Annotated in this window: 44 protein-coding genes and 1 pseudogene (2 of these 45 cut by a window edge); 25 read left to right on the top strand and 20 right to left on the bottom strand. The window is 71.3% G+C overall.

Annotated elements, in window-relative coordinates; genetic code table 11:
- From ACGFNI_RS19150 to ACGFNI_RS19120, 7 genes are all read right to left on the bottom strand, one after another.
- Positions 1-80: the 5' portion of a xanthine dehydrogenase family protein molybdopterin-binding subunit gene (locus ACGFNI_RS19150; RefSeq protein ID WP_393685187.1), read on the bottom strand. The gene continues 2,311 nt to the left of window position 1, outside the view; the window shows 80 of its 2,391 coding nt (coding positions 1-80); the start codon lies at positions 78-80; its stop codon lies off the left edge, out of view.
- Positions 77-925 (bottom strand): FAD binding domain-containing protein, encoded by an 849-nt coding sequence (locus tag ACGFNI_RS19145; protein WP_393685185.1) that lies wholly within the window; start codon positions 923-925, stop codon positions 77-79. The genes ACGFNI_RS19150 and ACGFNI_RS19145 overlap by 4 nt, the downstream gene beginning before the upstream one ends.
- Positions 926-995: 70 nt before the next feature.
- On the bottom strand, positions 996-2,264 hold the full coding sequence (locus ACGFNI_RS19140) for an FAD-dependent monooxygenase (protein ID WP_393685183.1): 1,269 nt from the start codon (positions 2,262-2,264) through the stop codon (positions 996-998).
- A gap of 68 nt (positions 2,265-2,332) precedes the next feature.
- Positions 2,333-3,370, bottom strand: a complete 1,038-nt coding sequence (locus ACGFNI_RS19135; RefSeq protein ID WP_393685181.1) for a hypothetical protein — start codon at positions 3,368-3,370, stop codon at positions 2,333-2,335.
- Positions 3,371-4,043: 673 nt separating this feature from the next.
- Positions 4,044-4,808 (bottom strand): SDR family NAD(P)-dependent oxidoreductase, encoded by a 765-nt coding sequence (locus tag ACGFNI_RS19130; RefSeq protein WP_393685179.1) that lies wholly within the window; start codon positions 4,806-4,808, stop codon positions 4,044-4,046.
- A gap of 88 nt (positions 4,809-4,896) precedes the next feature.
- Positions 4,897-6,066: an NAD(P)/FAD-dependent oxidoreductase gene (locus ACGFNI_RS19125; protein ID WP_393685177.1), complete on the bottom strand. Its 1,170-nt coding sequence runs from the start codon at positions 6,064-6,066 to the stop codon at positions 4,897-4,899.
- The gene (locus ACGFNI_RS19120) at positions 6,063-6,383 is read right to left on the bottom strand and encodes a bifunctional 3-phenylpropionate/cinnamic acid dioxygenase ferredoxin subunit (RefSeq protein ID WP_393685175.1); all 321 of its coding nucleotides are present in this window, start codon (positions 6,381-6,383) and stop codon (positions 6,063-6,065) included. Before ACGFNI_RS19120 ends, ACGFNI_RS19125 begins: the two co-directional genes overlap by 4 nt.
- Positions 6,384-6,691: 308 nt before the next feature.
- Between ACGFNI_RS19120 and ACGFNI_RS19115 the strand changes: the two genes are divergently transcribed.
- Together ACGFNI_RS19115 and ACGFNI_RS19110 are read left to right on the top strand one after the other, a co-directional pair.
- Entirely contained in the window at positions 6,692-9,151 is a 2,460-nt protein-coding gene (locus tag ACGFNI_RS19115) for an FAD-dependent oxidoreductase (protein ID WP_393685173.1), read from the top strand.
- Positions 9,152-9,198: 47 nt separating this feature from the next.
- A complete protein-coding gene (locus ACGFNI_RS19110; RefSeq protein WP_393685171.1) occupies positions 9,199-10,338 on the top strand; it encodes an aromatic ring-hydroxylating dioxygenase subunit alpha in 1,140 nt (379 codons plus the stop codon).
- Here ACGFNI_RS19110 and ACGFNI_RS19105 read toward each other — a convergent pair.
- Genes ACGFNI_RS19105 through ACGFNI_RS19095 form a run of 3 tightly spaced genes read right to left on the bottom strand, consistent with a single transcriptional unit; the run spans position 10,307 to position 14,195 of the window.
- Complete coding sequence (locus ACGFNI_RS19105) at positions 10,307-11,374, bottom strand: carbon-nitrogen hydrolase family protein (RefSeq protein WP_393685170.1); 1,068 nt, start codon at positions 11,372-11,374, stop codon at positions 10,307-10,309. The genes ACGFNI_RS19110 and ACGFNI_RS19105 overlap by 32 nt on opposite strands.
- Positions 11,371-13,746, bottom strand: a complete 2,376-nt coding sequence (locus ACGFNI_RS19100) for an FAD-dependent monooxygenase (RefSeq protein WP_393685168.1) — start codon at positions 13,744-13,746, stop codon at positions 11,371-11,373. The genes ACGFNI_RS19105 and ACGFNI_RS19100 overlap by 4 nt, the downstream gene beginning before the upstream one ends.
- A complete protein-coding gene (locus tag ACGFNI_RS19095; RefSeq protein WP_393685166.1) occupies positions 13,746-14,195 on the bottom strand; it encodes an acyl-CoA thioesterase in 450 nt (149 codons plus the stop codon). Before ACGFNI_RS19095 ends, ACGFNI_RS19100 begins: the two co-directional genes overlap by 1 nt.
- A 93-nt stretch (positions 14,196-14,288) precedes the next feature.
- Here ACGFNI_RS19095 and ACGFNI_RS19090 point away from each other — a divergent pair, with 93 nt between their 5' ends.
- The 4 genes from ACGFNI_RS19090 to ACGFNI_RS19075 all read left to right on the top strand — a co-directional run bounded on the left by ACGFNI_RS19090 (position 14,289) and on the right by ACGFNI_RS19075 (position 18,846).
- Positions 14,289-15,401, top strand: coding sequence for a cupin domain-containing protein (locus tag ACGFNI_RS19090; RefSeq protein ID WP_393685164.1), 1,113 nt, complete (start codon positions 14,289-14,291; stop codon positions 15,399-15,401).
- Positions 15,402-15,438: 37 nt separating this feature from the next.
- Entirely contained in the window at positions 15,439-16,365 is a 927-nt protein-coding gene (locus tag ACGFNI_RS19085) for a fumarylacetoacetate hydrolase family protein (protein WP_393685162.1), read from the top strand.
- 56 nt (positions 16,366-16,421) lie between these two features.
- Positions 16,422-17,147, top strand: coding sequence for an Asp/Glu racemase (locus tag ACGFNI_RS19080; RefSeq protein WP_393685250.1), 726 nt, complete (start codon positions 16,422-16,424; stop codon positions 17,145-17,147).
- 76 nt (positions 17,148-17,223) lie between these two features.
- Positions 17,224-18,846 carry an AMP-binding protein gene (locus ACGFNI_RS19075; protein ID WP_393685161.1) on the top strand — a complete coding sequence of 541 codons (1,623 nt, stop codon included), beginning with the start codon at positions 17,224-17,226 and terminating at the stop codon, positions 18,844-18,846.
- Positions 18,847-18,989: 143 nt separating this feature from the next.
- Here the strand turns inward: ACGFNI_RS19075 and ACGFNI_RS19070 are convergent.
- Both ACGFNI_RS19070 and ACGFNI_RS19065 read right to left on the bottom strand, forming a co-directional pair.
- Positions 18,990-19,043: pseudogene (locus ACGFNI_RS19070) on the bottom strand (hypothetical protein); the annotation flags it as partial.
- A gap of 72 nt (positions 19,044-19,115) precedes the next feature.
- Positions 19,116-20,531: a DUF4334 domain-containing protein gene (locus tag ACGFNI_RS19065; protein ID WP_393685248.1), complete on the bottom strand. Its 1,416-nt coding sequence runs from the start codon at positions 20,529-20,531 to the stop codon at positions 19,116-19,118.
- A gap of 309 nt (positions 20,532-20,840) precedes the next feature.
- On the opposite strand from ACGFNI_RS19065, the gene ACGFNI_RS19060 reads away from it, so the two are divergent.
- The 7 genes from ACGFNI_RS19060 (at position 20,841) to ACGFNI_RS19030 (ending at position 30,208) form a co-directional block, all read left to right on the top strand.
- A complete protein-coding gene (locus ACGFNI_RS19060) occupies positions 20,841-22,445 on the top strand; it encodes a prenyltransferase/squalene oxidase repeat-containing protein (protein WP_393685160.1) in 1,605 nt (534 codons plus the stop codon).
- Complete coding sequence (locus ACGFNI_RS19055; protein ID WP_393685158.1) at positions 22,442-23,833, top strand: cytochrome P450; 1,392 nt, start codon at positions 22,442-22,444, stop codon at positions 23,831-23,833. The genes ACGFNI_RS19060 and ACGFNI_RS19055 overlap by 4 nt, the downstream gene beginning before the upstream one ends.
- Positions 23,834-23,878: 45 nt before the next feature.
- Positions 23,879-24,667, top strand: a complete 789-nt coding sequence (locus ACGFNI_RS19050) for an SDR family NAD(P)-dependent oxidoreductase (protein WP_393685157.1) — start codon at positions 23,879-23,881, stop codon at positions 24,665-24,667.
- Between the two features lie 278 nt (positions 24,668-24,945).
- Positions 24,946-25,596 (top strand): TetR/AcrR family transcriptional regulator, encoded by a 651-nt coding sequence (locus ACGFNI_RS19045; RefSeq protein WP_393685155.1) that lies wholly within the window; start codon positions 24,946-24,948, stop codon positions 25,594-25,596.
- Positions 25,597-25,774: 178 nt separating this feature from the next.
- A complete protein-coding gene (locus ACGFNI_RS19040; RefSeq protein ID WP_393685153.1) occupies positions 25,775-27,619 on the top strand; it encodes a flavin-containing monooxygenase in 1,845 nt (614 codons plus the stop codon).
- A gap of 2 nt (positions 27,620-27,621) precedes the next feature.
- On the top strand, positions 27,622-29,334 hold the full coding sequence (locus tag ACGFNI_RS19035) for a hypothetical protein (RefSeq protein ID WP_393685151.1): 1,713 nt from the start codon (positions 27,622-27,624) through the stop codon (positions 29,332-29,334).
- 106 nt (positions 29,335-29,440) lie between these two features.
- Positions 29,441-30,208 (top strand): SDR family NAD(P)-dependent oxidoreductase, encoded by a 768-nt coding sequence (locus ACGFNI_RS19030; protein WP_393685149.1) that lies wholly within the window; start codon positions 29,441-29,443, stop codon positions 30,206-30,208.
- A 536-nt stretch (positions 30,209-30,744) separates the two neighbouring features.
- Here the strand turns inward: ACGFNI_RS19030 and ACGFNI_RS19025 are convergent.
- Positions 30,745-32,298, bottom strand: coding sequence for an FMN-binding glutamate synthase family protein (locus ACGFNI_RS19025; protein WP_393685148.1), 1,554 nt, complete (start codon positions 32,296-32,298; stop codon positions 30,745-30,747).
- Between the two features lie 366 nt (positions 32,299-32,664).
- Between ACGFNI_RS19025 and ACGFNI_RS19020 the strand changes: the two genes are divergently transcribed.
- Complete coding sequence (locus ACGFNI_RS19020; RefSeq protein ID WP_393685146.1) at positions 32,665-33,111, top strand: hypothetical protein; 447 nt, start codon at positions 32,665-32,667, stop codon at positions 33,109-33,111.
- Between the two features lie 219 nt (positions 33,112-33,330).
- Complete coding sequence (locus ACGFNI_RS19015; RefSeq protein ID WP_393685144.1) at positions 33,331-33,765, top strand: VOC family protein; 435 nt, start codon at positions 33,331-33,333, stop codon at positions 33,763-33,765.
- Positions 33,766-33,889: 124 nt separating this feature from the next.
- Here ACGFNI_RS19015 and ACGFNI_RS19010 read toward each other — a convergent pair whose 3' ends face one another.
- Positions 33,890-35,020: a site-2 protease family protein gene (locus ACGFNI_RS19010; RefSeq protein WP_393685143.1), complete on the bottom strand. Its 1,131-nt coding sequence runs from the start codon at positions 35,018-35,020 to the stop codon at positions 33,890-33,892.
- Between the two features lie 231 nt (positions 35,021-35,251).
- Between ACGFNI_RS19010 and ACGFNI_RS19005 the strand changes: the two genes are divergently transcribed.
- Positions 35,252-35,551 (top strand): hypothetical protein, encoded by a 300-nt coding sequence (locus ACGFNI_RS19005; protein ID WP_393685142.1) that lies wholly within the window; start codon positions 35,252-35,254, stop codon positions 35,549-35,551.
- A 105-nt stretch (positions 35,552-35,656) separates the two neighbouring features.
- Here ACGFNI_RS19005 and ACGFNI_RS19000 read toward each other — a convergent pair whose 3' ends face one another.
- On the bottom strand, positions 35,657-37,669 hold the full coding sequence (locus tag ACGFNI_RS19000) for an ABC transporter ATP-binding protein (RefSeq protein ID WP_393685140.1): 2,013 nt from the start codon (positions 37,667-37,669) through the stop codon (positions 35,657-35,659).
- 987 nt (positions 37,670-38,656) lie between these two features.
- Between ACGFNI_RS19000 and ACGFNI_RS18995 the strand changes: the two genes are divergently transcribed.
- Positions 38,657-39,181, top strand: a complete 525-nt coding sequence (locus ACGFNI_RS18995) for an ATP-binding protein (protein ID WP_393685138.1) — start codon at positions 38,657-38,659, stop codon at positions 39,179-39,181.
- Positions 39,182-39,674: 493 nt separating this feature from the next.
- Here the strand turns inward: ACGFNI_RS18995 and ACGFNI_RS18990 are convergent, their stop codons facing one another.
- Together ACGFNI_RS18990 and ACGFNI_RS18985 are read right to left on the bottom strand one after the other, a co-directional pair.
- Entirely contained in the window at positions 39,675-40,418 is a 744-nt protein-coding gene (locus ACGFNI_RS18990; protein WP_393685136.1) for a dienelactone hydrolase family protein, read from the bottom strand.
- Between the two features lie 152 nt (positions 40,419-40,570).
- Complete coding sequence (locus ACGFNI_RS18985; protein ID WP_393685134.1) at positions 40,571-42,472, bottom strand: amidohydrolase; 1,902 nt, start codon at positions 42,470-42,472, stop codon at positions 40,571-40,573.
- 158 nt (positions 42,473-42,630) lie between these two features.
- On the opposite strand from ACGFNI_RS18985, the gene ACGFNI_RS18980 reads away from it, so the two are divergent.
- A complete protein-coding gene (locus ACGFNI_RS18980) occupies positions 42,631-43,611 on the top strand; it encodes a LacI family DNA-binding transcriptional regulator (RefSeq protein WP_393685132.1) in 981 nt (326 codons plus the stop codon).
- A 146-nt stretch (positions 43,612-43,757) separates the two neighbouring features.
- Here ACGFNI_RS18980 and ACGFNI_RS18975 read toward each other — a convergent pair whose 3' ends face one another.
- Positions 43,758-44,156, bottom strand: a complete 399-nt coding sequence (locus tag ACGFNI_RS18975; RefSeq protein WP_393685247.1) for a MerR family transcriptional regulator — start codon at positions 44,154-44,156, stop codon at positions 43,758-43,760.
- Positions 44,157-44,229: 73 nt separating this feature from the next.
- Between ACGFNI_RS18975 and ACGFNI_RS18970 the strand changes: the two genes are divergently transcribed.
- From ACGFNI_RS18970 to ACGFNI_RS18955, 4 genes are all read left to right on the top strand, one after another.
- Positions 44,230-44,574 carry an alpha/beta fold hydrolase gene (locus ACGFNI_RS18970; protein WP_393685130.1) on the top strand — a complete coding sequence of 115 codons (345 nt, stop codon included), beginning with the start codon at positions 44,230-44,232 and terminating at the stop codon, positions 44,572-44,574.
- Positions 44,575-44,729: 155 nt separating this feature from the next.
- Positions 44,730-46,091, top strand: coding sequence for a helix-turn-helix domain-containing protein (locus tag ACGFNI_RS18965; protein ID WP_393685128.1), 1,362 nt, complete (start codon positions 44,730-44,732; stop codon positions 46,089-46,091).
- A gap of 210 nt (positions 46,092-46,301) precedes the next feature.
- Positions 46,302-46,514: a hypothetical protein gene (locus ACGFNI_RS18960; RefSeq protein WP_393685126.1), complete on the top strand. Its 213-nt coding sequence runs from the start codon at positions 46,302-46,304 to the stop codon at positions 46,512-46,514.
- A gap of 88 nt (positions 46,515-46,602) precedes the next feature.
- On the top strand, positions 46,603-46,803 hold the full coding sequence (locus ACGFNI_RS18955) for a hypothetical protein (RefSeq protein WP_393685125.1): 201 nt from the start codon (positions 46,603-46,605) through the stop codon (positions 46,801-46,803).
- A 62-nt stretch (positions 46,804-46,865) separates the two neighbouring features.
- Here ACGFNI_RS18955 and ACGFNI_RS18950 read toward each other — a convergent pair whose 3' ends face one another.
- Both ACGFNI_RS18950 and ACGFNI_RS18945 read right to left on the bottom strand, forming a co-directional pair.
- On the bottom strand, positions 46,866-49,937 hold the full coding sequence (locus ACGFNI_RS18950) for a BTAD domain-containing putative transcriptional regulator (protein WP_393685124.1): 3,072 nt from the start codon (positions 49,935-49,937) through the stop codon (positions 46,866-46,868).
- Between the two features lie 188 nt (positions 49,938-50,125).
- Positions 50,126-51,163, bottom strand: coding sequence for a LuxR C-terminal-related transcriptional regulator (locus ACGFNI_RS18945; protein ID WP_393685122.1), 1,038 nt, complete (start codon positions 51,161-51,163; stop codon positions 50,126-50,128).
- 601 nt (positions 51,164-51,764) lie between these two features.
- On the opposite strand from ACGFNI_RS18945, the gene ACGFNI_RS18940 reads away from it, so the two are divergent.
- The 3 genes in view from ACGFNI_RS18940 to ACGFNI_RS18930 are tightly spaced (at most 59 nt apart) and all read left to right on the top strand, a layout consistent with a single transcriptional unit that may run on beyond the window.
- On the top strand, positions 51,765-52,037 hold the full coding sequence (locus tag ACGFNI_RS18940) for a phosphopantetheine-binding protein (protein ID WP_393685120.1): 273 nt from the start codon (positions 51,765-51,767) through the stop codon (positions 52,035-52,037).
- Between the two features lie 59 nt (positions 52,038-52,096).
- A complete protein-coding gene (locus tag ACGFNI_RS18935) occupies positions 52,097-52,282 on the top strand; it encodes an MbtH family protein (RefSeq protein WP_393685118.1) in 186 nt (61 codons plus the stop codon).
- Positions 52,283-52,338: 56 nt separating this feature from the next.
- On the top strand, positions 52,339-57,671 hold the beginning of the coding sequence (locus ACGFNI_RS18930; RefSeq protein WP_393685116.1) for an amino acid adenylation domain-containing protein. The gene runs 6,688 nt beyond the window's last position; only the first 5,333 of its 12,021 coding nucleotides appear in the window; the start codon lies at positions 52,339-52,341; the stop codon falls past the right edge of the window.

Here is a 57,671-nt window from a genome sequence, read left to right as displayed (position 1 = left end):
TCCTCCCGGCGCGCCACCGACCGCCCGACCAGCGGTCCTTCCGCGTCGTGTGGCAGCTGTGCTCCCGCCGTCGCGCTCATCGGTCCCTCGCCTCCTCACAGGCGCGCCGTACCAGCGTGCCGATCAGGCGCCGCCGGAAGTCCGCGCTGCCGTTGGCGTCGTCCGGCGGGTCGGCGGCGGCAGCGGCGGCCTCCGCGCAGTCGGCGAACGAGCCGCCCGCCGCCAGCACCTGTTCCGCATCGGGCACCCGTACCGGCGTCGGCGCCACCCCGCCCAGCGCCACCCGCCCGCCGCGCACCTCTTCCCCCGCCAGGTCCAGGTCGACGACGGCCGAGACGATCGCGAAGTCGCCTCTGCGCTCGGCGAATTCGGTGAGCGCGGCATGCGGGGCGGGGCGCGGGAAGACGATCTCGGTGAGCAGCTCGTCCGGGTCCAGCGCGTTGGTGTACGAGCCGAAGAAGAACTCGGCCGCCGGGATGCGGCGCGTCCCGCGCGGCCCGTGGGCGTGGAACGCGGCGTCGAGGGCGACCGCGAGCAGGCACCACTCGGCGGTGGCGTCCGCGTGCGCGATGCTGCCGCCCACCGTGCCACGGGTGCGGATCGGCAGATGGCCGATCCAGCCCATGGCCGCGCGCAGGACATCGAAGCCGGGGCCCAACGCGCGGGCCGGGGCGGTCTCGACGGTGTGGTGGGTGGTGAGCGCCCCGATGCGCAGCGCGCCCGTGGCATCGGTGCCCAGGTGGTCGAGGGCGCGCAGCCCGCCGATGTCGACGAGGTGCCGCGGCCTGGCCAGCCGGAAGTTCATCATCGCGACCAGGCTCTGGCCGCCGGCGATGACCTTGGCCTCGTCACCGAGTTCGGCGAGCAGCCGGACGGCGCCTTCGGTGTCACGGGCCCGGTGGTAGCGGAACGGGGCGGGTTTCATGCTCCTCCATTTCGTGCGGCGGTACGGGTCGTGCGGCGGTACGGGGGCGGGGCGTCCGGGCCCGCCGGGCTCAGCGGGCGAACTGGTAGGAGAACGCCACCGGATCGGCGTCGTGCAGCGGCGAGCCGCCCCACAGCCAGTCGTAGGAGAGGTCGGACTCGCCGTCGAAGCGCCGCAACTTCGCGTCCCGCGCCCGCTGTTCGGGTCCGTCGGGGTAGTGGTAGAAGGTCTTGTTCCGCAGCGACGCCTCCTGCACCATCCCGGCGTGCTTGGCGCGCCGGTCGACGTACCGCCGCAGGGCGCCCTCCACCTCTGACACGGTGACCGCGCCCAGCTCCTCGGCCAGTACCGCCGCGTCCTCCATGGCCTGCGACGCGCCCTGCGCCTGGTACGGGAGCATGGCGTGGCAGGCGTCGCCGAGCAGCGCCACCCGCCCGTCCATCCACACCGGGTCGCGCCGCCGGTGATGGAGGGCGAAGCAGCTCACGTTCTCCTTGGCCTTCGAGAGCATCGCCGGCACCCGGTCGTCCCAGCCGGGGAAGGCGTCCACCAGGTCCTGCGGGGCGGCGGCGACCGACCACTTCTCGGCGACCTCGTCGGTGCACGGCACGCACGCCACGATGTTGAGGTATTCGCCGCCGCGGATCATGTAGTGCACCAGATGGCGTTCGGGCCCGTACCAGATGGTGCTCTGGAAGCGGTCGACCAGCCAGCGGGTCGCCGGGTCGGCGGCGATCAGGTCGCCGGGGATCAGCGCACGGAACGCCATCTCGCCGGAGAAGCACAGGGTGTCGGGCGCGCCCATCAGCTCGCGCACCTGTGAGCGGATGCCGTCGGCGCCGATCACCACGTCGGAGGGGAAGCGCCGGCCGTCGTCGGTGACGGCCACCGGCCGCTCGGGGCGGCTGCGGTCCAGTGCGGTGACCCGGCTCGCGGTGCGGATGTCGACGACGGGACCGGGGCCCGCCGGATCCCGGCAGGCGTCCATGATGACGCGGTGCAGGTCGGCCCGGTGGTAGTGCCAGTACGGGGCGTTGAACCTGTCCTTGCAGAACTGGCCGAGCGAGGTTTGGCCGATGACGCTGCCGTCCTGCCAGCGCCGCCTGACCTGGTCGAGCGGTTCGGTGTGGATGGCCTCCAGCTGCGGGCGCAGGCCGAGGCCGAGCAGTACCCGGCTGGCGTTCGGCGCGGTCTGGATGCCGGCGCCGACCTCGCCGAGCGCGGTGGCCGCTTCCAGCACGGTGACCCGCAGGCCGCGGTGGCGCAGGGCCAGCGCGGCGGTCAGGCCGCCGAGTCCGCCGCCGGCGATGGTGACTTCGTACGACTGGCTGGGCACCACGTTTCCTCCAAGGCGTGTCAGCGGTGCGGCGGTCGGGCCGCCGTGGTCCTTCGGGCGCGGCCGGTGGTTCAGCCGCCGTCCTCGGTGAGCCGGCCCGCCACGACGACGTCCGTGCCGTCGACCGTCACCGAGCAGCCGCGCATCGCGATGTCGAGGTGCGCGTACGACTCGCGGCCGAGCACCGGGTGCGGGCCGGTCGACCACAGGAAGTTGCCGGCGAACGCGCGGGCGTCCATGCCCATCAGCTCGTTCTTGCCGTACATCGCGGTGGCGAACCAGTCGGCGCTGCGCATCAGGCCCCAGCCCATGTGGGAGAGGCTGCGCGCCCAGGTGTCGTTGCTGTCGTCGAAGAAGGTGGTGAGCAGGGCGGCTTCGGCGCCGCCGCTGACCTTCTCGATGTGCCCGCCGGCGATCTGGAGGGTGACCGGCTCGCGGACGTACTCCTTGAACGGCAGCAGGATGTCGCCGGGCGCGAGCACGATCTGCCCGTCGGAGATCTCAGGCCAGCACAGCACCATCGTGCTGGGCCAGTGGTCCCAGCGGCCCGGGTCGTCGGCGAAGCCGCACTGGAACTCCGGCTGGGAACCGCTGAGTTGCACGGTCAGGTCGGTGCCGGCCGACGAGCTGATCCGCATCACCGACGACCGCTTCAGCAGCTCGACGCCGCGCAGCACCGCGTCCTTGTCGGCCGGGTCGGGGAGGTTGCGGATCAGGACCTCGGGGGCGTCGCAGACGAAGATGATGCGGGTGCCGGTGCGCAGGATCTCCTGCTGGACAGGGGCGTGGATGAAGCCCTCGCGGGTCAGGTCGACCACCAGATCGGCGGACTTGAGGAGGTCTTGCGCCGCGGTGTCGCGGAGCACGGAGGTCAGGCCGGGCCCGGCGCCGGTGCGGGTGCTCGGCATGGGCGCCGGGGTGCCGCCCGGCACGGTGGCGGCGATGACGTGGGCGCCGCACGCCTTCGCCGCGCCGAACGCCGCGGCGACGTAATCGCCGCGGCTCTCGGGTTCGGCGAGCACCACGACGTGTTCGCCTTCGCGGAGTTTGCAGAGCCGGAGCTGGCGGGTGAAGGCGTCGAGCAGGTCGACGGACGAGAGAGCGAACACGGGAGACCTCCTGAACGGTGCGGGGCTCGACGAGCGGGGGCGGTCGCGATGCGGCGGCCGGTGCAGCGCTGCGGAGTCGGGCGTTGGCAGCGGGCGGGTACGGGGATCGGCACGGATCGGGGAGTCGCGGACGGTGCTCCGGTCGCCGGGCCGACGCCGGGCGACCGGCCTGAATCTTGCCTGCGGACATGCTCTGAGCTGCGGCGATGCCCCTGGTGTGGGGCAACCGACAGAGATAATCCGAACACGTACTATCTCGGCTTGGCAAGGGTCGCGCGGCGAGTCGGCCGGCTTCTTTCCTGACGTACCGTCAGCGAAAGGCGGCGACACTCGCGCCGACCTGCGACTTCACCCGAACCGCCCGCAGGCCGCAAAAACCGCGCGGCCCCGCCCCCGTACGCGCCGAGCGGCGGGACGGGGGCGGGGCCTACGGGGACGGCGCCGGCTACCCGGCGGCGGCCTGCTGGTTGCTCATCACCTGGAGGCTCTCGTCGCTGGATCTGCTACCGCGAAGGCGCCGACGCGGCCCGCTCGCTCTTCCATATCTGCGCCGAGGGCGGCTTCCGCCCCAACCCGTTCCTCGACCAGGCCATCCGCATGCTGCGCACCGCTGCCGGCGCCATCGACCGGCGGCTGGCCCGCCAGGAGCCGCCGACAGCGGTGTGAACTGCCGCTACAGGTTGACGCCGCCGGTCACGTCGATCTTGGTGCCGGTGATCCAGCGAGCATCATCGGTGGCCAGGAAGGCGACCGCGTCGGCGATGTCAGGGACCTGGCCGATCCGGCCGAGTGCGGTGAGGCTGATGTTGCGCTCCACGTTCGCCGGGTCGGCCAGCACGTCGGCGGTCATGTCGGTGTGGGTGAAGCCGACGGCGACGGAATTGACGGTGATGCCGCGGGGACCGAGGTGCTTGGCCAGGGTGTGGCTGAACACTTCGAGTGCGCCCTTGGTGAGCGGATAGCCGATGCCGTGGGCCGAGGCGATGCGGGTGGAGACGGACGAGATGTTGATGATCCGGCCGCCGTCGCGCAGCCGTGGCAGCAGCCGCTGGGTGAGGAAGAACGGTGCCTTGACGTTGACCGCGATCATCCGGTCGAACTCCTCAGGGGTGAGCACCTCGATCGGCCGCCCCATGAAGTTGAGCCCCGCGTTGTGGACCAGGATGTCGATCGCCGGTTCCCCGTGAGCGCGAAGTCCTGCCTCAAGACCGGCCACGAGTGTGTCCACGTCGTCGGGAACGCCCAGTTCGGCGCCCACGATGAACGCCCGCCCACCGGCATCGGCGATGGCAGCGGCGGTCTCCTCTGCCGCCGCCTCGTTACTGCCGTAGTGCACGGCGACCAGCGCGCCGTCCCGGGCCAGGCGTTCGGCGATGCCTCGTCCGATGCCCCGGCTGCTGCCGGTGACCAGGGCGACCTTTCCGCTGAGGCTTCCCATGTTCGCTCCTTGGGTGTGTTCGTGCAGAGCCCCCTGACCCAAGTGTACTTAGCCTTACCTAAGTTGAATGAATGGCGCGGACTCGCCCTCAGCTGCCCACCACCGCCACCTCCCGGGCGAGTTCGCGGCGCAGCCGCATGAAGGGGCGGGGGCGGTTGAGGGCGAGGACGGCGGTGGTGCGTCCGTCGCGTTCGTACGCGGCGAGGAAGCTGCGGTCGTCGGGGGAGCCATCGATGATGCGCGGGGTGTCGGTGGGCAGCCGGCGGCCGGCGAACTGGATGCGGACGCCGTACTGGTCGGACCAGAAGTAGGGCAGGCTCCGGTGGGTGGCGACGGTGGCGCCCGCCAGGAGGTTGCGGGCGGCGACGGCCGCCTGTTCGGTCGCGCTGGTCCAGTGCTCGGCGCGGCAGCCGTCCGCCCTGGCCACATCGCCCACCGCCACGATCGCGGGCACCGGCGTGACACAGCCCGCGTCGCAGCGGACCCCGTCGTCGAGCGGCAGCCCGGAGCCTTCGAGCCAGTCGGTGCGGGGGCGTACGCCGATGCCGACCACGACCACGTCGGCGGGCAGCCGGCGGCCGTCGGCGAGATCCACGGCGGTCACCCGGTCCGTGGCGCCGTCGGCGCGCAGCCCGGCGACGCCGGTGCCGGTGAGCAGGGTGACGCCGTGCTCCGCGTGCAGCGCGGCGCAGACCCGCGCCATCGCGTCGCCGAGCTGGGGAACGAGGGGCAGCGGCGCGGCCTCCACGACCGTCACGTCATGGCCGAGCGCGGCGCAGGACGAGGCCACTTCGGCGCCGATGAAGCCGCCGCCGATGACCACCACCCGCGCGGGGCCGAGGGTCAGATCCGCGCGCAGCGCCTGGGCGTCGTCGAGGGTGCGCAGGGTGTGAACTCCCGTGCGGACGGGGCCCGGTAGCCGCCGGGGCGTGGCGCCGGTGGCGATGACCAGGCCGTCGGTGACCAGTGGCGCCCCGCCCTCGATGCGCACCGTGCGGGTGCCGGTGTCGAGTCCGGCCGCGCGGCTGCCGAGCCGCCACTCCGCGTCCAGGTCGGCGGTCTCCTCCGCGTCGGCCAGGGCGAGTTGGCCCGGGCCGGTCGCGCCGGTGAGGAAGCCCTTGGACAGCGGCGGCCGGTCGTAGGGGCGGTGTGGTTCGTCGCCGACGATCACCAGCCGGCCGTCGAAGCCCTGCGAGCGCAGCGCGCGGGCGGTGTAGAGGCCCGCGAGTGAGGCGCCGATGACCGTGACGGTGTTCATGCGGCGGTGCCCTCCTCGGCGGCGTGGTGGACGTAGATCATGCCGTCGGCGACGGTGACCGGGTGGGTGCGCACCGCACGGCGGGCCGGCAGGCAGGTCGCGGCGCCGGTGCGCAGGTCGAACGAGGCGGCGTGCAGCGGACATTCGACCAGGCAGCCCTCCAGCCAGCCGTCGGCGAGCGAGGCGTCCTGGTGGGTGCAGGTGTCGTCGATGGCGTACAGCGCGCCGTCGGCGTTGAACACGGCGATCGGCGGCGCGGTGTCGATCCGTACGGACTCGCCGGCGGGGAGATCTTCGAGGTGGCAGACGGGAATCACGGGGCACCCCTCTTACTGTTCGGGACAGTTGAGTTTCGTTATGTGCACGGCGGAGCGCTCTGCGCAACAGAATCCCGACTCGGGGGCGGTGCGTCAAGCGATTCCCGCGGAACGTCGGGCGCGGCCCGATCCTTACGCTTCGCTGCCCGCGCTTTTACCAAGCGTGAGTGCCGTGGCTCTTGACGCCGCCGATCCGGCGTTCCCACTATGTCTCTCATCGCGCAACCAGTCGTGCACTGCGCAACACGCCGAGCCGCTGCCCCCCCGTACGCCCCGCATTCCCGCACGCGCCTTTCCCGAGGAGGGACATGCCCCCTGCATCCCCGACCGACGCCCGGGTGGTCGTCATCGGCGCCGGCATCGTCGGCTGCTCGCTCGCCGATGAACTCACCGCACGCGGCTGGCGCGACGTCACCGTCCTGGACCAGGGACCGCTGCCCGCCCCCGGCGGCTCCACCTCGCACGCGCCGGGACTGGTCTTCCAGACCGGCCCTTCCAAGACCATGACCGAGTTCGCCACCTACACCGTCGAGAAGTTCAACTCCCTGGAAATGGACGGGCTTTCCTGCTTCAACCCGGTCGGCGGCCTGGAGATCGCCACCACCGAAGAACGCTGGGCCGACCTGCACCGCAAGGCCGGACTCGCCGCCTCCTGGGGCGTACGCGCCGAACTGCTCACCCCACGCCGGTGCGCGGACCTCTGGCCCCTGCTCGACGAGGGCCGGATCCACGGCGGTCTGTACACCCCCGACGACGGGCTGGCCCGCGCCGTACCCGCCTGCCGCGCCCAGATGGCCCGCGCCGAGAGCCGCGGCGCCCGCTTCCTGGAACGGCACACCGTCACCGGCATCGAACGGGACGGCGGCCACGTCACCGGCGTGGTCACCGACCGCGGCACCTTCCCCGCCGACCACGTCGTCTCCGCCGCCGGCTTCTGGGGACCGGTGATCGGCGCCATGGCCGGGGTCGACGTCCCCCTGCTGCCGCTGGCCCACCAGTACGCCACCACCGAGCCGCTGCCCGCACTCGACGGCGTCAACGACCCGCGGACCGAGGCGAGCCGGCCGATCCTGCGCTTCCAGGACCGCGACCTCTACTTCCGCGAACACACCGACCGCATCGGCATCGGCTCCTACGCCCACCGCCCGATGCCCGTCGACCCGTACGCGCTACCCGCCTTCGACGACGCGCCCGTCATGCCCTCCTCGCTGCCCTTCACCGACGAGGACTTCGCGCCCAGCTGGCAGGACAGCATCGGACTGCTGCCCGCGCTCGGCGCGTCCCGGGTGGCCGACGGCTTCAACGGCGTCTTCTCCTTCACCCCCGACGGCATGCCGGTACTCGGCGAATCCCGGGAACTGCGCGGATTCTGGCTCGCCGAAGCGGTCTGGGTCACCGCGTCCGCCGGTGTCGCCAGGGCCGTCGCCGCATGGATGACCGAAGGACGCCCCGACACCGACCTCCACGAATGCGACCTGAACCGCTTCGATGACGCCCAGCGCTCACCCGCGTACATCGAGGACCGCGGCGCACAGAACTTCGTCGAGGTCTACGACGTCATCCACCCCCTCCAGCCGATGGAGGCGCCCAGGCCGCTGCGGGTCAGCCCCTTCCACGCGCGCCAGCAGGAACTGGGCGCCTTCTTCCTGGAGGGCGGCGGCTGGGAACGCCCGCACTGGTACGAGGCCAACGCCCCGCTCGCCGAAGGGCTGCACCTGCCCGAGCGGGACGCCTGGTCGGCGCGCTACTGGTCGCCGATCGCCGCCGCCGAGGCACAGGCCACCCGCGAGAAGGTCGCGCTCTACGACATGACCCCGCTGCGCCGCCTGGAAGTCACCGGACCAGGATCCCTGGACTTCCTCCAGACGATGACCACCAACCAGATCCACAAGAAACCCGGCGCGGTCACCTACACCCTCCTCCTGGACGAGGGCGGCGGCATCCGCTCCGACCTCACCGTGGCCCGGCTCGCCCCCGACCACTTCCAGATCGGCGCCAACAGCGGCGCCGACCTCGACTGGCTGCTCCGGCATGCACCCGACGGCGTACAGGTCCGCGACATCACCTCCGGCACCTGCTGTATCGGCGTCTGGGGCCCGCTCGCCCGCGAACTCGTCCAGCCCCTCACCCGCGACGACTTCTCCCACCAGGGCTTCGGCTACTTCAAGGCCCGCCGCACCCACATCGGCCACGTGCCGGTGACCGCGATGCGGCTGTCGTACGTCGGCGAACTGGGCTGGGAGCTGTACACCACGGCCGACCTGGGGCTGCGGCTGTGGGACACCCTCTGGGAAGCGGGCAGGACGCACGGCGTGATCGCGGCCGGCCGCAGCGCCTTCAACAGCCTGCGCCTGGAGAAGGGCTACCGCTCCTGGGGCCACGACATGACCTGCGAGCACGACCCGTACGAGGCGGGCATCGGCTTCGCGGTCCGCCCCGCCAAGGGCGACTTCATCGGCCGCGCGGCCCTCGAAAGCCGCAGCGAGCGGACCGCCCGCCGCAAGCTCACCCCGCTCCTCCTCGACGACCCGGCGACGGTCGTCCTCGGGAAGGAACCGGTGTATGCCGACGGAGGACCCCCCGTCGGCTATGTCACCTCCGCCGCCTACGGCTACACCCTCGGCAGGTGCGTCGCCTACGCCTGGCTGCCCGCCGCACTCGCCGTCCCCGGGACCGCCGTGCACATCGAGTACTTCGGCGAGAAGGTCCAGGCCACCGTCGCCGAAGAACCCCTCTTCGACCCGCAGATGACCCGCATCCGCCGCTGACCGCGACGGACCCGGCCTCCCGAAGCCCGCAGCTTGGAGAGACGCACATGACGACCGTGCCCGAACTGGCCCCGCCCACCAGCCTGATCGCCACCCTCCCCGGCGCCGCGTACACCGACCCGGAAACCTTCCGGCAGGAGCAGGAGAAGATCTTCGAACGCCTCTGGTTCTGCGCGGTACGCGGCAGCGACCTCGGCAAACCCGGCGCCTTCCGCACCGTGCAGGTCGGCGGCGAAAGCGTCCTGGTCACCCGCAACCGCCGCGGCGAACTCCGCGCCTTCCTGAACATCTGCCGCCACCGCGGCGCCCGCCTGTGCACCGAGGAGTCCGGCGAGGCCCGCCGCAACCTGCAGTGTCCGTACCATGCCTGGACCTACGACTTCGACGGCAAGCTCGTCGCCGCGCCCAACCTCCAGAAAATGCCCGACATCGACCGCACCGAGCGTGGCCTGGTCACCGTCGCGCTGCGCGAGTGGCTGGGCTACGCCTGGGTGTGCCTGGCCGACGAGCCGCCCTCCTTCGAGGAGAGCGTGATCGGGGCGGCCGTCGAGCGGCTGGGGGACGCGGCCTCCCTCGACCGCTACCGAACCGAAGGGCTCGCCCTGGGTAAACGCATCACCTACGACGTGGCGGCCAACTGGAAGCTCATCATCGAGAACTTCATGGAGTGCTACCACTGCGCCACCATCCACCCCGAACTCACCGACGTGCTCCCCGAGTTCGCCGACGGCCTGGCCGCCCAGTACTACGTCGGCCACGGTGCGCGGTTCGCCGACGAGGCCGAGGGCTTCACCGTCGACGGCACCGGCGGCTTCGGCCGGCTGCCCGGCATCGATGACGACCAGGACCGCCGCTACTACGCCATGACCATCAGGCCGCAGGTCTTCGTCAACCTCGTTCCCGACCACGTCATCGTCCACCGCATGTTCCCGATGGCCGCCGACCGCACCGTCGTCGAATGCGACTGGCTCTACCTGCCCGACGTCCTCGCGTCCGGCGCCGACGTCTCCCGCTCGGTGGAACTCTTCCACCGCGTCAACTCCCAGGACTTCGATGCCTGCGAGCGCACCCAGCCCGCGATGCACTCCCGCGCCTACCGCGACGGCGGCGTGCTGGTGCCCAGCGAACACCACATCGGCGCCTTCCACCGATGGGTCACCGCATGTCTGGAGGGCGAGCGGTTCTGACCTGTTCACCGACGGGCGGTGGCGTCCAGGGGCCGGTGAGCGGCGCCTCGTCCGGGAGTTCGCCGGTGCGTACCAGGGGCTGCCGCGGGGTGGTGTCGTGGTGCAGCCGGAAGACGTCGAAGCGGTTGTAGTGGCCGATGATGTCGTGCATCTGCTTGGGCCGGATACAGCGGGCCAGGTCGATCTCGGCGTACACGATGCCTTCCGCGTCGACCAGCGGCTCGGTGACCGGGCGGCCGTCGGGCCCGAAGATGCCGGACAGGGCGCTGCGCGGGCGGCGCATCGTCGTGGCGATCTCCGGGTCGTGGGCCGCCGCCACCTCGGTCATCTCGTCGGTGATCGTCGAACAGGCCACGATCGAGAAGAGCTTGCCCTCGAAGGAGTGCGCCGCCGTGCGGATCGCGATGGCCTCGGACATGTCGTAGTCGGCGGGCGCGACGGGCAGCGCGATGTACCCGGCGACGTGGATCAGTTCGCCCTGCGCGAGCAGGGAGAACCGTGCCAGGGTGTTGGTGTTCTCGCCGCAGGCCAGCATGCCGAGCGGGCCGACGGGGGTGTGGTGCACCCGTACCGAACTGCCGTCGCCCTGCGTCCAGGTCAGCTTCTCCGCCCAGGTCGGCACGAGCTTGCGGTGCACGCCGAGCAGGGCGCCGTCCGGGCCGATGACGAGCATGCTGTTGTAGAGGACGCCGAGGCTGTGCCGGCCGCGTTCGTTGACGCCGATGACGACGGTGGTGCCGGTGGCGGCGGCTGCCGCGCGCAGCGCGTCGACGTGCGGCCCCGGGACGTCGACGGCGGCGCGGTAGAGCTTCTCGTACCAGGGGGAGCCCTGGACGGGGTTCATCGTCCAGTTCCAGTAGGGGTAGCCGGGCACGAACACCTCGGGGAAGGCGACCAGGGACGCGCCGTGGCCGGCGGCCTCGTGGATGAGCGCCACCGCCTTGTCGACGGTGGCCGCCGGATCGAGGAAGACCGGGGCGGCCTGCACCGCCGCCGCGGTGAAGCGGGGGAACTCTCGCGGAACGGTCGGGGTCATGGCCGCACGGACCTCTCTGCGTCGTGGGCGGTCGCTCCCCGGCGCGGCCCGGCGCCGGACCCGGGCTCAGGCCGCAGGGCGAGCGCGGGCCGGACGCGGCCGGCCGTGGGCGGTGGTGTGCTGCCGGGCCGGTAGGGGCGCGGCCAGTGCGCCGCGGGCCCGGTGTAGCCGAGTTCGGCGGCGGCGTGCAGGGTCCACGCCGGGTCGTGGAGCTGGGCCCTGCCGATGCCGACGAGGTCCGAACGCCCGGCGAGCAGCGTCGAGTTGGCGTCGTCGGCGGATGAGTAGGCGCCGACGGCGATCACCGGCACGGCGGCTTCGGCGCGGATCCTGGCGGCGAGCGGCGTCTGGTACGTCCGCCCGTAGGGGGGCCGCTCGTCCGGCACCACCTCGCCGCTGGACACGTCGATGACGTCGGCGCCGTGCGCGGCGAACGCGCGGGCGATGGCGACCGCGTCCTCGACGGTGGTGCCGCCGGCCGCCCAGTCGGCCGCGGAGATCCGCACCAGCAGCGGCTTGTGCGCGGGCCAGATGGCCCGTACCCGGTCGAGCGTGCGGAGGGGGAAGCGCAGCCGCCCGGCGAGGTCGCCGCCGTAGCCGTCGGTGCGCAGGTTGGTGAGCGGCGACAGGAAGGAGGACAGCAGGAAGCCGTGGCCCGCCTGGATCTCCAGGACATCGAAGCCGGCCGCGTCGGCACGGGCGGCGGAGTCCGCGAACTCGCCCGCCACGGCCTCCAGTTCGATGCCGGTCAGGGCATGCGGTACGGGATGCCCCGCCCAGGGGAGCGGGGACGGCGCCACCGTCCGCCAGCCGCCGTCGGTCCGCGCCGCGCCGAGCGGCCCGTTCTCCGGCACGGTGGTGGAGCCCTTGCGCCCGGAGTGGCTGAGCTGGACGCCGATCGCGGACCCGCTGTGCGCGTGCACGAGGTCGGTGATCCGCCGCCACGCCGGGATCTGCCGGTCATCCCAGAGCCCGGGACAGCTCGGGGTGACCCGCCCTTCGGGGCTGACCGCGGTCATGCCCGCCAGGACGAGCCCGGCGCCGCCGAAGGCCGCACCGCCCAGGTGGACGAGTTCGATGTCGCCGACGAAGCCGTCCCGCGCGCTGTAGGTGGCGACAGGCGAGGCGACCACCCGGTTGGAAAGACGCAGGCCGCGCAGGCGCAGCGGCTGGAACAGCGGGGGGACGGCGGCCCCTTGGGGCTCGGGCTGCCGCCCGTCGAACCAGCGCTCCAGCGTTTGGCTGTAGTGCGGGTCGCGCAGCCGGAGGTTGCCGTGGGTGACCCGGCGGCTGCGGGTGAGGAGGTTGAAGCCGAACTGCTCGGGTTCCTGGCCGATGCTGTGCCCGATCGTCTCGAACCACTCCAGGCTGGCCTGGGCCGCCCGCTGGGTGGACTCGACGACCGGCCTGCGCTCGCGCTCGTAGCGCTCCAGCGCCGCGGGGACGTCGTCGGGCCCCGCCTCCAGGCTCGCGGCCAGCGCCAGCGCGTCCTCCATGGCCAGCTTGGTGCCGGAGCCGATGGAGAAGTGCGCGGTGTGCGCGGCGTCGCCGAGCAGCACGGTGCGGCCGTGCCGCCAGGTGCCGTTGCGCACGGTGGTGAACCGGCCCCAGCGGGAGTGGTTGGTCAGCAGCCGGTGCCCGTCGATGAAGTCTTCGAGCAGCCCGGCGACCCGCGCCACGCTCTCCTCGTCGCTCTCGCCTGGCGCGAGGTCCCGCTCCGCCGCCTTGTCGAAGCCGGCCGCCCGCCAGGTGTCGTCGGGCATCTCGACGATGAAGGTGGCGCGGCCCTCGCCGTACGGGTACGCGTGCACCTGCAACGGGCCGTGCGGCGTCTCGGCGACGACGAAGGTGAAGGCATCCAGGGCCAGGTCGGTGGCGAGCCACATGTAGCGGCTCGAGCGGACGTCGAGTGAGGGGCGGAAGAGATCGGCGTGCCGGGTGCGGGTCACGGAGTTGACCCCGTCGGCGGCGATCACCAGGTCGTGGTCGCGGGCCAGTTCGGCGGCGGGCGGGGCCTGGGTGCGGTAGCGCAGCGCGACGCCGAGCTCGGCGCAGCGCCGCTGGAGGATCTGGAGCAGCCGCTTGCGGGAGAGGGCGGCGAAGCCGTGCCCGCCGGAGGTCTGCACCCGGCCCCGGTAGTGGATGTCGATGTCGCTCCAGCGCGCGAACTCCGCCTCCATGGCGGCGAAGACGGCCGGATCGGCGTGCGCGACGCCGTCGAGGGTCTCGTCGGAGAAGACCACGCCGAAGCCGAAGGTGTCGTCGGGCGCGTTGCGCTCCCAGACGGTGATCTCGCGGGTGGGGTCGAGCTGCTTGGCGAGTGCGGCGAAGTACAGCCCGGCGGGCCCCGCGCCGATGACGGCGATGCGCATCAGGCGCTCTCCTTCCCGTCGGCGGCCAGCGCGTCCCGTACCGCCTGCGGCCAGGGCGTCGCGGTGGGGGATTCGGGTGCGGCGTGCGCGACGATCAGCTTCCCTTCGGCGGCGGTGCCTTCCTTGCCGTGTACGTCGAAGGTGTAGCCGAGCGAGGTGCGGCCGAGCCGTTCGACCCGCAGGCGGGTGCTGACGGTCTCGCCGAACCACAGCCGGGCGCGGTAGCTGACCTCGTGACGTACCCGAGGGGTGCGGCCGAACAGCCACTCCAGGCCGTACCTGCGCAGCAGTTCGGCCTCCGCCGACTCGACCCAGCGCAGGATCGCGGAGTGGTGCTGGTGGCCCGAGGCGTCGGTGTCGTGCCACTCGACCCGGTGCCGCACGGTCACCTCGGGGGCACTGCGGGGGATGTCCGTAGGGGGCGCGGACAGCGGATCCGGTGCGTTCATCGCTCTTCCTCCAGCCTCTTGACACCCCGGAAGTTATAGCGTGACGATGACGACCGTCAATAGAATGAAATGGAGCTGGGAGGCGGCGCGGACATGAGCCACAGCGACGACGTACCGGGCAGGGCACGGGTCGGCGAAACCGACGAACTGACCGCCTACTACGACCGGCTCGGCGCACACGACGCCGGAGCGCTCTGGACGGTCGCCAACGACATCGAGCCCTGGTACCCGCAGCCGAAGTCGGTCCCGGTGCACTGGTCCTACGAGCGGCTGCGCCCCCTCGTCCTGGAATCGCTCGACCTGGTCAAGGCCGACGACGCGGGCCGCCGGGTCGTCATGCTCGTCAACCCCGGCCGCAAGGACGTCTCCGCCGCCGTCGGCATGCTCTACACCGGACTCCAGATCATGGGCCCCGGCGAATCCATGACCGCACACCGCCACCAGGCCGCCGCCCTGCGCTTCGTCGTCGAGGGCCAGGGCGCCTGGACCGTCGTCGACGGACAGAAACTCGCGGTCGGCCCCGGCGACTTCGCCATCACCCCCAACTGGACCTGGCACGAACACGGCAACGAAGGCACCGACGCCCCCGTCATCTGGCAGGACGGCCTCGACATCCCGCTGGTCAACGCCCACGACGCCGGCTTCTACGAAGTCCACCCCGCCCTCCACCAGGAACCCGGCAGGATCGTCAACTCCTCGCTGCTCACCCACGGCGCCGGCACCCTGCGCCCCTACGGCTTCGACGACGGCTGGACCAAGCCGTACTCCCCGCTCCTCGCCTACCCTTGGGAGCGGTCCTACGCCGCCCTGCTCGACGCCGCGAAGGCCACCGAAGGCTCCCCGTACGACGGGATCATGCTGGAGTACAGCAACCCGCTCACCGGCGGCTCCGTCATGCCGACCATGGGCGCCCACCTGCAACTGCTGCGCGCGGGCGAGGCGACGCGGGCCCACCGGCACACCGGCTCCGTCGTCTACAACGTCGCCAAGGGCCGCGGCCACTCCGTCATCGCCGGACGGCGCTTCGACTGGAAACAGGGCGACATCTTCTGCGTACCGTCCTGGGCCTGGCACGAGCACGCCAACGACGACGGCGGCGACGACGCGGTGCTCTTCTCCTTCAACGACTTCCCCGTGATGCGCTCCCTCGCCTTCTGGCGCGAGGAGAGCCACCCGGACAACGACGGCCACCAGCCCGCCGCCTGACGACCCCGAACCGGCCCGCGAACCAAGGAGTTTGGCCATGCTGCTGGTCAGCTACACCCACGACGGCGACGCCACGCCCCGCCTGGGCGTCCGACGCGACGACACCGACCCCGCCGTCATCGACGTCGCCGCCCTCACCGCCGCGCACGACGCCACGATCCCCGGCCTCGGCAGCGCCCCGGCGAGCGCCCTGGACCTCATCCAGGCAGGCACCGAAGCCGTCGCCGCCCTGACGGACCTGCTGGCAGGACCGGTCCCCGAGGCCGCGCTGCGCACCACGGCCGACGTCACCCTCGCGGCCCCGCTGCGCCCCGGCAAGATCGTCGGCGTCGGCCTCAACTACACCGAACACGTCGCCGAGTCGGCCCGCACCCTCGATACCGACAAGGCGCTCCCGCAGCGGCCCGTCCTGTTCAGCAAGCCCGCCACCGCCGTCACGGGGCCGGGCGCGCCCATCCTCCACAACGGCGACCTGACCGCCCAGCTCGACTGGGAATGCGAACTCGCCGTCGTCATCGGCAGGACGGCCCGCAAGGTCCGCCCCGAAGACGCCCTTGACCACGTCTTCGGCTACAGCATCGTCAACGACATCAGCGCCCGCGACCAGCGCCGCTCCGGCCAGTGGTTCTACTCCAAGGGCCAGGACTCCTACGCCCCGTTCGGCCCCGCCGTCCGCACCGCGGCGACGGTCCCCGACCCGCACGCCCTCGACCTGTCGCTGCGCGTCAACGGCGAGGTCAAACAGAAGTCCAACACCCGCTACATGCTCTTCCGCATCCCCGAACTCATCGCCGACATCACCGCGGGCATGACCCTGGAGCCGGGCGACGTCATCGCCACCGGCTCCCCGGCAGGCGTCGGCGCGAGTTTCGTACCGCAGCAGTTCCTCACCCCTGGCGACGTCGTCGAGGCGACCATCGCCACCATCGGCACCCTGCGCAACCCCGTCGTGGACGCCCGGTGACCGGCCGCCCCCGCACCTTCCGCATCGGCCAGATCGTGCCCAGCTCCAACGTCACCATGGAGACCGAGATCCCGGCACTCTTCCGGGCACGCCGGACCGTCGCACCCGAGCGGTTCACCTTCCACGCCAGCCGGATGCGGATGAAGGAGGTACGCACCGAGGAACTGGCCGCCATGGACGCCGACTCCACCCGCTGCGCCGCCGAACTCTCCGACGCCCGCGTCGACGTGCTCGGCTACGCCTGCCTCGTCGCGATCATGAGCATGGGCCACGGCTACCACCGCACATCCGAGCGCAAGCTCGCCGAGGTCACCGCGCACAACGGCGCTCCGGCGCCCGTCGTCACCAGCGCAGGCGCCCTGGTCGGCGCCCTGCACACGATGGGCGCCCGCTCCGTCACACTGGTCGCGCCGTACCTGCGTCCGCTCACCGACACCGTCGTCGGCTACCTCCGCAAGGAAGGCATCGAGGTCGGCGACCACACCGCGCTGGAAATCCCCGACAACCTCCGCGTCGCCGCACACGACCAGGACGACCTGCTGCCGATCGTCCGCGCCCTGGACCACACCGACGCCGACGCGGTAGTGCTCTCCGCCTGCGTCCAACTCCCTTCCCTGGACGTGGTGGAGCGGGCCGAACAGGAGCTGGGCAAGCCCGTCCTGTCCGCCTCCATCGCCACCGCACACCAGATGATGCGCGCCCTCGGCCTGCCCGCCGTCGCCCCCGGCGCCGGCCACCTGCTCTCCGGCGCCTACGCGCACAGCCCGCTGCACACCGGCTGACCCCGGCCCCGCGGCGCCCCGCACCCCACGGCATCACCGTCCCGCGCCCCGGACACCCCAGAAGGGAGCGCTGCCCGTGCAGCTCTCACCGTCCGCGCACACCGACACGTTCTGCCGCGACCACCTGCCGCCCGCCGACGACTGGCCCGCACTCCGCTTCGACCTCCCCGAACTCCGCTACCCCGAACGCCTCAACTGCGCCGCCGAACTCCTCGACGGCGCCATCCGCCGCTACGGACCCGACCGCCCCTGCCTGCGCACCCCCACCGAGACCTGGAGCTACGGCGACCTGCGGCAGCGCACCGACCGCATCGCTCGGCTGCTCACCGAGGACCATGGCCTGCAACCAGGCAACCGCGTCCTGCTCCGCGGCCCCAACACCCCCTGGCTCGTGGCCTGTTGGCTGGCGGTCGTCAAGGCGGGCGGCGTGGCCGTCACCACCGTGCCGCTGCTGCGGGCCGGCGAGATCGCCCCGCTGATCGACCTCACCCGCCCCGCCATCGCCCTGTGCGACCACCGCTTCACCGACGCCCTGCACACCGCCGCAGGCGACCGGCTGCCGGTCCTGCCCTACGGCGCGGACGACCCCGCCGACCTCACCGTCCGCGCCGCCGCCAAACCCGACGGCTTCACCGCCGTCGACACCGCGGCCGACGACGTCGTCCTGCTCGGCCCGACCTCGGGCACCACCGGCAGGCCCAAGGCCACCATGCATTTCCACCGCGACGTCCTCGCCATCGCCGACACCTTCTCCCGGCACATCCTGCGCCCGCAGCCCGGCGACCTGTTCACCGGCACTCCGCCCCTCGGCTTCACCTTCGGCCTCGGCGCACTCGCCGTCTTCCCCCTACGGGCCGGTGCCGCCGTCCTCCTCCTGGAACGCGCCACCCCCGCCGAACTCGCCGACGCCGCCGCCGCACACGGCGCCACCGTCCTGTTCACCGCCCCCACCGCCTACAAGGCCATCCTCGCCACCGGCCGGGCCGCGGCACTCAAGGGCGTACGGCGCTGCGTATCGGCCGGCGAACACCTGCCGCTCAGCGTCTGGGAGGAATACCGGCGCACCACCGGCATCCGCCTCATCGACGGCATCGGCGGCACCGAAATGCTGCACATCTTCATCAGCGCCGCCGACGACACCATCCGCCCCGGCGCCACCGGACGCACCGTCCCCGGCTTCCACGCCGCCATCCTCGACGACGACGGCCACCCGGTCCCCGACGGCACCCCCGGCAAACTCGCCGTCCAGGGCCCCACCGGCTGCCGCTACCTCGCCGACACCCGCCAGCGCACCGCCGTCCGCAACGGCTGGAACCTCACCGGCGACACCTACGTACGCGACACCGACGGCTACTTCTGGTTCCGCGCCCGCGACGACGACATGATCATCTCCGCCGGCTACAACATCGCAGCCCCCGAAGTCGAAGAAGCCCTCCTCGCCCACCCCGACGTCACCGAAGCCGCGGTCATCGGCATCCCCGACCCCGCCCGCGGCACCATCGCCAAGGCATACGTCGTCCTCAGACCAGGCGTACACGGAGACGAGGCCAAGACGACCGAACTCCAGGACTTCGTCCGCCACACCATCGCGCCGTACAAATACCCCCGCGCCGTCGAGTTCGTGGCGGAACTGCCCCGCACCGCCACGGGGAAGATCCAGCGGCATCGACTGCGGGCAGGCGAGGGCGGGGCGGACTGAGAGGGGTGCCCCGACTGTCCCAGCGTGTGGTTGCCTGTGGACGCGTTCAGGCGTACCGATGCCGGCTTTCCTGACCAGAGGACCGTGCCCAGCGCCTTCTCCACCCGCCGCGCAGGACCGGAGACCGGTAGGTGGCGGTCGGTCGGGGAGCCGGGCTTGAGACCGGCCCCGCGTAGCCGGTCCCGCACGCCCTTCACCTGTGCGTCATCGACGCCGAAGCGCTCCCGCGCCCGAGCTGCGGTCAGGTACTTCCCGCTCCCGCGTGCGCGCTATTCGCCGTCGCCGGAGGGCTGGGGCGTCGGCGCGGGGACGCGGGTGAGGTGGAAGACGAAGTCCTCGGGGTCGCCCTTCTTGTCCATCACGCACAGCAGGACATCGTCGGTGAGCCGCCGGAAGTGGTCGATGATGGGCAGCTGGTCGTAGACCATCGCCGCGGACTGCTTGCCGCGGTGGACGACCTCGCGGAGCGTCGCCAGGCCCATCTCTTCGTTCGAGTAGACCGTCCCCTCCTCGTCGCGGCACAGCAGCGGCTGCACGTGATCCGCATCGACGAATCGCTTGCCGTACCACCGCATCTCGGCCAGCAGCGCGGCGTTCGTGCTGGTGCGCTCGAAACTGCCGCCTCGCCATGTGCCGATGAGGAGATCGGTGTTGACCGGTTCGAGCCGGTCGAAAAGCTCCGCCAGCTTCGTGCGGTCGTACTCGCCTCCGGACGCGATGGTGTCCAGAACTTCCTGCTCGACGTGGTCGATGCTCATGGGCGGGATCTTCCTCGGTTCGGGGACGGGCGGTGTGAGCTGGATGTGCGTGGCGCCGCCCGTGCGGCCAGGCAGCGGAGAGGCAGCAGTCCGGCCGGGCCGTACGGGGTCGAAGCGGTGGTACATCCGCGCATGCCAGAGCACCACCCGCTCCAGCGCCACCGCGGAACCGTACCCGGCGGCGGTGAGCGGAGCCAGGGCGCGCCGGCAGTCTTCGAGCCCCGTCTCGGCACGCCGGTACGCCTCCTGCTCGCTCAGGCCGATGGTGAGCGCGTCGGTCTTGCCCTCGGCCTGTTCCCTGTGATGGCCACGCAGATCGTTGAGCAGCCGAATCGCGATCGCGGCCTGTCGCAGCGCGCCGCGCAGCACGGGAAGGCGCCGGGGCAGATCCGGCTCGTCCAGCAGGGCCCACAGGGCGGTGACCTGCTGTTCGACGCCGATGGTCCAGGCGCCGTGCCGTAGATAGTCGGTGAGTTGGGACTCGCGGCTGCCGACGGCGGCCGTCGGCCGGGCCGCCTCGCGTTCGCGCCGCATGCCGATGAGCGTGTGATGCATGCTTTCCCGCCAGACAGCGAGGAGTTCGGGCCGACCGTCACGGTCCAGGCCCCCGGCGATATCCACCAGAGCGCACGCGACGGGATCATCGCCGTTGTGGCCGTGCCCCGCGAGGACGCGGTGCCAGGCCCGGATGCGGGCCTCGGGCTCGTCCGGGCCCGCGGAGCCCGGTGCTGACGGTGCCTCCGAAGTCTCCGGCGCATCCAGGACGTTGTCGATCGCCATCAGCCAGAGGGTGAGTCTGGACACCTGGTAGCAGGTCTCCGCAGGCAACCACGGCGTGAAGAAGGCCGTTTGAAGGCACATCAAGGGTACGAGTGCGGGGTCCACGGGCAGCCCGAGCTCTTTGAGCCAGATCTCCAGCCGCGGCATATTCTGCAAAGCGGCAGAGCATGCATCCGCTATGGAGATGATCTCTTGGGGAGGGTGGCCGACGGGTAACGAGGTGTCCACGCCGTCAGGTTACGCCCCGCGCCTTCGCCGGCGGCCAGGCAACCCCGTACTGCGGCACGCAGCCGCAGGTCACGGCCGCCCGGACCGGTGCGTACGCCCGCAGCACGCTCGCCTCGCCGGCACCTGGCAGGGGGACGGCGCGCCGGGCCGCCATCCAGACCGATGAGTCACGCATACGCAGCGGGCGGCACGAGCGGAATCACCGGAACCAGGAGGAACAGAGGCCGGATGTCAACAGACCGTGGGGCACCGCCCTTACCGGACGCGGATATATCGCCCACACTCGCACCACGTGTCGGACGTGCGCTCGACCTCGCCACCGGACATGTTCTCGCCACCCAGCGCGACAACGGCTCATGGCTGGCCATTCCTGCCCCTCGCATCACCGAGACCGCACTGTGCACACTGGCCCTGGCCCGCTCACCACACCCCGGCGCCGTCCGAGCAGCCGGGCGGGGCAGGGCCTGGCTCGCAGACGGCGCCGTCCCGCAGGACCACCACCCGGTGGCGCAGGCCGTGGAGACCGCGCTGCTGTCCCTGGCCCTGGACACCGGCGGCCCCGTCGACGTGAGCCACCCCTCCTTCGCGGACCAGGCCCTGTCGGCCCGCGCCCGGCTCCTCCAGGCCATCGCCCTGCACACCGGCCGGGCGATCCGCAGCGACACCACAGCCGAAGCACTGCGCACCCTGCTGGCCACCGCGGTCGCAGCCGGAGGACAGCTCAAGCGCTGGACACAGGTGGAACTCTGGTCCACACACGTGCTGGTGGAGACCCACTTCGGCGACCGGACAGCCGCCCGGCGCACCGCTCGCAGGATCGCCGACCAGCAATCCCCCTCGGGCGACTTCTTCGCCAACCCCGTCACCACCGCTCTCGCGGCGCTCGCGCTCCAGGCCGTCGACCCCGACACGGCCGCCGCCCGCCGCTGCACGGATTACCTTCTCAGCAGCCAACTCCCGGACGGAACCTGGCGTTTCTCCACCAGCGACGTCTGGGACACCACCTTGACCGTTCGCGCCTTCCACGGCGCGGCTGCCTTCGACCGCCACGGGCTGCCGGCCGCCGTCACATTCCTGGTCGCGGCGCAGAACCCGGACGGCGGCTGGCCCTACCGCTCGGGCGTCGAGTCCGACAACGACACCACCGCGGCGGCCCTGATCGCGCTGAGCGGCGTGAGCGGCGCACCCGGCGCGACGATACGGGCCGGGCTGCGTCACCTGGCCCGCCAGCAGACGGCCGACGGTCTCTGGCGGACCTGGCAGTCCGCACAGGACCCACCGGTGGACGACGTGATCGCCCATGTCGTCACCGCACTGGACCGCCACCAGGGGCACCACCGCGTTCAACTGGCCACGGCGCGCCACTGGCTCGCCGAACGCCTCGTCGAGCGGGGCCGCTGGCACGCCGGGTGGTACCAGGGCCTGCCCTACGCCACCGCGGAGGTCCTGCCCGCCCTCGCCCCCGCAGCGCGCCAGGACGGCCATCCCGCCGCCCGCGCCCTGGCCGAAACCCGTAATCCTGACGGCGGTTGGCCCGTCGAGGCGGGCGGCCCGAGCACCCCTGCCGCCACCGGCCTGGCGCTCGCCGCCCTCGAACGGGGCGGCCTGCTCGCCGGGACATGCGAGGCAGGCGAGAAGAGCTGGGTGTCAGGGCTCGACTACCTCGTGCAGACCCAGCGCGAGGACGGCACCTGGCCGGGCGTACCCCTCATGTACGGCCCGCGACCGCTCCTCACGCACAGCCCCACCCACACCCACGCGTTCACCGTCGACGGCCTCTTCGCCGGACAGCGCCGACTGCGACGCGCTGCGGAGAGAGACGGGGCGGCATGAGGAGAATCGACGCACCGCTGACCGGCGGCCAGGGGCACCCCTGCGCCGACGCCCCTGTGCACGCCCCCGTCGCCCCCGGCCGCGTGCCGCTGGCCGGCCACGCCCCACGGATGCAACGGGACGCTCTGCGCTTCGTCAGCGGGCTGCGGCACCACGGACCGATGACGAAGATCTACATCGGACCGCGGCCGGTCCACATCGTCAACACCCCTGACCTCGTACGGGAGTTGCTGACCACGCACGCTCGTTCCTTCGACAAGGGCGCGATGTTCGACGCCCTGCGCGTGCCTCTGGGCGACGGGCTGATCACCGCCGCAGGCGACCGCCACCTGTGCCACCGCCGTCTGATGCAACCCGCCTTCCACCACGACCGGATCGCCCGCTACGCCCGCGTCATGTCCGAACGGTCCCGGGCGCGGGCCGCCGCCTGGGAACCCGGCACCACCCTCGATCTGGTGCCGGAGATCCACCGCCTGACCCTCGACATCCTGCTGCGCACCCTCTTCGCGGAACCTCACGACCCCGACCTGCGCACCGCCGTCAAGGACTGGCTGTCCGTCAAATACCACTCCATGCGGCTGGCCCTGTCCCCGCTGCACGCCTGGGCGGAACGCCTCCCGCTGGTGCCGGGGTGGCGCCCGCCGGATCCGGGACCGCTGCGGCGGCTGGTGGCCGTCCAACGCCGGATCATCGAGACCTACCGCGCCGACGGTCGGGACCGTGGCGATCTCCTGTCGATGCTCCTGCTGACCGGCGGCCCGCAAGGCTCCCTGACCGACGCCGAAGTGACCGACGAACTGATCACCCTCTTCCTGGCCGGTACCGGCACCGTCAGCGCGTCCTTGGCCTGGACGCTGTACGAGATCTCCCGCCGCCCCGAGGTCCAACGGCGGCTCCACGACGAACTCGACACCGTTCTCGCCGGACGGCCCCCCGGCTTCGATGACCTGCCCGCGCTGGTCTACACACGACAGGTACTGGCCGAGACACTGCGGCTGCACCCGCCCTCGTGGCTGCTGATGCGCCGCGCGGCACAGCAGGTCACCCTCGGCGGCGTACCGCTCCCGCCGGGCACCGAGGTGTTCTTCAGCCCGTACGCCCTGCACCGCGACCCGCAACTGTACGAGAACCCGGAGCATTTCGACCCCGAGCGCTGGCCGCCCGGCGCTGCCGCGAAGGCGCCGCGCCACACCTACCTGCCGTTCGGAGCGGGCAGCCGACTGTGCATCGGCGAGGACTTCGCCTGGACCGAACTGACCCTGGCAGTCGCCGCGTTCACCGCTCAGCGGCGCCTGACACCGGCCGGCACCACTCCCGTACGGCCCCTGGTCGGCACCGTCCTGCGCCCGGACCGGCTGCTGCTCACCTCGCACCCCCGCCCGAACTGACCGACCCCTCCCTTCCCCTTCCTTCCCGTTGCCAAGGAGCCGCACATGCCAGCGCACGCACAGCCGTCAGGCGACCCGGCTGCGCACCCCGGCCGGCTGCGGGACCGCGTGGCCCTGGTGACCGGCGGTGCCTCCGGGATCGGCGCGGCCTGTTCCCGGCGACTGGCCGCGGAGGGCGCTGCGGTGGTGGTCGCGGACATCGACGAGGACGGTGCGGCCCGGGTGGCCCGGCAGCTCACCGCGTCCGGCGGCACCGCCCTGGCCCGCCGGGCCGATGTCACCGACCCGGACAGCGTCGCCCGCGTCGTCGAGGAAGCCGCCGCCCTGCGCGACGGCCTGCACATCGCGGTCAACAGCGCCGGCTTCAACGGCCCCCTCAGCCCCCTGGCCGAACTCCCGCTCGCCGACTTCGACACCGTGATGAGGGTGAACCTGTACGGCGTCTACCACGCGATGCGCTGCCAGCTTCCGGCGATGGCCACCACAGGCGGCGTCATCGTCAACCTCGCCTCCATCGCCGCGCATGCGGCCTTCCGCGGCCACGGCCCCTACGCCGCCGCCAAACAGGGCGTCCTCGCCCTCACCCGCACCGCGGCCCGCGAATACGCCGACCACGGCATCCGCGTCCTGTCGGTATCGCCCGGCATCGTCGACACCCCGATGGTCACCGCACTCCCTCCCTCATCCACCGACGGTCTCCTCGCCTCCGTCCCTCTGCAGCGCACCGCCCAGCCGGCCGAAGTTGCCGCCCTCATCGCCTTCCTGGTGTCCGACGACGCCTCGTACGTGACGGGCAGCGACCATGTGGTCGACGGCGGCTACCTGGCCAAATAGGGGTGCGGGCCGCGGGGTGCGCGGTCGTTCGACGGAACCGTACGGAACTCGGCCCGACTCCCGGCGGATCGAGCGCGGCTGTCGCGTCCGCGCTCTCCACAATTAAGTCAGTCGCTTGACTGGATATCAGGGCAGCGCTTAACTGAGCGAAGTCGGGGGCCGCGTCTACGGAAGCCGTGCAGTGAGTGACACAGATGAGTGGGTGCCCACCGAGGGCCCAGGCCGGGGGAGTTGCCCGTGAGCGGCGGTCACCGCGAGACCTCGGTGCGGTGGTGGCGGTGACGGGCACCACGGCGAGGGCTGCCCGGATCTCCGCGACGCGGGAGCAGCTTCTCTCCGCGGCGGAGCGGCTGTTCGCCGAGCACGGAGTGGCGGCGGTCTCCAACCGTCAGGTCAGCGAGGCCGCAGGGCAGGGGAACAACACCGCGGTCGGCTACCACTTCGGCTCCAAGGGCGAACTGATCAGGGCGATCGTGCGCAAGCACAACGAGCGGATCGAGCAGATGCGCACGGAGATGGTGGAGCGGGCAAGCGGCTCCACCGACGTGCGCGACTGGGTGGCCTGCATGGTGGACCCCTTCGTACACCACATCGCCGGGCTCGGTGTGCCCTCCTGGTTCGGCCGCTTCTACGCGCAGATCGGGACCGACCCCGTCTACCGGGAGATCATGACGGACGAGTCACTCCACTCGCCTTCGCTGGTCCGAGCAGTCGTGGGCCTCAACAACTGCCTCTCCGGCCTTCCGCTCGAAGTGCGCATGGAACGCGGTGACATGACCCGGCACCTGGTGGTGCTCGTGGTGGCCGAAAGGGAACGCGCGCTCGCCGAGAGCGGCCCCACCGCACGGGCCTCCTGGCAGCAGACCGCGACCGGTCTGAACGATGCGATCGCGGGGCTCTGGCTCGCCGCTGTGTCGCAGCGACCGTGACGGCGGCCGAGCCCCGAACCGCTGAGCGGTTCCCGTAACCCTGGATATCGGACAAGCCGTACGCCCGGCCGGCTCGACCGCCGGCCTCTGCCCCCGCAGCACGCTCCCGGAGGCTCTCCGCTACTCCAACGACCCGGTGCCCGTACCCATCACGGCCACGAAAAGGAAGTGGATGCCCATGTCCGCCCCGCGCAGCACACCCGCCACCTCCGACTCCAACGCCCCGCAGCACCTCCCGTTCGACCCCGACGCCCTGCGGGCGCGCTACCGGGCCGAGCGGGACCGCAGGATCCGGCCGGAGGGCAGCGGGCAGTATCAGCGCCCCGTCGGCCGGTTCGCGTACTACGACGAAGACCCGTACGCCGAGCCGTTGCCCGCCCGCGAGCCGCTTCACGACCGGGTCGACGCCGTCGTGATCGGGGGCGGGTTCGGCGGCCTGCTCGCCGGCGCGCGGTTGCGGCAGGCCGGAGTGGACTCGATCCGGGTGATCGAGAAGGGCGGGGACTTCGGCGGCACCTGGTACTGGAACCGCTATCCCGGAATCCACTGCGACATCGAGTCGCACATCTACCTGCCGCTGCTGGAAGAGGTCGGTTACGTCCCGAAGTGGAAGTACGCACCGGGCGAGGAGATCCGGCAGCACGCGAAGGCGATCGCCCGTACCTTCGGCCTCTACCGGGACGCCTGCTTCCAGACCCAGGTCACCGAACTGCGCTGGGACGACAGCGAGTTCGAGTGGCTGGTGAGCACCGACCGGGACGACCGGATACGGGCGCGGTACGTGGTCACGGCGAGTGGCACGCTGAGTCAGGCGAAGCTCCCCGGCATCCCCGGGATCGAGACCTTCGAAGGGCACACGTTCCACACCAGCCGCTGGGACTACACCTACACCGGCGGTAGTGCCGACGGGAATCTGCACAAGCTCGCCGACAAACGCGTCGCGCTCATCGGGACGGGAGCGACGGCGATCCAGTGCGTACCCCATCTCGGCGCCGACGCACAGCAGTTGCTGGTCTTCCAGCGCACCCCCTCATCGGTCGATGTGCGCGGCAACCGCCCCACCGACCCCGACTGGGCCGCATCCCTCACCCCGGGCTGGCAGCAGCGGCGCAGGGACAACTTCCTCTCCCTCGTCACCGGCGGCCCGGCGGACCAGGACCTCGTCGACGACGGCTGGACCAGCAGCGCCCGCCTGCACCAGAAGCTGATCCCGACCGGCAACCACCGGGACCTGCCGCCCGAAGAGCGGGAACGCGCCGAGGAATTCGCCGACTTCCGGAAAATGACGGAGATCCGCGCACGGGTCGACGCCGTCGTCGATGACCCGGAGGTCGCCGAACTGCTCAAGCCCTGGTACCGCTACATGTGCAAGCGGCCCACCTTCAGCGACAGCTATCTCCAGACCTTCAACAGGCCCAACGTCACCCTGATCGACACCGCCGACAGCCACGGCGTGGAGGAGATCACCCGGAACGCCGTCGTGGTCGGCGGCACCGCCTACGAGGTCGACTGCATCATCTTCAGCACCGGCTTCGAGGTCGGCAGGTCAGGCATCACCTCCGGGCGCCTTCCCGTACACGGCAGGGAGGGCATCACCCTCACCGAGGCGTGGCAGAACGGCCCCCGGACGCTCCACGGCTTCTACAGCCACGGCTTTCCCAATCTCTTCCAGCTCGGGCCGCTCCAGAACGCCAGCGCCGTCAACTACGTTCACGTTCTCGACGAACAGGCCGTCCACGTCGCCGAAGTGGTGGCCGAGGCACGCAAGCGCGGCGCCCGGTACGTCGAGCCGACCGCGGAGGCCGAGAACGCGTGGGTCGCGAGGATCCATGAGAACGCCGTGGACGTGTACACCTTCCACGCCGAGTGCACTCCCGGCTACTACAACAACGAGGGCATGCCCAGGCAACGCGGCGAGTCCTTCGCCGACGGCCCCGTCGCCTTCCACTCCCTGCTGCGGGAATGGCGCGCCAACGGCGGCGTGCGCGAAGTCCTCGTCGACGCGGGCAAGGAGAGGGCCTGAAGATGGCGGGCCTGACGATGGGGGAGACAGCGGCAGGCCGACCCAGCCGATACGGCGCGGCCGTGCCCGATCCGGTCTCACACGGCCGCTGGGACGTACAAAGGCTCCTCGCGCCCAACCCGATGTGGGGCTCGAACGGGATCGCCTTCGGACCCGACGGGCGGCTGTACGCGGCACAGTTCCTGGCCGGCCAGATCAGCGCCGTGGATGTCACCACCGGGGAGACCGAGGTGGTGGTGGCGATGGACGGTCCGGTGCAGTCGCCCGACGACCTCGCCTTCGGCGCTGACGGCTCGATGTACATCGCCGACCTCGTACCGGGGAGAGTGTGGCGCCGCAGCCCATTCGGCGCCTGGACGCTCGTCTCCGACAAGGTGGAACTGCCGAACGGCATCACGTGCGTCGGCGACCGGCTCTTCGTCAACGAGATGAAGCCGGACGGCCGACTGCTGGAACTCTTCCCCGACAGCGGCGGCTCACGGGTGCTCACCGATGGACTCGCCCTGGGCAACGCGATGCAACTCGGCCCCGACAACCACCTGTACTACCCGCACATGGTGACCGGTCAGGTCTGGCGCATCCCGCCCGACGGCACCACGCCCGAGCTGGTCGCTGAGGACGTGCACGAACCGGTCGCGGTCCGCTTCGACCAAGGTGGCGTCATGCTCGTCCTGTCCCGGGGCCAGGCCGGCATCGTGACCCGTATCGACCTGCACGGAACGGGCTCCAGGGCCCTGATCACCAGCGGCCTCGCAGGGCTGGACAACGCGGCGTTCGACGCGGAGAACCGCATGTTCGTCTCCAGCTACGCCAGCGGCGGCATCACCGAGCTCCATCCCGACGGCCGGACACGGGAGATCGTCAGCCGCGGACTCGACGGCCCCTTCGGAGTGACCGTCGACCTTGCGGGCAGGGTGCACGCGGCCGACCACTACCGGATCGCCGACCCGGAACGCGGTGCCGCGGCAGCGGCCGACGACGGTCCCGCGCACGTCATCCGCCCGTTCACCCACGGCATCACCGCCAAGGACGGCCTCCTGCACCTCACCTCGCAGTACGGCGAAGTACGCACCTGCGATCCGGAACTCGGGACCACCCGCGTCCGCGCGAGCGGACTGCGCCGGCCCATGGGCATCTGCGCGCGGGCGGACGGCGGACTCATCGTCGCCGAGACGGACACAGGGCGGGTGCTCACCCTCGACGAGGGCGATGCTCTCACCGTGCTCGCCGAAGGGCTGGACCACCCCGTCGACGTGGCACTCGACGCCGAGGGGCGCTGCTACGTGAGCGACGACCACCTCGGGGCGGTGCTCAGGATCGACAACGGGCACGCGATCGTCGTCGCCGACGGACTCGATGCCCCGCAGGGACTGGTGATCATCGGCGACGAAGTGTTCACGGTGGAGACCGGCTCGCGGAGGCTGAGATCCCTCTCGCTCACCACCGGGGACCGCAGCGTCGAAGCCGAGAATCTGGCGGTCGGACGGCCGCCGGGGACCGCCCCGCGCACCCGACCCGCGCTCTTCACCCACGGAATGCCCGGCGTGCCGCTTCCGTTCGCCGGTCTCAGTGCGGCCCCCGACGGTTCCCTTCTCCTCGCCGCGAACGGAGAGGGCACCGTGCTGCGCCTGTCGCCCCGGGCCCTGCGGGCGGCCACGCCCGGCGCCGCGCCCGCCCAGGGCGGCCGGTCGCGCGAGGACGTCGGCTTTGTGTGAGGCCGGAGCACCCGTAGTCGGCTCAACCGGGCTCCGCACCCACATCCGCACCCACGTCACCTGAGCGCGTACAGGAGCGCTCGAACCCCAGGGAAGGGAATCGCCCATGACCCCCACCGGTCTGGCAGAACGCAGTGTCGTCGTCACCGGGGCCGCGTCGGGTATCGGCCGGGCCACGGCTCTGAGGTTCGCGGAAGAGGGCGCCAAGGTGCTGATCGCCGACCTCAACAGGGCAGGCGCCGAGAAGGTCGTACGCGAGATCGAGGAGGCAGGGGGCACCGCCCTCGCCGTCATCGGTGACCTCAGCGACCAGCACGTCGTGGACGTAGTCGTCGAGCAGGCTGTCGCGGCCTTCGGCGGGCTGGACGTCCTGGTGAACAACGCCGGGATCATGGACCGCATGTCCGCCCTGGACGAGACCGGTGACGACGAGTGGGAGCGCGTCATCCGGATCAATCTGACCGCGCCCTTCCTGCTGACACGTGCCGCTCTGCCGCACATGCTCGCCGCCGGGCACGGCTCGGTCCTCTTCACCGCTTCCGAGGCCGGCCTGCGGGGCGGCGCGGCCGGCGCCGCCTACACCGCCGCCAAACACGGCGTCGTCGGCCTCGTCAAAAGCCTCGCCGTCATGCACCGCAAGCGGGGCATCCGCGCCAACGCCATCGCCCCCGGCCCCACAGCGACCAACATCCAGGTCGGTGCGGCCCCGGGGGCACAGGGCCCGGCCGTGATCGGCGAGTTGATCGGCGCGAACATCGGCAGACTGGGCAGCGCAGAGGAACAAGCTGCCGCTCTCGTCTTCCTGGCCTCCGATGCAGCCGCGTTCATCAACGGCGCCATCCTCCCGGTCGACGACGGCTGGGCCGCCGTCTGAAAAGGGTCGCAGCGCGTCGTACCGGATCGCTGCCGGCCGGTCCGTACTCCGCTTCGGGGGCGCGGTGCGCGGATCACCTGGCTGACGGTGCCGGTGACGGCCGTCGTGGTGTTCGTGGTGATGCCGCCCCCGGGCCCGCCTCATCGAACCCACCGACGCCGGCACCGAGGCCGTCAACCGCTGTCTCGCCTTCCTGCTCGGCTGGTTCACCGACGCCCTGGCCGACTGGCCCCGACAGGACCACGACGACCTCGTCCGCCTACTCGCCCGCTTCGCCGACGACGTGACGACCCGACTCGCCCTACCCGACGCCGAGGAGAGCTGAGCCGCCGCTTCCACCGGCGAACCCGCCCCGCCCCCTCGGTCCCACGCCCCGCCGCCTGGTCGCCGACGGCCGCATCGTTGGCCTCGTCCTGGACAGGATCGCCGTCGATGGGACGATCAATCGAAGCACCGGAGGCGGAGAAAGCCGCCTGACGCTCACCGGCCGGCGGAGGCCGAGGCCGGTGAGCGCGGTGCCTGACGCTGTCGGTGCGTCAGACGGTCGGCCTCTGCACGGCGGTCGGCGTGGTCGGCTTGGCGGCGAGCAGCGCAGTGATCTCATCGGCGAGGTGCGGGCCGAGTTCGCCCCAGCCGTCCTTGTAGCCGTAGACGCCGGCCAGGGTGCGGGCGTCGTAGTCGCCGTTCATGATCTCGATGTCGGTGGCTGTGATGAGCGCCGGGTGGGCGACGCCGACGGCTGCCGAGACCTTGATCAGCTCCTTGCGCAGGGTGCGCAGGTAGACAGCGGCCCGGGTGGCCTTCGATGTCGGGTCGAGGCCGCGGGCCAGGCGCGGGTTCTGGGTGGCGATGCCGGTGGGGCACTTGTCGGTGTGGCACTTCTGCGACTGGATGCAGCCGATCGACAGCATCGCCTCACGAGCCACGTTGATCATGTCGGCGCCCAGAGCGAAGGCGACCGCGGCGTTCTCGGGCAGGCCGAGCTTGCCGGAGGCGATGAAGGTCAGGTCGTCGGTCAGTCCCAGCTCGGCGAAGGTGCCGTAGACCCGGGAGAACCCCATCCGGAAGGGCAGCGACACCGAGTCGCTGAAGATCAGCGGTGCCGCTCCGGTGCCGCCCTCGCCGCCGTCGATGGTCACGAAGTCGACACCACGGTCACCACGCGCCATCAGCGTGGCCAGCTCCTGCCAGAAGCCCATCTCTCCCACCGCGCTCTTGACCCCGACCGGCAGACCGGTCTCGGTGGCGAGCAGTTCGACGAAGTCGAGCATCGAGTCGACGTCGCTGAACGCGGTGTGCCGCGACGGGGAGGCGCAGTCCTTGCCGAGCGGGATGCCGCGGATCTCGGCGATCTCCGGGGTCACCTTCGCGGCCGGCAGCATTCCGCCCAGCCCAGGCTTGGCGCCCTGGGAGAGCTTGATCTCTATCGCCTTGACCGGGGCGCCGGCGACCACATCCTTGAGCTTGTCGATGTTGAAGCTGCCATCCTCGTTGCGGCAGCCGAAGTACGCCGTACCGATCTGAAGGACGAGGTCGCCGCCGTTGCGGTGGTACGGCGAGAGGCCGCCCTCTCCCGTGTTCTGCATCGTGCCCGCCAGCGCCGCCCCCTTGTTGAGCGCCGTGATCGCCGCGCCGGAGAGCGAACCGAAGCTCATCGCCGAGATGTTCACCACGCTCGCCGGCCGGAACGCCTTGGCGCGCCCGCGCGGCCCGCCCAGCACCTTGGCCGAGGGCAGCGGAGCCTGCGGGTCGTGCATGTCGGGCAGCGTGCCGGCGAACGTGCGCTGCTTCAGGTACGCGTGCCCCTGCATGTGCTCAACGTCGTTGTCGGTTCCGAACCCGAAGTAGTTGTTCTCCTCCTTCGCCGACGCATAGATCCAGGTGCGCTGGTCCCGACTGAACGGGCGCTCCTCGTCGTTGGAGGTCACTATGTACTGCCGCAGCTCCGGCCCGATCGTCTCCAACAGGTACCGGGCGTGCCCGATCACCGGGAAGTTCCGGAGCAACGCGTGCTTCTTCTGGACAAGGTCACGGGCGGCCACCAGCGCCAATGCTGTTGCGGTGGCCGCGGCGATGCTCCGGGCGCGCATGAACGTACCTCTCCTCGATGCTCGACTCCATCGCCATGCGGTGGACGTCGTCGTGTCGTGTAGGGCGTTGGGCGGCGGACACGACGAAGCAAGCGGGCGTCAGCGCCCGCCGGAGAACGCAAGATGATGCTAGAGGCCCGCGCGGACAGGCGTGGGGGCAGGGTCGTCGGGTGGGGCGGTTGTCCAGCGGGGAGTTGTCCAGACGCGTCGGATCGGGCTACGCACCGCCCCTGTCTGCACGTCCTTACGTCCTTACGGCTCTTGGCTATCTGGGGCGAGGAGCGCCGAATCGTCCTTGCAACGGTGCAGGAGACCGGCTGGTGTCGTTCTGGCATTACGCTCCCGAGACCGCAACAAGGGGGGCGCATGTCCGCACTGATAAGCAAGCAGAGCCTGGAAGTTGACGTAGCCCACCACGGATTCTGTTTCCAGGAATCGGACGACTTCGCCGTTCCCGTCCCCTTCGCCGACGGTTTCGTCCAGGACCGGTTCCTCAACGGGCACGAACGGCGCATCGATCTCTTCAGCGCAGGCCATACGCACACTGCGCAGGTCTCGGTCGAGGTATGGGATGCGGCTCCGGCACCGGATCCGTCCACGGGCTGGGAGTGCGATGCGCGGGCCGAGATCGAGACAACGAGCGGGGAGTTGGCGATCTGGGCCATGACGCTGGGGCGCGCCGATGAAGTGGTGCACCTGGCGGACGAGGGCGGACGGTGGAACGTCAGGGTGCGCTGCACAGGCCGGGAGGAGGTACGGCGCGTCACGGAGGCCGGAGGAGACGCCGAAGGTATCGAGCGGTACGTGATCTAGTTCTGGCCGGTGGGTGCGGACCCGTATCGACAGACCGCCGTCGGAAACGCGGCGAGGGCCACAGCCGCGGTCTGGACCGGAACGGGCAACCCTTTGGCGGTATCGACATCAATTCGTCCCTCCGCACGACACAGCAGCGGTTAGCAGGGGCCGTCCTCCCGACAACATGCCGGTCCACACCGGGATATGAGCAACAGAGCCCCCTGCTATGGTGCGCCGATGTCATCGATCAGGCAGTTCCAAGTCACCTTCGACTGCGCAGAACCTGAGCGCGTCGCTCGTTTCTGGTGCGAGGTGTTGGGGTACGTCGTGCCGCCGCCACCGGAGGGGTTTGCCACTTGGGACGCTTACGATCGCTCGCTGCCTCCTGAGCGTCAGGGGTCAGCGTTCGCCTGCATCGATCCGTCAGGTGTGGGCCCGCGGCTGTTTTTTCAGCGCGTTCCCGAAGGCAAGGTCGTCAAGAATCGGCTGCATCTTGACGTGCGGGTCGGCACCGGACTCGTGGGTGAAGAGCGCCTGGCCGCGCTTGAGGCCGAATGCGTACGACTGGTCGCGCTCGGCGCGGTACGTGTGCGACTTCTGCGTGCTGATGGCGTCTATGAGTCGTGCATCGTGATGCAGGACATCGAGGGCAATGAGTTCTGTCTCGACTGAGCATCCTCCGAGACGGCGAGGTGGGAGCCGTCTCCCTTGGGCTTCCTTTAAAGGTGGTCCCGTATGGGGCGGGAGTTGTCCCGTGAGGGCGCCCGGAGCCGGGCAGGCAGCCCCCGGCTCGGGTTCAGCCGGTCCCGCCGCCGCCCAGGGTGTGCCGTTGCATCAGGCGGGAGATGTCCTTTCCGGTGACGATCCCCACCAGGTGCCCCGTGTCCACGACGAGGATGCGTGCCCCGGTTCGCAGGCTGAGCTTGTCGAGGGCCTCGCTCAGCAGGTCGTCCGGAGCGGCGACCGCGCACTGGGACAGCGGGGTCGCGACCTCGCGTACGCGCAGCGTCTCCCGGCGAGCTCCCGGTAGCGCGGCGAGTCTGCGGAGCTGCACGATTCCGCTGGGACGTCCTTCGAAGTCGAGCAGCGGCAGAGCGGAATGGCGGGCGTGCACCGCCACCTCGTCGATGAAGCGCTGGGCGGTCAGCCAGTCGGCGCCGGTGGCCACCGGGCTGGACATGGCATCGGCCACCCGCACTCCGTGCAGCGCCGTGTGGAGAGTGGAGCGCCGTCGCTCCGAGGCGGCGCCGAGCATGATGAACAGGCCGACGAAGACGAGCCACAGCCCGCTCTGCGCACCGCGCAGTACGGAGATCCAGCCCAGGGCCACCAGCAGCACGCCGATGACCTGGCCGCCCCGGGAGGCCGCCAGATCGGCGCGTTCCCGGTCTCCGGTGCGCCACCACAGCACCGCCTGCATCACGCGTCCGCCGTCGAGCGGCGCGGCGGGCAGCAGGTTGAACACGCCCAGCAGCAGATTCGCCCAGCCGAGCCATACCAGGACGACGGCGGGCACCGCCCAGCCGGACAGCCTGGCCAGCCCGATGCCCGCTCCGAGCGCGGCGCCGCCGATGACCAGGCTGGTGAGCGGCCCGCTGACCGCGACCGCGAGGGCGGACGGGGCGGTCTGCGGCCGTCCCATCCGTGTCACGCCGCCCAGCGCCCACAGCGTCACGTCCTGCACCGTGATCTTCTTCCTCCTGGCGGTCGCGGCGTGGGCCGCCTCGTGGAGCAGGAGGCTGCCCATGAGCAGCGCGGCGCCCGCGACACCGGCGAGGGCGTACACGGCGTCCGAGCGGCCCGGGAGCGAGAGGGGGAGGACCTGGTGGCCGAGCGCGTACGCGAACAGGAACACCAGCAGCGGCACACTCCAGTGCATCCGCAGCGGTACCCCGACAACATGTCCGATACGGACCGAGCCGTTCATCGTCGTCTCCCGCAGGACCCGGCATCCGGTCCATCCGGGCAGGGACCTCGCGACCTGCACTCCGTGAACCGACCTGCTCGCCATTCACCACAATTGTCGCTCTCGCGCTCCCTCCGCCGGCAGTCGGCGGGTACCGGATGGCTGGATCTAGGCTGGACGTACGGACCGGGCGTGCGGAACCGGACGTACGGCCTGCGCCGGGCGTGTGGACGGCGCTGTGGGAGGTGTGCCATGGGGCGGAGCCACCACTTCCACCTGGATGAGGGCGGCCACTCGATCACCGTGAACGTCGGGCGCGGCCGGGACGGGGAGATTGAGCTGCTGGTCAACGGCAAAGTGATCGGGTACCAGCAGAAGCACGGCCCGGGGATGACCCTGCTGACCGGCGAACTGCCCGACGAGCCCGTCCGCCCGTTCCGGGTCCGGGTACGCGAACCGCGCCTCGTGCCGACCGGGCCCAGATGCACGCTGGAGCTGGCCGGCGGCCCGGAGCAGCCGATGCCGGAGCGGTCCGAGCGGCCCGTGTCGTGAGCCCCGGGGCGCCGCCTGCCGGTGAAGCGGGGGGGCGGCGGCGCGCCGGCGCTGTACCGCCTCTGCTATCTGGGGTCATTCCCGTGCCGGTGGCGCCCGCAGCCGCTACTGGTCACGGCGGCGGCGCGACGGAGTCCGCCGATGCCGGGCGTGCTGGATCGCGCCGGTCTGCAATCGCCACAGGGAGGCGTACAGTCCGTCGCGTTCGAGCAGGGTGTGGTGGGTGCCCTTCTCCGCCAGGAAGCCGTTCCTGTCCATGACGTAGATCCGGTCCGCGTGGCGGATGGTGGACAGACGGTGGGCGATGACGATCAGCGTCCGGCCCTTGGCGAATCCGCGCAGTGTGCGCTGGACGGCGGCTTCGGTCTCGTTGTCCAGGGCTGAGGTCGCCTCGTCGAGAACCAGGATCGGTGGGTTCTTGAGGAAGGTGCGGGCCAATGCGATCCGCTGCTTCTGGCTGCCGGAGAGTCTGGCCCCGCATTCCCCGATCAGCGTGTCGTACCGCGCGGGGAGCGCTTCGATGAATTCGTCCGCCGCGGCCATCCGCGCGGACCTGACGACCGCGTCGTGGCCGGCGTCGAAGCTCCCATAGCGGATGTTGTCGCGAATCGTGCCGTCGAAGAGGAAGGCGTCCTGAGTGACGAAACCGATGGTGTTTCGCAGGTCTTCGAGGCTGAGGTCCCGGATGTCCTGCTGGTCGAGCAGGACGCGTCCGGACTGGGGGGCGTGGAACCGCATCAGGAGCTTGGCGACGGTGGTTTTCCCGGCACCGGTGGCGCCCACGATGCCGGTGGTCCGGCCGGGTGGGATGCGCAGCGACAGATCACGGACGGCTGGCGGGCACCCCGGGTAGGAGAAGGTGACCCGGTCGATGACCACCTCGCCCTTCACCTGACGGGCGTTCAGGCGGCGGCCGTTGACGTCCGGCTCCACGGGCAGTTTCCCGAGTCGCTCCACCCGGTCGACGGCGGCCACGGCCCGTTGGTACTGCTCGACGGTGTTGCCGAGCGTGGTGAGTTTCCAGACGACGTACTGCGGCAGGCCCACCAGCGCGTTGAACACTTCGAGCGCGAGCGCGCCGCTCAGCACCGTATTGCCTCCGAGGAGGATGGTTCCCATGTACGACGTGGCGGCGCAGACGTGCACGCTCTGGGCGTACCGGGCGGCGGTGCGGCCGGTCCGGTGGCTGCCTCGGCGGTAGTCGTCGCTCAACTCCCGGATCCGGGCGGCCTCGTACTCCTCGGTGCAGAAGCTCTTGACCGTGGCGCTCGCCTCCAGGCTGTTGGCCACCTGGCTGTTCAGTCGCGCCTTGCTGTCGGCGGACGCCGCGTATCCGGTGGCCGAGCGTTTTTGATGACGGAGGGACAGCCATACGACGAGCGGGACCGGCAGGATGGCGACCCAGGCGATCTGGGGTGCGAGGAGCACATAGGACGGGACCATGATGAGGAGACAGGCGACCAGTTGGAGCACCTCGTGCGGACCGGTGGCGAGGAAGCTGCCGACCTGGTGGACGTCCTCGGTGAGTACACCGGCTATCCGCGTGGTCCGCTCGCTCTCGAGCCGGCCGAGTTCCAGCTGCTGTACGTGCGGGTGGATTGCGGACCGCCACTCGTGTGCCACTTTCTCGCCCAGCGCCCGCCAGGAGGTGGCGGCGCCGTACGACAGGGCCGTCACCGTGGCGCGCAGGAGGGCCGCCGCACCGGCGAGGGTCCACAACTGCGCATCGGCGCTGCCCAGTCCGAGGCTGGACAGCATCGGCATCCCGCCCCGGAAGAGCACCACGAGCATCCAGCTGATGAGCAGGTAGACCATGATTTCGGTGACCTGGGCGGCCACCGAGAGCGCGGACGCGAGGGCGAGCTTGCCCTTGTGCCGCTGGGCGATCCGGGCGAGGACCCGTCGCTGCGGCGGAGCGGCGTCGGCCGGGGATGTGCCGGTATCGCCCGGGTCGTTGGGTCTCCGCCGGATGCGGCGGACGAGGAGGGCTGCCGCTCCGGCGACCGCACCCGGACGCAGTTCGACCGGCCCCTCGGCCTGCCGCGGGCTGCCGCGGCCATTCCCGTTCCCCAGCAGGCCGGGAATCCGCAGGAGCGCCTGCCGGAGATGAGCCTTCACCGCTCTTCGGCTGACCGCGGGGTCATGGGAAATGAGAACTTTTCCGGTCACCGGACTCGTCTGTACGGCGGTGATTTCCGGGGTCTCGCGGAGCAGATCGGCGAGTGACGCGGCGGCCCGTGGGCGCCCTAAGAGAATGGCGACGTGCCAGCGTTGCCGGCCAGCAGCTACCGACCTGGGCCGGATCTTCGTGCGCAGTTTCCGCGGGCCTGTTGCGGGGGACATGGGAGACGACATCAGAAAAACACCGGTCCTCAACTTCGCGGATACCCTGTGGCGCTGCGGCGGAATGCCACAGTGCGGTTCGGAAGGGCAGCGGAGTCCTTTTGCGTGGGACTGGCCATGGATGACCGACCGGGTCTTGTTCTCGTGGTGTCGGCGCTTCCCTTCCCGTTGTCGATCTCGGCGGTGATCATTTCAGTGGTCACCTCGGCGGCGATGTTCTGGATTACCTTGCGGAATTGTGTGCGGGCCTTTTTGCCTCCTGGAGCTTGTCCGTGAATTCTTGTTGTCCGACCGCAAGGGGCTTCGCGGCGCCTCGCCTCCCCAAGGGCTTCGCGACGCGCGTGTCGCCGTAGGGCGGCTCTCATGGAGGCGTAAAGGTCGCACCACGCGAAACGCGAGAGTGATGAATCGAGCGAGGCTCTGCGGTGCTACGTGATATCGCCGTGCCGTCGCCAGGAATGAATTCTTGATCTTCCGGCAGGTGAGGGCCGCGATTCATCGTAAGTGGAATTTGGCGCAATGGCAATGGATTTCCCTTGGTCGGCAAAGAAGGATTATGTGACCAATTTGTGTGACTGAAGTGCAGTCTGGGGGAGTGTCTATTGATTGATTCCCGAGTGGTATTTCCGGTCGGGGAGTGTGGCGTATTGAGGGGTGCGTTTGATTGAAGCCGGCCCACCGCCTACGGCCGGGCTCTGCTGTGCCCGTTCCGTGACGTGATCGGCACCGGCCCGCGGTCCGCACACCGCTATCGTCGGGCCCATGATCGTATGGCTCAACGGCACCCACGGGGCAGGCAAGACGACGACCAGTGCACTCGTGCAGCCGCTCCTCGCGGATTCACGGGTGTTCGACGCCGAGAAGGTCGGCGTCACGCTCATGGACATCACACCCGGGCTGCCGGAAACGGACAACTTTCAGCACTGGCCGCCGTGGCGGCCACTCGTGGTCGAGACCGCCCGCCGGGTACTCGACTACACCGGCGGCACCCTGGTGATGCCGATGACTGTCCTGGTCGAGCAGTACTGGCGCGAGATCAGCGAGGGCCTCGCCCAACATGCCATCCCGGTACGGCACTTCGTCCTCCACGCCGACCAGGACACCCTCCGCGGACGCATCGCGGGGGACACCGTTCTCGGCCCCAACTCCCCGTTCCGTCTCAGATACCTTGAGCCCTATGCCGAGGCGGCACGCACATGGCTGCACAGCGAGGCCGAGGTCGTCGACACCACGCACCTCACGCCCGCCCAGGCCGCCCTGCAGATCGCGGAGGCCGTCAAGGGCTGAGGCTGCTCGGGGCCGGGCCGGGCTGTGCTGTGAACGGCCGCGGGCCCGGCCGTAATTCCCTCGCCCTGGCCGCGGGGCAACGCTGCACTGGCGCCGGACACCACGAGTCGTGGTGCCGGTATCGCGAGGAGGCAGCGGCGGCAATGGAGATCCGAACCACGACCGATGAGCACCTCGACGTCTTCGTCGACACCGTCCATGCCGCGTTCGGGCGCTTCCCGGAAACCCCGGTCGAGGGCGGCGGGCTGTGGTGAGCGGCGACACCGACTGGCTCTGGGTGCGGCTGCTGGACGTCCCGCGTGCGCTGACCGCGCGCGGCCACCCTCGCTGACGCACTCTTCCGTGCCGAGCGCTCCCCGCACTGCCTGCACTGGTTCTGAACGTGCGCTCGCCGATCCCGCGGCGCCGGGGGCGACGTACGGCAGGAAGAGTACGTCGAGGGCGCAGGTCCCGCCGTCCCGGCGTCGTGCGACGGCCGTGAACGGGAGGGGGTTCAGGCGGGGAGGCTCTCGGCGTACAAGGCGGTCAAGGCGGCCCAGTGGCGTTCGTCGGCGGCCTCGTCGTAGGTCGGGTTGTCCGGCACCGCGAAGCCGTGCGCGGCGGGGTAGGTCTCGATGGTGTGCTGCACGCCGGCGGCGGTGAAGGCGTGTTCCAGCCGCTCGTGCTGTTCGACGGGGAAATGCTCGTCGTTCTCTGCTGCCGCCACGTGGACGCTCGCGCTGATCCGGTCGGCCAGCAGGTGGGGGCTGTCCGGGTCGTCCGTGGCGGCGAGTTGCCCGCCGTGGAACGACGCGGCGGCGGCCACGCGCTCCGGATGATGTCCGGCCACGATCAGCGAGATCCGGCCGCCCATGCAGTAGCCCGTGGTGCCCACGCGGCTTCCTGACACCTCCGGGCGGTCGGCGAGGAACGTGAGGAACGCCTGCGCATCGCGGACGATCGCGTCCCCGGTCAGGCTCGCCATCAGGGACATCAGGCGCTCCCGCTCGGCGGCATCGTTGAACACCGAAGGGATGTCGAAGGGGGCGTATCCGCCCGTCCGGTAGTAGACATCGGGCAGGAGCACGGTGTAGCCGAGCCCCGCGAGCCGATCCGCCATGGCAGCGAAGGTTTCCCGTACCCCGGCGGCGTCGGGGTAGAGAATCACCGCAGGACGGCTGCCGGGATCCGACGGCGTGTGCAGCGTCGCGGCGCACACGCCGTCCTCGGTCGGCACGGTGACATCTGCTCTGGGCATCCGGACTCCTGGTGTCGAACAGTCGAACAATGGTGGCTTCTGTTCTACTGCACGGAACGGGCTTCCGGCATCCCGTCCGGGCTTTCCCTGCTGCTCCACGGCGCTCGGACCACGTCCCGAACCCGGTCGTCCGGTAGGGGAATTGGGCGACGTCAGGACGGGCCCGAGGCCGCCGTGGCGCACCCGCACCTGCTGTGGCGCCCTCCGTGTACCTGGCTGAGCGTGGTGGGCCGGGCGGCGGCGGTCCGCGTGCGGGTGGCTGTGCCCGCGGCCGACTCGGCGTCGTGGATCCGCTTTCCGGCTGCCAGGGTCAACAGCACCTGCGTCTCACCGATCTCCTTCACCGGAACCCGTGTGACATCGCGGTCGAGGAGGACGAGGTCGGCGGCCTTCCCCGGCGTGAGCGTCCCGGTCTCGCGCTCCAGGTGCAGTTGGTACGCCGAACCCGCTGTGTGCATGCGCAGTGCGGAGGCCCTGGAAAGTCCCTCCAACTCCGGGTAGAGCGCGCCCTGTTCGGCCACGTTGCCCTCGCGGTCGATGGCGGTGCGGATCTGGTTGAAGGAGTCGAGCGGGTCCACCGGCCAGTCCGAACCACCGGACAGCGCGGCTCCGTTGCGCTGCAAGCTGCGTGCCGGGTACATCAGCCGGTGGCGGTCCCGGCCGATGTACGGGAGGAGGGCCTCCATCGTCCATACGTCGCGCATGGCCCACTGCAACTGCATGCACGCCAGGACACCGAGGCGGGCGAAGCGCCGGTAGTCGTCGGGGTGGACGAGCTGGAGGTGGGCGATGGTGTGCCGGCGGTCGCGGCGCCCGTTGGCGTGGACTGCCGCCTCGAAGCCGTCGAGCGCGGTGCGTACCGCGCGGTCGCCGATGGCGTGCGCATGCAGCTGCCAGCCTGCGCGGTCCAAGGCGGTCGCGAGGCGACCGTAGTCGGTGGACGAGATGTAGAGGTCGCCTCGGTTGTCGGTCGGCTTGCCGTGCTCGTCGAGGTAGGGGTCCAGCAGCGCCGCGGTCTGTGCCGGATACTCGATCACCCCGTCCAGGAAGGTCTTGGCGGTGCCGAAGCGCAGGCCGGGCACCTCGCCGTATTTGCTGCGCAGCCCTTGTACGTACGCGAGCGCGGCGGCCGGGTCCTTGACATGGTCGGCGTCGAGCCGTAGCGCGGCAACGATCCGCTGTGGCAGGCGGCCGTCGCCGGCCAGGCCCGCGTAGGTGGCGAGGCCGTCGGCCTCCACGAAGGCGTCCATGAAGGTGGTGATGCCGTTCGCGGCGGCCTGGGACAGGACCTTGGCGGCTGCGTCGCGGAGCGCGGTATCGGATGGCGGGGGGATCAGGCGGCGTACGAGGTCCTCGGCTGTGTCCTTGAGCAGACCGGTCGGCGTGCCGTCCGCGCCGTGCACGATCTCACCGCCGGCCGGGGCGGGGGTCGTCGCGGTGATCCCGGCGAGGTCGAGGGCGCGTTGGTTGACCCAGGTGTTGTGGGCGTCGCTGCCGAGCAGGGCGATGGGGCGGCGGGTCGGCAGGGCGTCGAGGATGCGGTGGTGGGTCTCGGTGCCAGGCGGCAGGCCCACCGGGTTCCAGTCCGCCACCACCAGCCAGCCGTCGGGCTCATGGCCGGCGTCGGCGTCGAGAAAGCCGCGCAGGGTCTCCTGGAGCTTGGCCACGGTGAACGACCCGTTTTCCAGGGACGGGATGAGGGATCTTGAGGCCACGTCCATCGGGTGGGCGTGGGCGTCGATGATGCCGCTCATGACGGTGTTGCCACGGCCGTCGACCACCTCGGTGTCACGGCCAGCGAAATGGCGTATCGCCGCGGACGGCCCGGTCGCGAGCACGGTGCCGTCGCGCCCGACCGCCACCGCTTCCTGGATGTGGTCGCCGCGCACGCCGGTCAGCACCCGGGCGTGGTGCACGACGAGGGCGGCCGAGCGGCGTCCGGCTGCCCGCGCCGGTCCGGAGGCGGCGGCGGGTGCGGCGGTGGCCAGGGCCGCGGTGGTGCCCGTGGCGACGGCGGCGGTGAGGAGGTGGCGACGGGACAGGTCGGTGCTCATGGCTGCTCCCACAGGCTCGGCAAGGGGTGGTCAGAGGGGGTAGGGGGAGTGGTTACGGAGCACCTTCGGTGATTAATTGCGTAATCACCAGCGGCTCCGGGCGGGCGATATCGACCGTGAATCGCCACCGCGGGTACGGATTCCGTACTCTCTGCCAGGTGCCCCGAGTGACCATCGCCGATGTGGCCCGCGCCGCAGAGGTATCCACCGCCACTGTGTCCAACGCCCTCAACTGCACCGGCCGGCTGGCCGCTTCGACCCGCGCCCGTATCCGGACCGTCGCCGCCGCCATGGGCTACGGCGACGCGGTCGCGCCGCGCACCCTCGGTCTCGCGGTGACCACCTACGGGACGCGTCCGTGGAACTACGCGCACGTGCCGTACTTCGCCCAGGCCATCAGCGCCGCGACCGCCGCCGCCCACGAGCGCGGCTACGCCCTCATCACGCTGCCCGCCGCGCCTGACGAGGCGGTGTGGCCGTCCGTCGCGGTGGCCGGGGTGCTCGTTCTGGACAGCCCAGCCGACGACCCGGTCGCGCGGACGCTGCGTGCGCGCGGCCTGCCGCTCGTCTTCGACGGACGGCCCGGCCCTGCCCACCCCCGCGAGACCTGGGTCGACAACGACCACCCGGCCACCACCCGCGAGGTCCTCGACCACCTCACCGCACAGGGCGCCCGCCGCGTAGCCCTGATGGCGGGGCCGGGGGATGAGCACTACACCCGCAGCTGCCTGTCGGCCTACGGTGCCTGGTGCGCCGAGCAGGGCGTCACACCGCGGACGATCCCGCTGGCCGACGACGACGATCAGGGCCACGCCCTGGACGCTCTGCTGTCCGGCGCGGATCGTCCCGATGCGATCTACGGCATCTACGACCCTTGCGCCCGAAGGGTGTTGACCGCCGCCGCGCGTGGCGGCGTACGCATCCCCGACGACCTGCTGCTCGTCTGCGCCAGCGAGGACCCCGCGCTGGCCGTCGCCGACCCGCCGGTGTCCACGGTGTCCCTGGTCCCACGGCACACCGCGGCCACCGCGATCGCGGCCCTGGTGGATCTCGTCGAGCGGCCCGACCGCCCTCCGGCGCCGACCGTCGTCCCGGCCCGGCTCGACATCCGCGCCTCGTCGACGCGCCCCGCCGTCTGACGTGGGCGGGCAGTCGCCGTCGGTCACGTCACGTTCTGGGTCGCCCTCGGCCACGCGGGGCCGGGTGGCCGGCTGCCCGCCACCCGGCCCGCCCGCCTCACCGACGCTCCCGTCACCCAGGCCACCCCCACCGGCGGGGCCCTGCGCTACTCCGAGGATGTGTTCATCGGCTGGCGGGTGAGGTCATGAGGCGCCGCGTCGAGGACGGTGTCGTCGAGGACGGTGTCGAGGAGAGCGCGGGAGGTGTTGAGGGCCTCGATCTCGCGGGTCATGCGCTCCCGTTCGCCCCTGAGCTGGCCAACGAGGTCGGGGCAGGTGGGTGCGAGACGGCCGCTGTCGTCGCGGATGCAGGGGAGGACCTGGGCGATGACGGCGGTCGACAGCCCGGCCGTCAGCAGGCAGCGGATGCGGCGCACGGTCTCCAGGTCCGCTTCGCTGTACTCGCGGTAGCCGCTGGGCAGACGCTCGGGAGCGAGGAGGCCCTGCTTCTCGTAGTAGCGCAGCGAGCGTTCGTGCACACCGGTCCTGTGGGCCATCTCCTTCATCCGCGAGGCGATCGTCTCCAGTCGGCTCGACGACTTGACTCTGACACCGGTGTCGGAGTTTAGCGTTCCTGGCATGGCATCTGAACAGGCATTTCTCCCGTCGCACCGCTACCGGCTCGATGTCGACGTACGCGGCAGCGGCCCCGCGCTGCTGCTCGCGCACGGTGCGGGCGGCGGCATCGAGGGCAACTTCGGTCTCGTTCTCGACGATCTGGCACGGGACCACACGGTGATCGGCCCGTCCTACCCGGGCGTGGGCCGCACGCAGATCCCCGACGCGCCGCTCGACCCCGACACCCTCGCCGACGCACTCGTGGCCGCGGCCGTCGGGCACGGACACGGACAATTCACCGTGGTCTTCAGCGCTCGAAGTTCCAGCGTACGGGCGTTCAATGCCCCTGTGTGCGAGGGACGTTGAGCGTTTCAGGATCTGGCCTGCCTTGCCCCTGGGCGTACCGGATCCGCTTGCGCCGGTCGGCGCCGTTGCGAAAAAACAGTGGGTGATTACCTGGACACGTCATGCGCGCAGTAAGTTGAACCTGCGCTTACATGAGCAGCTGAGGGGAATGCGTCGTGGCGGAATCGCGGAATCTGGCGGCACGGATTCGCCGACTCCGGCGGGCGTCCGGTATGTCGCAGTCGGCGCTGGCGGGGGATGACCTGTCCCCGAGCTACGTATCGCTGCTGGAGGCCGGTAAGCGGATTCCCTCCGCCGAGGTCCTGCGGCAGTTGGCCAAGCGGCTCGGCTGCGCCCCCGAGCATCTGCTCGACTGCCTGGAGCCGGAGCGGGAGCCGGAGGACGCGCTCCGGGCCGAGCTGCGGTACGCCGAGATCATTCTGCGCAACGGCGACCCGAAGGCCGCGCTGGAGACCTACCTGGCGGTGTGCGGCAAGGCGTCCAGGGCGGGCAACGAGGATGTCAGGCTCTCGGCCGAGTTCGGGGCGGCCCAGGCCCTGGAACACGACGGGCGCCTCGAAGAGGCCGTCGGCCGCTATCAGGAACTGCTCGACCAATCCGGAGCCGGGCAGACCTTGGTGCCCCGACTCGCGGTGGCGGTGGCCCTGTGCCGCTGCTACCGCGAGATCGGTGATCTCACGCACGCCATCGACCTGGCCAACGGCGTTCTGGAAGAGGCACGCCGCCTCCAGCTCACCCCGACCGTCCTGGGCGTCGAGCTGCTGTCCACCCTGGTCGGCCTCTACTGCGAGCGAGGTGACCTGCATCGGGCCGCGTCCCTGGCCCGCGCCGCCATCGATGAGGCCGAGGGGGTCAGTGACCGCAAGGCGATGGGCGCCGCGTACTGGAACGCGGGTGTCGTGGCCCACCGCAACGGCGCATCAGCCGACGCCCTGCTGCTCCTGGAACGGGCCCTGGCCATCTACGCCGACGGTGACGACGCCCGAGCGCTCGCCCGGCTCCGCAACGCCTACGCCTCGGTCCTGATGCAGTCGGGCGCGTCGGAGACGTCGGACATCTCGACCGCCAAGTCACAGCTGCTCCACAGCGCCCAGGTACTCGCCGACGAGGGCAGCACCGTGGACCTGGCGTACTGCGAGACCGCGCTGGCCCGCGCCTGCCTGCTGGAGGCGGACCCGCACTCGGCGCAGGAGCACGCGCGGCGGGCGCTCGACCTGCTGGGCCCCCACCACCGCCTGGAGACCGCGCGCACCCTGCTCGTCCTGGCCGGCGCCCAACTGCATCTCGGTGAGGACGCGGTGGCCGAGACCAGCTACGAACGGGCCGCCCTGCTGCTGGAGGCTTCGCAGGCCGACCGTCAGGCGGCCTCCGCGTGGAACGATCTCGCCGAGGTCCTGGAGCTGTCGGGTCGCGCCGACAAGGCCCTGTGGGCGTACCGCCAGAGCCTGCGCTGCCTTGGCCAACGCGGTTACCTGCGCCCGGCGTTGAAGGGTCGGCTCGCCGAGCGGCCGAGGTGAACCGGGCGCCGGTCGGCGGTGTAAGGCGGTCGGCGAGACGGCTCGGGCGACGACGGGTCACCGATCAACGGCGGACGAGGGCCCGCAGATCGCTGATTGATCAAAGGTTGATCGATGACGGCTAACCTCGCTGATGCACCGGGGAGTTGGCGCCACTGTCCCGGGAGACCACTCACCGGACCTGCGTCCCGAGGAAAGCCGAAGGCTCCCATGCCGTATGCGACAGTCCATTCCGTCGACGTCCGTCCCAGCCACGGTCCTGGCACCCGTCCGCCGCACCGACTGCTGAGGGCGGTGGCGGCGCTGGTTCTGCTGGCGGCCTTGTTCCCCGCCCAGTCGACGGCGGCGTGGGCGGCGGTGACGCGCCTGCCGACCACCACCACGACCCCGGGGGCGCACAACGACGTCCCGCTGTGCTGCTGATGCCGCGGGAGCAGCAGTCCCTTCGCGCCACAACAGCCCCTTAGGTCCCGGGCACTTCGCCCGCGTCGAAGCCGAGGAGATCACCACCATGCCGAACCCACGTCATGCCGTCGCGACCTTCGCCCTGGCGGCCCTCGTCGCGACGGCCGTCGGTCTCACCGGCCTCGGCCGGGACGCCGGAGGCCACCGCCGTCCGCCCGTGGCGCAGACCGCATCCGGTGGCACCAGCAGCGCCGACGTCTGGAACAGCACAGGCTCCAGCTACCACCCGCCGTCCGGCCCTGCCTGACCGCGGGCCCGCGCCACCGGCCGGTGCGCGCGGCCCGCACCCGCACCACCGGCCCGGTGCCGTCATCCTGCGGCGGCCAGCCCGTCCAGGAGCCGCCCGATGTCGGTCGCGTCGGGCAGCCCGAGACCGGCGAACAGCGCCCTGGCCTGCTCCAGATGCCCGCGGGCCCGGCCGGTCTCCCCGAGATCCGCCAGCGCCCGGCCGAGCACGGCCAGGGCGTGCCCACGGTCGCGTTCGGCCCCGATCTCCTCGCACCGGACCACCGCCGCCGCTGCGTGTTCCACCGCCTCGCGCCCACGGCCGGTACGGCGCAGCGTCTCGGCGAGCCGGTACCGTACGTGGGCCTCCCGCTCCTGGAGGCCCACCGCGCGGCACACGGCCAACGCCTCTTCGAAACGCGCGATAGCCGCATCGAACCGCCCCAATTCGTGCAGCGCGGTGCCCAGTACGTATCCGGCGTAGGCCACTCCCGCGTCATCTCCCAGGGCACGCAGCAGTGCCAGGGCGCAAGCGCACGGCGCGACCGCTTCGGAGGCCCGCCCGCTGCGCACCCGGGCCAGCGCCAGGTTGATGGTGGTGGCCGCCTCCCCCGAGCGGTGGCCCAGTCGGCGCGCCAGCGCGATGGCCTCTTCGTAGCAGGCTGCCGCCTCATCGAAGCGCCGCATGAACTGCGCCACCAGCCCGCAGTTGTTGAGGGCCTGCTGGAGAACGGCGGTGTCCTCCGCGCCGCGCGCCGCGTCGATCGCCACCCGCACGTGCTGCTCGGCCTCCGCCAGCCGGCCCGCCTGAAGGGCGACGCCGCTGCACAGCAGACGGGCCCGCCCGATGACGCGCCTGTTGCCCGCGCGTTCCGCGGCATCGGCCAGCGCCAGCGCCACCGGGGTCACCCGCCCCGACCACGTGGTGTGGGCCAGCGGGGAGATGGCGAGCAGCAGGTCAACCGCGGTGCGCAGCCGGTCGTCCGCCGGGTCGGGCAGCCGAAGGGTGACGGTGCGCAGCGCGGCGGCGACGATGCCGTCGAGTTCGGCGGTGACCCAGGCCCCCGCCTCGCGTACGTCACGGAACGACAGTCCCTTGCGTCTCAGCGGACCGAACGCGCGGTGCACCGGGTCGCCGGGTACCGCGTGCAGAAAGGCGCTGGCCGCGGTCGCCAGCTGGAGGTCGAGCAGCCGGCCGAGCGCGGCTGCCGTCTCGGCGGGATCGTGCAGTTGGGCGCGCTGACCGGCGAATACGTGCACCAGGTCGTGGTAGCCGTAGCAGCCGGGTTCGGACGGCTCCAGCATCGCCGCGTCGGTGAGGGATTCCAGCAGACCCTCCGCCGTGTCCTCGTCGACGCCGAGCACGGCCGCCGCCGCCGGCACTCTGATCTGCGCCGCGCCCGCCACCGAGAGCAGCCGGAAGGCCCGCGCCTGCTTCACGGTGAGCTGCTGGTAGCCGAGTTCGAAAGCGGCCTCGATGGTCAGGGCCCCGATCCGGAGTTCGGCGATACGGTGCTGCTCGTCCGCGAGCCTGGCGGTCAGCGTCGAAACCGTCCAGCCGGGCCGTGCGGCCAGCCTGGTGGCGGCGATGCGCACGGCCAGCGGCAGCGATCCGCAGATCGCGATCAGTTCCAGCGCCTGCGCTCGCTGCGCTGCGAGCCGCTCGGCGCCGATCACACTGCCGATCAGGGCCAGCGCCTCCTCGTCCCGGAAAGGCTCCAGCACGAGCTGCTCGGTCACCAGCAGATCGAACATGCGTGACCTGCTGGTGATGACCACGGCACAACTGGAAGAACCCGGTATCAGGTCCCTGACCTGGGCGGCATCCCTGGCGTTGTCCAGGACGACCAGCAGCCTGCGGCCGTCGACCAGGGAGCGGAACAGCCGGCAGCGGTCTTCGAGCGCCTCGGGGACGTCGCTCACGGCGACACCCAGCGCGGTGAGGAACCCGGTCAGCACGAAGCCGGGCTCGGACGGCTCGGGCCCGTTGCCTTGCAGGTCCACGTAGAGCTGCCCGTCGGAGTAGTGGCCGCGGGCCCGATGGGCGACGTGCAGGGCGAGGGACGTCTTTCCCACACCGCCGAGACCGGCGACCGCGAGCACCACTGCCATCCGGGGCTCCGGCGTCGTCAGCAGTCCGTACCAGGAGTCGCTCTGCTGTGTCCGCCCGACGAAATCCGGTGCTCCGTACGGAAGTTGAGCGGGTTTCGGCAGTTGTGTGGCACGCGCGGGGTGCAGCGCCGAAGGGCGTGCCGGAGCCCGTTCCTCCGCTTCGTCCCCCGCTGTCCTGGGCGTGACCGTCGCCGCGTCGGCCGATGCCTCGACCGCCGGCGTCGTGGCGGCCGGCGCCGTGACCGTGAGGCCGGCCGGATCCGCGGGCTCCGAGGCGGTCAGGGCGTCCTGCCCGGCGAGGATGGCGCGGTGTATCCGGGTCAGTTCGGGCCCCGGGTCGAGGCCCTGCTCGTTCACGAGCAGTTCCCGCACCCGGTGGAAGGTGGTCAAGGCGTCCGCCTGCCGGCCTGCCGCGTACAGCGCTCGCATGAGCAGCCCGTAGGGGCGCTCCCGCAGTGGATGGGCGTCGGTCAGCTCGATCAGCCCCGGCACGGCCGACCTGTGGTGGCCCAGTGCCAGCGCCAGATCGAAACGCTCCTCCAGCAACGCCAGCCGCAGCTCGCCCAGTCGTGCGCGTTGCCGTTCGGCGTGCGGTCCCGGCACCCCGGCCAGCGCGTCCCCCCGCCATAAATCCAGCGCCCGGCCCAGCATGGCACTGGCTTCGGGAAACCGTTTGGCGGCCCGTGCCCGTGCCGCATCGGCCGCCAGCTTTTCCGCGTGCCACATGTCCAGCGATGCCCTCGGCACCGTCAGCCGGTAGCCGTCACCGGCAAGCTCCAGCACCGACGGCGTGGAACGCTCCGTCTCCAGCACCTTGCGCAGCCGCCAGACGTAGGTACGGATGATGGTCACGGCTCTTGTCGGCGGTGAATCCCCCCACAGCGCGGCGACGATCTGCGCCATGGGCACCGATTGATTGGACCGCAGCAACAGCAGTGCCAGCAGGGCCTGTTGCTGGGGAGGCCCCACATGGAGCTCGGCGACGCCCCGGTGGGCCCGGACCGTACCGAGCACCACGAAACGAAATTCTTCCGGCATATCCATGAGTCCCACCCTCGTCCGTTCCGCCACGTACGTCGCATAAGACGTGCCGCGGGTGGGGGGAGGATGCACTCCGCGCGCGCCCGATCCGCTCTTACCTGTGGGGCAATCGGGACGCCGCTCTCGTCACCGTGCGGGGCGGCGGCATCGGCGCGGTGGTGGACCGCCTGGCGTAACGACCCTCTCCGGGATCAGTCGGCGGATGCGGTGTGCAGTGACTCCTCGTCGAGCAGGCCCTGCCTGGCCGCCAGCACCCCGGCCTGGAACCGGCTCTCCGCGCCCAGCGTCTCCATGATGTCCGCGATGTGCTTCCGCGCGGTCCGCAGGGACATGCCGATGCGGCGTGCGAGGGTCGCGTCCTTCATGCCCGTCGCCAGCAGCCGCAGAATGGTGCGGTCGATGTCCTTGGCGACGAGTTCCAGACCGTCCGTCGCGGCGTCGGAGAACGGGGTGGCCTGCGTCCACTCCTGCTCGAACACGTCGCACAGGTAGCTCACGACGGACGGTTCCCTGATCATCAGGGCGCCCCAGGTGTCCCCGCGCTCGGGGATGAAGGCCAGCCTGCGGTCGAAGGCGATGAGCCGGCCGAACAGCTCGTGCCGTGTGCGGTATTGGGCACCATGGGCCGACAGGGTCGCCACATAAGCCTGGCTCGGGCCGTTGAAGCGTGCCGTGTGGTGGTAGAGGGTGCGGATCCGCACGTCGCGGGCGAGCATCGCGGTGTCGCGGGGGAGCGCTTCCTGGAGCACCTCGGGGTTCCGGTTGCCGCCCGGCTGGCTGGTGAGCATCTCGTGCTTGCATTCCTGGGCGGCGAGGGTCAGGGCGGCGCGCACCTCCTGGGGGCCTGGGATGACCTCGAAGCCGGCGGGGAGTCGTCTCAGGTTCTCCCGGTAGTGGTCGCGCAGGTCGGCGAACTGCTCCCGGGTGCGGTGCAGTTCTGCCTGATGGGTGCGGATCGCGGACTCCATGGACGTCGTGACGACGGCGGCCACGAGGTCCGGGTCGACCGGGCGGAGGCGGGCGGGGTCGTCCGCGTTCGCCCGGAGCAGCCCGAGATCCGTCAGCGAGGCCAGGGCCGCTTCTAATGCGCCCGGTGTCAGGCCGAGTTCGATGGCGGCGAGACCGGCGTCCATCTTTCCGTTCCTCGCCACCCAGCGGTACAGGCCGAGTTCGGTCTCGCCGAGTCGTGCGGGCGGTTCGGACAACCGGCCTTCGTTCACTGCGAACACTACGTCCCCTGTTCTTCTGGCCCGTGGGGCAGCTTCCTTGATGCCTCTTCGGTCACGCGGGAACCGGCGCAGTGGTCCGTGGGGGGCGGTTAGGGGTTTTCAGAGTGACCGCCGGCTCTTTTCCCGCCGATCCGTTGTCGATCGTCTCTGCAGCCCTAGTGACTCTGAACGTATGGGGTGTAGTCATTACTGTCAATATCAAGAGTCAATAAGTGGTGGGTGGGGGGCTGGGGAAGGGGTGGTCGGGGCGGTGGCGGCTGTCGGGCCGACGGGTGTGGGTTCGTGCTCGATTCGGCCTACCTTGGCCAAATTCTGCTGGAAGAGCGCGAGTTGGCCTGGCGGGCTTCGAGACGTGCGCCTGTGGAGACTTGTCCACTTCGCCCCTGTCGTCGCCATTCCGGAGTGAATGTGACCGGCTCGTTTTCCTGCCAAGCAGGTTGGTGAGCAGGGGCGGCACTGGGGCGGAGCGCGTCACGACCGGCAGAGTGAAGATGCAGTGCGAGCGGGTCTCTCGAAACCTTTTGAAAAGGGAATGGCTCGTTGTGTCGCACCGGCAATTCATTTCATGGACAAGGCAATGACCGGTGAACGGAAGCGGTGGATGAGTATGGAAGTCGGTTCCGAAGAAGTGCGGGACGGAGTGCAGGACATCGCCCGGCGCATCGCCGAGATCTTCGGGGAGGTCCTGGGCGCGGACACAGCGCCCGCAACGGACAGCGCGTTCCTGGAGATCGGCGGCGATTCGCTCACGGCCGGCCGCGCGGTGCGGCTGATCAGCACCGCCGTCGGGGCACGGGTGACGGTCCGCGACCTGTTCCGGGTCAGGACGGCCGACGGCCTCGCCGCCGTGGCCGCGCGCCGACTGGGCGACTGAATTTCGCAGTTCGGGCGGTGAAGGACCGGTTTCGTGACGACTTTGGGAGAGGTGACGGCATGGCGTCGGAGACGTTCCGCGTGGTGGTGAACGGTGAGGAGCAGTACTCGATCTGGCCGGCCGGCCGGGAGATGCCCGATGGCTGGTTCGACGAGGGCACGTCGGGGTCGAGGGAGGAATGCCTGGAGCACGTCGAGCGGGTCTGGACGGACATGCGCCCGCTGAGCCTCCGTCAGGCGCGGTGAGACGACCGATATGAGACCGCTGAACGAAGCAGCCGCCAAAGCCGTGGGAGGACGTCGTGACCAGTGAGGGGCCGGGGGAGGGGCGGGTACTGACCGCGGAGAAGCGCGAGTTGCTGCACCAGCGGCTGCGCGGGCGCACGATGCCGGGCGCGGAACGGGCACAGGCCGCGGGCGGTATCCCCCGGCGGCCGGCCGGGGAGGCCGTACCGCTGGCGCCCGTCCAGCACAACCTGTGGGTGGCGGACCGCCTGCTGTCGGACAACTCCACGTTCAGCGTGCACCGCATACTGCGCCTGACCGGCACGCTCGACCGTGCCGCGGTGCGGCGGGCGCTCGATGCGCTCGTCGAGCGTCACGAGTCGCTGCGGCTGGTCTTCAGGGACGGGCGCCCGCCGACGCAGACCCCGCTGCCCCCGGCGCCCGCCGCGCTGCGCGAGGTCGACCTGACCGGCCTCCCGCCGGCCGCACGGCCGAACGCCGCCGTCCGGCTCGCGGAGCAGGAGATCGGCGAACCGTTCGACCTGGAGCGCGGCCCTGTCTTCCGGGCCGTGCTCGCCACCTGCGACGAGAGCACGCACCTGCTGGTGCTCAACCTGCACCACTGCGTCGCCGACGAGTGGTCCTGCGGAGTGCTCGGGCGGGAGTTCGGCGCCCTCTACGCGGCCGGTGCCGCGGGCGCCGACGACCTGCGGACGGTCCTGCCCGAACTGCCGGTGACGTACACGGACTACGCGGCCTGGCAGTCGGCCCGCCTGTCCGGCGACCTGCTCACCGCGCAGCGGGACCACTGGCGCGCGGCCCTGCGCGACGTCCCCCCGGTCCTGGAGCTGCCGACCGACCATGTGCGCCCGCCCACCCCGACGTTCTGGGGGCACGGCGCCCGCCGGCTGTTGTCCCCGGAGACGAGTTCCGCCCTGCGCGGGTACGCCCGCAGCCGCGGCGTCACCCTGTACACGGCCGTCCTGACGGTGTACACGGCGTTCCTGCACCGCTGGACCGGCGGACAGGAACGGTTCTCCGTGCTGACGCCGGTGTCCGGCCGGGTCTCCGCCGGGACGGAACCGTTGATCGGCATGCTGGCGAACACGCTGCCGCTGCCCATGGACACCACGGGCGCGCCCACGTTCGCGACGCTGACGGACCGCGTCAACGCGGTCGTCGTGAGCGCGCTGGAACACCAGGACATCACCTTCGAGCAGCTGGTCGCCGACGCCGGGCTGCCCCGCGACGGATCGCGCAACCCGCTGTCACAGGCCATGTTCCAGTGCATCGAATCCCGCGAGCACGTCTGGGAGTTGCCGGGTGTGGCCGTGGAGCGTGAACGGGTGCGCGCGGCATCGGCGAAGGTCGACCTGTCGCTGATCGCGGTGAACCTGGACGAGGGGGTCCGGCTCGACCTGGTCGGTGAGACCTCGCTGTTCGAACCGGAGACGGTGGAGCGCATGCTCGACTCGCTGGTCGAGGTCCTCACCCGTGCCGTGGCCGCGCCTGACACCACCGTCGGCGCCCTGGACCTGCTGTCCGCCGCCGACCAGGAGCGGATGGTGACGCAGTGGCACGACACCACGGGCACCCCGCCGGCCGGCACCGTGCTCGACCGCTTCGCCGCGACCGTGGCGGCGACCCCCGACGCGCCCGCGGTCGTCTTCGGCGACACGACACTGACCTACCGCCGGCTCGACGAGGCGTCCGACCGGGCCGCGGACCGGCTGCTGGCCGCGGGCGTGGTGCCCGGCGCGCTCGTCGCCGTCCACCTCCCCCGCAGCGAACGGCTCGCGGTGGCGCTGCTGGGCGTGTGGAAGGCCGGCTGCGCCTACCTGCCGCTGTCGCTCGACCACCCGGCCGAGCGGCTGCGGACCATGCTGGCGGACGCCGGCGCGGCCCTGGTGATCGCCGAGCGCGGCCGGCCGGTCCCGAGCGGCGCACTGCCCGTCCTGCACCTCGACGACGAGGCCACCGCATCCGGCGAAGGCCCCGCCGGCGCGACAGGCGCCCGCACCGCCCTCCACCCGATGAGCCTGGCGTACGTGCTCTACACCTCCGGTACCACCGGCCGCCCCAAGGGCGTGGCGGTGCAGCACTCGGGGGTGCTGAACTTCCTGTGCGGCCTGCGGGACCGGCTGGGCTCCGGGCCGCAGGACGTCTGGCTCGGCCTCAGCGGACCGACCTTCGACATCGCGGTGCCCGAGCTGTTCCTGCCGCTGATCACCGGCGCCCGGGTGGTACTGGCCCCGGAGGGAACGGGGCGGGACGCCACCGCGGCTGCGGAGATCATCCGCGCGCACGGCGTGACCCACGTCCAGGCCACCCCGTCGGGCTGGCGCATCCTCCTGTCCGCGGCCCGGCTGCCCCGGCTCGCCGTGGCCATGACCGGCGGCGAGCCGCTGTCCCCGTCGCTCGCGGACGACATGCGCCGGACGGCCCGGCGGGTGATGAACTGCTACGGCCCCACCGAGGCCACCGTCTACGCCACCTACGGCGATGTCACCGACCCCGCCGCCGAGATCACCGTCGGCACCACGACCCCCCACATCACCGTCCATGTGCTGGACGAGGCGATGCGGCCGGTGCCGGTCGGCGTGCCGGGCGAACTGTACGTGGGCGGGGCAGGCGTGGGGCACGGCTACCACGCCCGCCCCGCCCTGACGGCACGCTCGTACGTCCCGGACCCGTTCGGCCCGCCCGGTGCCCGGCTGTACCGGTCAGGCGACCTGGCGGTTCGACGCCCGGACGGGCACATCCGGTTCCTGGGACGCAACGACCACCAGGTCAAGATCCGCGGGCACCGCATCGAACTCGGCGAGATCGAGGCCCGGCTGACCGCGCACCCCGACGTGTCCGAAGCCGTGGTGGTGGTCCAGCAGGCCCCCTCCGGCGACCGTCTGGTCGGCTATGTCGTCGGCGGCGTCCCCGAGGAGGAACTGCGCAGGCACCTCGCCGCCGCGCTCCCGGCGGTCATGGTGCCCGCCGTCCTCGTACCGCTGGAGCGCATGCCGCTGTCCGCGAACGGCAAGGCCGACCGCAAGCGCCTCCCCGCGCCGCGTATCGAGGCCGAAGGCGCCGCCGATGAGCTGTCCGCCGACGGACCGCAGCGCGTGCTGGCCGGACTCTGGTCCGAGCTGCTCGGCGTCGAACGGATCGGCCCCCGCGACAGCTTCTTCGCCCTCGGCGGCGATTCGGTCAGCGCCGTCTTCCTGGTGTCCAAGGCCCGCGAGGCCGGCTACACCCTCACCGCGCGCCAGGTGTTCGCCCATCAGACCCTCGCCGAACTGGCCGCCGTCGTCGTCCCGCCGGAAACCGCCCCGACGGCACCGGCCGCCACCCCGGAGGACTTCCCGCTCGCCGGCCTCGGCCAGGGTGACCTCGACCGCATCCTGTCCGACATGGAACCCGGCGGCGTCCAGGACATCTATCCGTGCACCCCGCTCCAGGCGGGCATGCTGTTCGAGGCCGTCCACGACCCCGAAGGCGACGCCTACTTCACCCAGTACCGCTGGGAGATCGAGGGCGACCTCGACCCGGACACCGTCGCCCCCGCCTGGCAGCACGTCGTCGACCGGCACGACGCCCTGCGCTGCTCCTTCCGCTGGGCGGGACTGCCGCGCCCATTGCAGGTGGTGCACCGGAACGTCCCCGTCGACCTCACCGTCCTGGACTGGACCGACACCCCGGCCGACGGCGTCGACACCAGGCTGGAGGCCCTGCTGGCCGAGGAACGCCGCCGCGGCTTCGACCTGTTCCGTACCCCGCCGCACCGCCTCCACCTGATCCGCACCGGACCCGCCACCCACCACCTGGTCTGGCACAGCCACCACGTCGTCGCCGACGGCTGGAGCGTCGGACCTGTCATCAACGAGGTACTCGCCACCGTCACCGCGCTGCGCCGCGACGGACGCCCGCCCCGCGACCTGCCCGCACCGGTGTCCCACCGCACCTACGTGGCATGGCTGGAGCGCCAGGACCCCCGCGCGGCCGAACACCACTGGCGCGAGACGCTCGCCGGGCTGACCGAACCCACCCCCGTGCCCGTCGTGCGCCCGGCCGACGAGGGCAGACCCGCCGGCCGGGCCCGCACCGCCGAACTCACCCTGGCACCCGGGCTGATCGAGGACCTGACCCGGCTGGCCCGCGCACGGCACTGCACGCTCGGCACCGTGCTCCAAGGCGCCTGGGCGCTCCTCCTGGGACGGTGGAGCCGCCGCAGCGACGTCCTGTTCGGCCTCACGGTCTCCGGCCGCTCGGTGGACATCCCGCACATCGAACGGACCGTCGGACTGCTCTCCAACACCCTCCCGGTGCGCGTCCGCTGGTCCGACGACGACCGGCTCGGCGCCTGGCTCACCCGGCTCGGCGGGGAACTCGGCGCGCTGCGCGACGTCGAGCACTGCGCGCTCGTCGACATCCACGGCTGGTCCGAAGTGCCCGGCGACCGCAGGCTGTTCGACAGCATCCTCGTCCTGCAGAACCTCGCCGCCGCCGAACGCGCCGACCTCGAAGGACTGCGGGTGCGGATGGGCCCGGTGCACCAGAACAGCGGCTACCCGCTGATGCTGAACGTCAGGCTCGCCGCCGACGGGGCGTGCGCCCAGCTCATCCACGACGACGCCCGGATGGACCCCGAGGACGCCGAACGGCTGCTCGCGTCCTTCGGCAGGCTCCTCGCCTCCGCCGCCGCAGCGCCCGACGCCCGCATCGCCGACCTCGCGATCCTCCCGGAGAGCGACCGTGACCTCGTGGTGCACCACTGGAACGACACCGCGCGGGACTACCCCGCCGCCACCACCGTCCCGCAGATGATCACCGCCCAACTGGCCCGCACCCCGCGTGCGGCAGCCGTCACCAGCGGCACGGACACCTGGTCCTACGCCGAACTGGACGTACGGGCCGAAGAGTTGGCGGAGTTCCTGCGCGCGGCAGGAGTGCGCCCGGGGGACCGGGTGGCGCTGCGCCTTGACCGCTCGGCCGCCCTGTTCGCCGCGGTACTCGCCGTGTGGCGGGTCCGCGGGGCCTACGTGCCGGTCGACCCCGAGTACCCCGAGGAGCGGGCGGCGTACGTCCTGTCCGACGCGGGCGTACGCGTCCAGCTCACCGACGGGGACGTGGCCGCCCCGCCCGGCGTCACGTCCGTGGACGTACGCGCTCCCCTCGGCGGCACCCCAGGGGAGAAGCGCACCGTCGCGGCCGAGCCGCCGCGCCCGGACGACCTCGCCTACGTGCTGTACACCTCGGGCTCCACCGGCCGGCCCAAGGGCGTGGAGATCACCCACGGCTCCCTCGCCCTGCTGGTCGCCGCCATGGCCGACGTCCTCGAACCCGGCACCCCCCAGGTGTGGCTGGGACTGACCGCCCTGTCCTTCGACATCTCCACCGTCGAGATGTTCGTGCCGCT

Origin of the sequence: Streptomyces sp. NPDC048644, from assembly GCF_043199105.1 — a bacterium.
In the GTDB taxonomy this organism is placed as follows: domain Bacteria; phylum Actinomycetota; class Actinomycetes; order Streptomycetales; family Streptomycetaceae; genus Streptomyces.
The sequence above is the reverse complement of the archived record's forward strand: the minus strand, read 5'-3'. Positions and strand labels throughout refer to the sequence as shown.

Bases quoted from the DNA above. Each gene is read 5' to 3' on its own strand.
- ACGFNI_RS19030 (WP_393685149.1), top strand. From the start codon at position 29,441: ATGACCCCCACCGGTCTGGCAGAACGCAGTGTCGTCGTCACCGGGGCC.
- ACGFNI_RS18985 (WP_393685134.1), bottom strand. From the start codon at position 42,472: ATGAGCACCGACCTGTCCCGTCGCCACCTCCTCACCGCCGCCGTCGCC.
- ACGFNI_RS18935 (WP_393685118.1), top strand. From the start codon at position 52,097: ATGGCGTCGGAGACGTTCCGCGTGGTGGTGAACGGTGAGGAGCAGTAC.
- ACGFNI_RS19085 (WP_393685162.1), top strand. From the start codon at position 15,439: ATGCTGCTGGTCAGCTACACCCACGACGGCGACGCCACGCCCCGCCTG.
- ACGFNI_RS18975 (WP_393685247.1), bottom strand. From the start codon at position 44,156: ATGAAGGAGATGGCCCACAGGACCGGTGTGCACGAACGCTCGCTGCGC.
- ACGFNI_RS19110 (WP_393685171.1), top strand. From the start codon at position 9,199: ATGACGACCGTGCCCGAACTGGCCCCGCCCACCAGCCTGATCGCCACC.
- ACGFNI_RS19090 (WP_393685164.1), top strand. From the start codon at position 14,289: ATGAGCCACAGCGACGACGTACCGGGCAGGGCACGGGTCGGCGAAACC.
- ACGFNI_RS18970 (WP_393685130.1), top strand. From the start codon at position 44,230: ATGGCATCTGAACAGGCATTTCTCCCGTCGCACCGCTACCGGCTCGAT.
- ACGFNI_RS18955 (WP_393685125.1), top strand. From the start codon at position 46,603: ATGCCGAACCCACGTCATGCCGTCGCGACCTTCGCCCTGGCGGCCCTC.
- ACGFNI_RS19010 (WP_393685143.1), bottom strand. From the start codon at position 35,020: ATGAACGGCTCGGTCCGTATCGGACATGTTGTCGGGGTACCGCTGCGG.
- ACGFNI_RS18950 (WP_393685124.1), bottom strand. From the start codon at position 49,937: ATGGATATGCCGGAAGAATTTCGTTTCGTGGTGCTCGGTACGGTCCGG.
- ACGFNI_RS19115 (WP_393685173.1), top strand. From the start codon at position 6,692: ATGCCCCCTGCATCCCCGACCGACGCCCGGGTGGTCGTCATCGGCGCC.
- ACGFNI_RS19145 (WP_393685185.1), bottom strand. From the start codon at position 925: ATGAAACCCGCCCCGTTCCGCTACCACCGGGCCCGTGACACCGAAGGC.
- ACGFNI_RS19080 (WP_393685250.1), top strand. From the start codon at position 16,422: ATGGAGACCGAGATCCCGGCACTCTTCCGGGCACGCCGGACCGTCGCA.
- ACGFNI_RS19065 (WP_393685248.1), bottom strand. From the start codon at position 20,531: ATGCCGCGGCTGGAGATCTGGCTCAAAGAGCTCGGGCTGCCCGTGGAC.
- ACGFNI_RS19060 (WP_393685160.1), top strand. From the start codon at position 20,841: ATGTCAACAGACCGTGGGGCACCGCCCTTACCGGACGCGGATATATCG.
- ACGFNI_RS18960 (WP_393685126.1), top strand. From the start codon at position 46,302: ATGCCGTATGCGACAGTCCATTCCGTCGACGTCCGTCCCAGCCACGGT.
- ACGFNI_RS18940 (WP_393685120.1), top strand. From the start codon at position 51,765: ATGAGTATGGAAGTCGGTTCCGAAGAAGTGCGGGACGGAGTGCAGGAC.
- ACGFNI_RS19015 (WP_393685144.1), top strand. From the start codon at position 33,331: ATGTCATCGATCAGGCAGTTCCAAGTCACCTTCGACTGCGCAGAACCT.
- ACGFNI_RS19025 (WP_393685148.1), bottom strand. From the start codon at position 32,298: ATGCGCGCCCGGAGCATCGCCGCGGCCACCGCAACAGCATTGGCGCTG.
- ACGFNI_RS19100 (WP_393685168.1), bottom strand. From the start codon at position 13,746: ATGCGCATCGCCGTCATCGGCGCGGGGCCCGCCGGGCTGTACTTCGCC.
- ACGFNI_RS19020 (WP_393685146.1), top strand. From the start codon at position 32,665: ATGTCCGCACTGATAAGCAAGCAGAGCCTGGAAGTTGACGTAGCCCAC.
- ACGFNI_RS19055 (WP_393685158.1), top strand. From the start codon at position 22,442: ATGAGGAGAATCGACGCACCGCTGACCGGCGGCCAGGGGCACCCCTGC.
- ACGFNI_RS19095 (WP_393685166.1), bottom strand. From the start codon at position 14,195: ATGAACGCACCGGATCCGCTGTCCGCGCCCCCTACGGACATCCCCCGC.
- ACGFNI_RS18995 (WP_393685138.1), top strand. From the start codon at position 38,657: ATGATCGTATGGCTCAACGGCACCCACGGGGCAGGCAAGACGACGACC.
- ACGFNI_RS19130 (WP_393685179.1), bottom strand. From the start codon at position 4,808: ATGGGAAGCCTCAGCGGAAAGGTCGCCCTGGTCACCGGCAGCAGCCGG.
- ACGFNI_RS18990 (WP_393685136.1), bottom strand. From the start codon at position 40,418: ATGCCCAGAGCAGATGTCACCGTGCCGACCGAGGACGGCGTGTGCGCC.
- ACGFNI_RS19050 (WP_393685157.1), top strand. From the start codon at position 23,879: ATGCCAGCGCACGCACAGCCGTCAGGCGACCCGGCTGCGCACCCCGGC.
- ACGFNI_RS19105 (WP_393685170.1), bottom strand. From the start codon at position 11,374: ATGACCCCGACCGTTCCGCGAGAGTTCCCCCGCTTCACCGCGGCGGCG.
- ACGFNI_RS19040 (WP_393685153.1), top strand. From the start codon at position 25,775: ATGTCCGCCCCGCGCAGCACACCCGCCACCTCCGACTCCAACGCCCCG.
- ACGFNI_RS19035 (WP_393685151.1), top strand. From the start codon at position 27,622: ATGGCGGGCCTGACGATGGGGGAGACAGCGGCAGGCCGACCCAGCCGA.
- ACGFNI_RS19125 (WP_393685177.1), bottom strand. From the start codon at position 6,066: ATGAACACCGTCACGGTCATCGGCGCCTCACTCGCGGGCCTCTACACC.
- ACGFNI_RS19005 (WP_393685142.1), top strand. From the start codon at position 35,252: ATGGGGCGGAGCCACCACTTCCACCTGGATGAGGGCGGCCACTCGATC.